This window comes from Arthrobacter jiangjiafuii (genome assembly GCF_018622995.1).
GTDB lineage: Bacteria > Actinomycetota > Actinomycetes > Actinomycetales > Micrococcaceae > Arthrobacter_B > Arthrobacter_B jiangjiafuii.
In genome coordinates this window covers 2,099,953-2,157,623 of record NZ_CP076022.1, presented here as the reverse complement: position 1 = coordinate 2,157,623, position 57,671 = coordinate 2,099,953, and the positions used below count along the sequence as shown (strand labels likewise).

General features: G+C 66.3%; 53 protein-coding genes (2 of these 53 only partly in view). 40 read left to right on the top strand and 13 right to left on the bottom strand.

The window, feature by feature from the left end; translation table 11 throughout:
• The 8 genes from carB to KKR91_RS10110 all read left to right on the top strand — a co-directional run.
• Positions 1-2,355 carry the 3' portion of a carbamoyl-phosphate synthase large subunit gene (carB, locus tag KKR91_RS10145; RefSeq protein WP_210229226.1) on the top strand. The gene continues 942 nt to the left of window position 1, outside the view, so 2,355 of the gene's 3,297 nt are visible here — the last part of the coding sequence; the start codon falls outside the window, past its left edge; it ends in the stop codon at positions 2,353-2,355.
• Positions 2,348-3,247: an orotidine-5'-phosphate decarboxylase gene (gene pyrF, locus KKR91_RS10140; RefSeq protein ID WP_273544893.1), complete on the top strand. Its 900-nt coding sequence runs from the start codon at positions 2,348-2,350 to the stop codon at positions 3,245-3,247. The genes carB and pyrF overlap by 8 nt, the downstream gene beginning before the upstream one ends.
• Before the next feature lie 130 nt (positions 3,248-3,377).
• Positions 3,378-3,695, top strand: coding sequence for an integration host factor, actinobacterial type (mihF, locus tag KKR91_RS10135; RefSeq protein ID WP_210229222.1), 318 nt, complete (start codon positions 3,378-3,380; stop codon positions 3,693-3,695).
• Between the two features lie 65 nt (positions 3,696-3,760).
• Entirely contained in the window at positions 3,761-4,330 is a 570-nt protein-coding gene (gene gmk / locus KKR91_RS10130) for a guanylate kinase (RefSeq protein WP_210229782.1), read from the top strand.
• Between the two features lie 40 nt (positions 4,331-4,370).
• The gene (rpoZ, locus tag KKR91_RS10125; RefSeq protein ID WP_152217989.1) at positions 4,371-4,631 is read left to right on the top strand and encodes a DNA-directed RNA polymerase subunit omega; all 261 of its coding nucleotides are present in this window, start codon (positions 4,371-4,373) and stop codon (positions 4,629-4,631) included.
• Between the two features lie 57 nt (positions 4,632-4,688).
• Positions 4,689-5,978 carry a bifunctional phosphopantothenoylcysteine decarboxylase/phosphopantothenate--cysteine ligase CoaBC gene (gene coaBC / locus KKR91_RS10120; protein WP_210229220.1) on the top strand — a complete coding sequence of 430 codons (1,290 nt, stop codon included), beginning with the start codon at positions 4,689-4,691 and terminating at the stop codon, positions 5,976-5,978.
• Positions 5,979-6,082: 104 nt separating this feature from the next.
• A complete protein-coding gene (gene metK, locus KKR91_RS10115) occupies positions 6,083-7,312 on the top strand; it encodes a methionine adenosyltransferase (RefSeq protein ID WP_273544890.1) in 1,230 nt (409 codons plus the stop codon).
• Positions 7,313-7,319: 7 nt separating this feature from the next.
• Positions 7,320-9,530, top strand: coding sequence for a primosomal protein N' (locus KKR91_RS10110; protein ID WP_210229218.1), 2,211 nt, complete (start codon positions 7,320-7,322; stop codon positions 9,528-9,530).
• Between the two features lie 46 nt (positions 9,531-9,576).
• On the opposite strand, the gene KKR91_RS10105 is transcribed toward KKR91_RS10110, so the two are convergent.
• From KKR91_RS10105 to KKR91_RS10095, 3 genes are all read right to left on the bottom strand, one after another.
• Positions 9,577-10,038 carry an Hsp20/alpha crystallin family protein gene (locus tag KKR91_RS10105; protein WP_210229216.1) on the bottom strand — a complete coding sequence of 154 codons (462 nt, stop codon included), beginning with the start codon at positions 10,036-10,038 and terminating at the stop codon, positions 9,577-9,579.
• Positions 10,039-10,165: 127 nt separating this feature from the next.
• Entirely contained in the window at positions 10,166-10,900 is a 735-nt protein-coding gene (locus KKR91_RS10100) for an ABC transporter permease (RefSeq protein WP_210229213.1), read from the bottom strand.
• Positions 10,897-11,640, bottom strand: coding sequence for an ABC transporter ATP-binding protein (locus KKR91_RS10095; RefSeq protein ID WP_210229211.1), 744 nt, complete (start codon positions 11,638-11,640; stop codon positions 10,897-10,899). Before KKR91_RS10095 ends, KKR91_RS10100 begins: the two co-directional genes overlap by 4 nt.
• Before the next feature lie 136 nt (positions 11,641-11,776).
• On the opposite strand from KKR91_RS10095, the gene KKR91_RS10090 reads away from it, so the two are divergent.
• Positions 11,777-12,208, top strand: a complete 432-nt coding sequence (locus tag KKR91_RS10090) for a MarR family winged helix-turn-helix transcriptional regulator (protein WP_210229209.1) — start codon at positions 11,777-11,779, stop codon at positions 12,206-12,208.
• Between the two features lie 73 nt (positions 12,209-12,281).
• Positions 12,282-13,307, top strand: coding sequence for an NADP-dependent oxidoreductase (locus KKR91_RS10085; RefSeq protein ID WP_210229206.1), 1,026 nt, complete (start codon positions 12,282-12,284; stop codon positions 13,305-13,307).
• Here KKR91_RS10085 and KKR91_RS10080 read toward each other — a convergent pair.
• The 3 genes from KKR91_RS10080 to KKR91_RS10070 are packed head-to-tail and all read right to left on the bottom strand — an operon-like array spanning position 13,297 to position 16,147.
• Positions 13,297-14,388 (bottom strand): glycosyltransferase family 4 protein, encoded by a 1,092-nt coding sequence (locus tag KKR91_RS10080; protein ID WP_210229777.1) that lies wholly within the window; start codon positions 14,386-14,388, stop codon positions 13,297-13,299. The two genes, KKR91_RS10085 and KKR91_RS10080, sit on opposite strands and share 11 nt — an antisense overlap.
• 2 nt (positions 14,389-14,390) lie before the next feature.
• Entirely contained in the window at positions 14,391-15,311 is a 921-nt protein-coding gene (locus KKR91_RS10075; protein ID WP_237687340.1) for an alpha/beta fold hydrolase, read from the bottom strand.
• A complete protein-coding gene (locus KKR91_RS10070) occupies positions 15,311-16,147 on the bottom strand; it encodes an aldo/keto reductase (protein ID WP_210229204.1) in 837 nt (278 codons plus the stop codon). Before KKR91_RS10070 ends, KKR91_RS10075 begins: the two co-directional genes overlap by 1 nt.
• Positions 16,148-16,420: 273 nt before the next feature.
• On the opposite strand from KKR91_RS10070, the gene KKR91_RS10065 reads away from it, so the two are divergent.
• The 5 genes from KKR91_RS10065 (at position 16,421) to KKR91_RS10045 (ending at position 22,331) form a co-directional block, all read left to right on the top strand.
• Positions 16,421-17,161: an MIP/aquaporin family protein gene (locus KKR91_RS10065; protein ID WP_210229773.1), complete on the top strand. Its 741-nt coding sequence runs from the start codon at positions 16,421-16,423 to the stop codon at positions 17,159-17,161.
• A gap of 89 nt (positions 17,162-17,250) precedes the next feature.
• Entirely contained in the window at positions 17,251-18,771 is a 1,521-nt protein-coding gene (glpK, locus tag KKR91_RS10060) for a glycerol kinase GlpK (RefSeq protein ID WP_210229202.1), read from the top strand.
• A 203-nt stretch (positions 18,772-18,974) separates the two neighbouring features.
• Positions 18,975-20,375, top strand: a complete 1,401-nt coding sequence (locus KKR91_RS10055; RefSeq protein ID WP_237687339.1) for a flavin-containing monooxygenase — start codon at positions 18,975-18,977, stop codon at positions 20,373-20,375.
• Positions 20,365-21,333: a bile acid:sodium symporter family protein gene (locus KKR91_RS10050; protein ID WP_210229200.1), complete on the top strand. Its 969-nt coding sequence runs from the start codon at positions 20,365-20,367 to the stop codon at positions 21,331-21,333. Before KKR91_RS10055 ends, KKR91_RS10050 begins: the two co-directional genes overlap by 11 nt.
• The gene (locus KKR91_RS10045) at positions 21,330-22,331 is read left to right on the top strand and encodes an SDR family oxidoreductase (RefSeq protein ID WP_210229198.1); all 1,002 of its coding nucleotides are present in this window, start codon (positions 21,330-21,332) and stop codon (positions 22,329-22,331) included. Before KKR91_RS10050 ends, KKR91_RS10045 begins: the two co-directional genes overlap by 4 nt.
• Before the next feature lie 3 nt (positions 22,332-22,334).
• Here KKR91_RS10045 and KKR91_RS10040 read toward each other — a convergent pair whose 3' ends face one another.
• Positions 22,335-23,369, bottom strand: a complete 1,035-nt coding sequence (locus KKR91_RS10040) for an RNA polymerase sigma factor (protein ID WP_210229196.1) — start codon at positions 23,367-23,369, stop codon at positions 22,335-22,337.
• A 159-nt stretch (positions 23,370-23,528) separates the two neighbouring features.
• On the opposite strand from KKR91_RS10040, the gene KKR91_RS10035 reads away from it, so the two are divergent.
• The 11 genes from KKR91_RS10035 to holA all read left to right on the top strand — a co-directional run bounded on the left by KKR91_RS10035 (position 23,529) and on the right by holA (position 36,021).
• Positions 23,529-24,188: a GNAT family N-acetyltransferase gene (locus KKR91_RS10035; RefSeq protein WP_210229194.1), complete on the top strand. Its 660-nt coding sequence runs from the start codon at positions 23,529-23,531 to the stop codon at positions 24,186-24,188.
• Between the two features lie 253 nt (positions 24,189-24,441).
• Positions 24,442-26,940 carry a leucine--tRNA ligase gene (gene leuS, locus KKR91_RS10030; protein ID WP_420481388.1) on the top strand — a complete coding sequence of 833 codons (2,499 nt, stop codon included), beginning with the start codon at positions 24,442-24,444 and terminating at the stop codon, positions 26,938-26,940.
• 48 nt (positions 26,941-26,988) lie between these two features.
• Positions 26,989-28,032, top strand: coding sequence for a DegV family protein (locus KKR91_RS10025; RefSeq protein ID WP_210229190.1), 1,044 nt, complete (start codon positions 26,989-26,991; stop codon positions 28,030-28,032).
• 127 nt (positions 28,033-28,159) lie between these two features.
• Positions 28,160-28,993, top strand: coding sequence for a ComEA family DNA-binding protein (locus KKR91_RS10020; protein ID WP_210229187.1), 834 nt, complete (start codon positions 28,160-28,162; stop codon positions 28,991-28,993).
• Between the two features lie 340 nt (positions 28,994-29,333).
• Positions 29,334-29,648 (top strand): hypothetical protein, encoded by a 315-nt coding sequence (locus KKR91_RS10015; protein WP_210229185.1) that lies wholly within the window; start codon positions 29,334-29,336, stop codon positions 29,646-29,648.
• 53 nt (positions 29,649-29,701) lie between these two features.
• Positions 29,702-30,130, top strand: coding sequence for a hypothetical protein (locus tag KKR91_RS10010; protein WP_210229183.1), 429 nt, complete (start codon positions 29,702-29,704; stop codon positions 30,128-30,130).
• Between the two features lie 113 nt (positions 30,131-30,243).
• Complete coding sequence (locus KKR91_RS10005; RefSeq protein WP_210229181.1) at positions 30,244-30,666, top strand: hypothetical protein; 423 nt, start codon at positions 30,244-30,246, stop codon at positions 30,664-30,666.
• A gap of 361 nt (positions 30,667-31,027) precedes the next feature.
• Positions 31,028-31,342, top strand: a complete 315-nt coding sequence (locus KKR91_RS10000; protein WP_210229179.1) for a hypothetical protein — start codon at positions 31,028-31,030, stop codon at positions 31,340-31,342.
• Between the two features lie 17 nt (positions 31,343-31,359).
• A complete protein-coding gene (locus tag KKR91_RS09995; protein ID WP_210229177.1) occupies positions 31,360-31,887 on the top strand; it encodes a hypothetical protein in 528 nt (175 codons plus the stop codon).
• A 529-nt stretch (positions 31,888-32,416) separates the two neighbouring features.
• Positions 32,417-34,891 (top strand): ComEC/Rec2 family competence protein, encoded by a 2,475-nt coding sequence (locus tag KKR91_RS09990; RefSeq protein WP_210229175.1) that lies wholly within the window; start codon positions 32,417-32,419, stop codon positions 34,889-34,891.
• 92 nt (positions 34,892-34,983) lie between these two features.
• Positions 34,984-36,021: a DNA polymerase III subunit delta gene (gene holA / locus KKR91_RS09985; protein WP_210229173.1), complete on the top strand. Its 1,038-nt coding sequence runs from the start codon at positions 34,984-34,986 to the stop codon at positions 36,019-36,021.
• Between the two features lie 142 nt (positions 36,022-36,163).
• Here the strand turns inward: holA and rpsT are convergent, their stop codons facing one another.
• Together rpsT and KKR91_RS09975 are read right to left on the bottom strand one after the other, a co-directional pair.
• Positions 36,164-36,424 carry a 30S ribosomal protein S20 gene (gene rpsT, locus KKR91_RS09980; RefSeq protein WP_210229171.1) on the bottom strand — a complete coding sequence of 87 codons (261 nt, stop codon included), beginning with the start codon at positions 36,422-36,424 and terminating at the stop codon, positions 36,164-36,166.
• A gap of 171 nt (positions 36,425-36,595) precedes the next feature.
• Positions 36,596-37,144, bottom strand: coding sequence for a type II toxin-antitoxin system PemK/MazF family toxin (locus KKR91_RS09975; protein WP_210229169.1), 549 nt, complete (start codon positions 37,142-37,144; stop codon positions 36,596-36,598).
• Between the two features lie 191 nt (positions 37,145-37,335).
• Here KKR91_RS09975 and lepA point away from each other — a divergent pair, with 191 nt between their 5' ends.
• Together lepA and hemW are read left to right on the top strand one after the other, a co-directional pair.
• On the top strand, positions 37,336-39,189 hold the full coding sequence (lepA, locus tag KKR91_RS09970) for a translation elongation factor 4 (RefSeq protein ID WP_210229166.1): 1,854 nt from the start codon (positions 37,336-37,338) through the stop codon (positions 39,187-39,189).
• Positions 39,186-40,418 (top strand): radical SAM family heme chaperone HemW, encoded by a 1,233-nt coding sequence (hemW, locus tag KKR91_RS09965; RefSeq protein WP_210229165.1) that lies wholly within the window; start codon positions 39,186-39,188, stop codon positions 40,416-40,418. Before lepA ends, hemW begins: the two co-directional genes overlap by 4 nt.
• A gap of 84 nt (positions 40,419-40,502) precedes the next feature.
• Here the strand turns inward: hemW and KKR91_RS09960 are convergent, their stop codons facing one another.
• Together KKR91_RS09960 and KKR91_RS09955 are read right to left on the bottom strand one after the other, a co-directional pair.
• On the bottom strand, positions 40,503-40,931 hold the full coding sequence (locus tag KKR91_RS09960) for a DUF4870 domain-containing protein (RefSeq protein WP_210229163.1): 429 nt from the start codon (positions 40,929-40,931) through the stop codon (positions 40,503-40,505).
• Between the two features lie 127 nt (positions 40,932-41,058).
• Entirely contained in the window at positions 41,059-41,901 is an 843-nt protein-coding gene (locus tag KKR91_RS09955; RefSeq protein ID WP_210229161.1) for a DUF3097 domain-containing protein, read from the bottom strand.
• A gap of 192 nt (positions 41,902-42,093) precedes the next feature.
• Here KKR91_RS09955 and hrcA point away from each other — a divergent pair, with 192 nt between their 5' ends.
• From hrcA to KKR91_RS09940, 3 genes are all read left to right on the top strand, one after another.
• Positions 42,094-43,107 (top strand): heat-inducible transcriptional repressor HrcA, encoded by a 1,014-nt coding sequence (gene hrcA, locus KKR91_RS09950; RefSeq protein ID WP_210229159.1) that lies wholly within the window; start codon positions 42,094-42,096, stop codon positions 43,105-43,107.
• Between the two features lie 140 nt (positions 43,108-43,247).
• Complete coding sequence (gene dnaJ / locus KKR91_RS09945) at positions 43,248-44,390, top strand: molecular chaperone DnaJ (RefSeq protein ID WP_210229157.1); 1,143 nt, start codon at positions 43,248-43,250, stop codon at positions 44,388-44,390.
• 3 nt (positions 44,391-44,393) lie between these two features.
• Positions 44,394-45,158, top strand: coding sequence for a 16S rRNA (uracil(1498)-N(3))-methyltransferase (locus KKR91_RS09940; protein WP_210229154.1), 765 nt, complete (start codon positions 44,394-44,396; stop codon positions 45,156-45,158).
• Positions 45,159-45,200: 42 nt separating this feature from the next.
• Here the strand turns inward: KKR91_RS09940 and KKR91_RS09935 are convergent, their stop codons facing one another.
• A complete protein-coding gene (locus KKR91_RS09935) occupies positions 45,201-46,133 on the bottom strand; it encodes a GerMN domain-containing protein (protein WP_210229152.1) in 933 nt (310 codons plus the stop codon).
• A 295-nt stretch (positions 46,134-46,428) separates the two neighbouring features.
• Here KKR91_RS09935 and KKR91_RS09930 point away from each other — a divergent pair, with 295 nt between their 5' ends.
• From KKR91_RS09930 to KKR91_RS09895, 8 genes are all read left to right on the top strand, one after another.
• The gene (locus KKR91_RS09930; RefSeq protein WP_210229150.1) at positions 46,429-47,475 is read left to right on the top strand and encodes a PhoH family protein; all 1,047 of its coding nucleotides are present in this window, start codon (positions 46,429-46,431) and stop codon (positions 47,473-47,475) included.
• The gene (gene ybeY / locus KKR91_RS09925) at positions 47,472-47,945 is read left to right on the top strand and encodes an rRNA maturation RNase YbeY (RefSeq protein ID WP_210229148.1); all 474 of its coding nucleotides are present in this window, start codon (positions 47,472-47,474) and stop codon (positions 47,943-47,945) included. Before KKR91_RS09930 ends, ybeY begins: the two co-directional genes overlap by 4 nt.
• A 20-nt stretch (positions 47,946-47,965) precedes the next feature.
• Positions 47,966-49,279: a hemolysin family protein gene (locus KKR91_RS09920; RefSeq protein ID WP_420481434.1), complete on the top strand. Its 1,314-nt coding sequence runs from the start codon at positions 47,966-47,968 to the stop codon at positions 49,277-49,279.
• The gene (gene era, locus KKR91_RS09915; protein WP_210229144.1) at positions 49,272-50,201 is read left to right on the top strand and encodes a GTPase Era; all 930 of its coding nucleotides are present in this window, start codon (positions 49,272-49,274) and stop codon (positions 50,199-50,201) included. Before KKR91_RS09920 ends, era begins: the two co-directional genes overlap by 8 nt.
• 111 nt (positions 50,202-50,312) lie before the next feature.
• Positions 50,313-51,845: an LCP family protein gene (locus KKR91_RS09910; protein WP_210229142.1), complete on the top strand. Its 1,533-nt coding sequence runs from the start codon at positions 50,313-50,315 to the stop codon at positions 51,843-51,845.
• A gap of 167 nt (positions 51,846-52,012) precedes the next feature.
• On the top strand, positions 52,013-53,755 hold the full coding sequence (gene leuA / locus KKR91_RS09905) for a 2-isopropylmalate synthase (protein ID WP_210229140.1): 1,743 nt from the start codon (positions 52,013-52,015) through the stop codon (positions 53,753-53,755).
• A 99-nt stretch (positions 53,756-53,854) separates the two neighbouring features.
• On the top strand, positions 53,855-54,607 hold the full coding sequence (gene recO / locus KKR91_RS09900; RefSeq protein ID WP_210229138.1) for a DNA repair protein RecO: 753 nt from the start codon (positions 53,855-53,857) through the stop codon (positions 54,605-54,607).
• A 2-nt stretch (positions 54,608-54,609) separates the two neighbouring features.
• Positions 54,610-55,431, top strand: a complete 822-nt coding sequence (locus tag KKR91_RS09895) for an isoprenyl transferase (protein WP_237686338.1) — start codon at positions 54,610-54,612, stop codon at positions 55,429-55,431.
• Here KKR91_RS09895 and KKR91_RS09890 read toward each other — a convergent pair.
• Complete coding sequence (locus tag KKR91_RS09890; protein ID WP_210229133.1) at positions 55,428-56,510, bottom strand: alpha/beta hydrolase; 1,083 nt, start codon at positions 56,508-56,510, stop codon at positions 55,428-55,430. The genes KKR91_RS09895 and KKR91_RS09890 overlap by 4 nt on opposite strands.
• Positions 56,511-56,618: 108 nt before the next feature.
• Between KKR91_RS09890 and KKR91_RS09885 the strand changes: the two genes are divergently transcribed.
• A protein-coding gene (locus KKR91_RS09885; protein WP_210229131.1) for a quinone-dependent dihydroorotate dehydrogenase crosses the window boundary here: on the top strand, positions 56,619-57,671 show its 5' portion. Its footprint extends 36 nt past the window's final position; 1,053 of the gene's 1,089 nt are visible here — the first part of the coding sequence; the start codon lies at positions 56,619-56,621; its stop codon lies beyond the right edge, outside the window.

Below are 57,671 nucleotides of genomic sequence, written 5' to 3'. Positions count from 1 at the left end.
ACCGGCTTCGCGATCGCCAAGATCGCCACCAAGCTGGCCCTGGGCTACACGCTGGACGAGATCCCGAACGACATCACCAAGCAGACCCCGGCCTCCTTCGAGCCGACCCTGGACTACGTAGTGGTCAAGGTTCCGCGGTTCGCCTTCGAGAAGTTCCCGGCCGCCGACCCCACGCTGACCACCACCATGAAGTCCGTCGGCGAGGCCATGGCCATCGGCCGCAACTTCTCCGAGGCCCTGCAGAAGGCGCTGCGCTCCCTGGAGCAGAAGGGTGCCTCGCTGACCTTCGCCCCGGTTGCTGCCGACGCCGTACCGGCCCTGATCGAGGCGGCCAAGCGCCCGACGACGGACCGGCTCAAGCAGGTCCAGCAGGCCTTGCTGGGCGGAGCCACGGTGGAGGACCTCTACGAGGCCACCGGCATCGACCCCTGGTACTTGGACCAGCTGGTCCTGATCAACGAGGTGGCCGAGGAAATCCGCGGTGCCGGAACCGTCAACGCCGAGATCCTGCGCCTGGCCAAGCGGCACGGCTTCTCCGATGAGCAGATCGGCGCGCTGACCAACACCCCCGAGGCCGTCATCCGCGGCGTCCGGCACGCCCTGGACATCCGCCCGGTCTATAAGACGGTGGACACCTGCGCTGCCGAGTTCGCCGCGTACACCCCGTACCACTACTCCTCCTACGACGAGGAGGACGAGGTGGCGCAGCACGAAAAGCCGTCCATCATCATCCTCGGCTCCGGTCCGAACCGGATCGGGCAGGGCATCGAGTTCGACTATTCCTGCGTCCACGCCACCATGGCGCTGCGCGAGGCCGGGTACGAGACAGTGATGATCAACTGCAACCCGGAGACCGTTTCCACCGACTACGACATCTCCGACCGGCTCTACTTCGAGCCGCTCACCCTGGAGGACGTCCTGGAGGTCATCGCCGCCGAGCAGCGCACCGGGGGAGTGCTCGGTGTGTTCGTGCAGCTCGGCGGGCAGACCCCGCTGAAGCTGGCGCAGGCCCTGGCCGACGCCGGCGTCCCGATCCTGGGCACCTCCCCGGAAGCCATCGACCTGGCCGAGCACCGCGGCGCGTTCCAGCATGTGCTGGACGAGGGCGGACTGATTGCCCCGAAGAACGGCACCGCCGTGTCCTTCGACGACGCCAAGAAGATCGCCGACGAAATCGGCTACCCCGTGCTGGTCCGCCCGTCCTACGTCCTGGGCGGCCGCGGCATGGAAATCGTCTACGACGAGGCCAACCTCTCCCGGTACATCGCCAACGCCACCGAGATCACTCCGGACCACCCGGTGCTGGTGGACCGCTTCCTCGAGGACGCCATCGAGATCGACGTCGACGCCCTCTTTGACGGCACCGACCTCTACGTGGGCGGCATCATGGAGCACATCGAGGAAGCCGGCATCCACTCCGGCGACTCGGCGTGCGTCCTGCCGCCGATCACCCTGGGCACCGACGTCGTCGACCGCGTCCGCGAAGCCACCCGCATCATTGCCGCCGGCGTGGGCGTGCGCGGCCTGATCAACATCCAGTTCGCGCTGGCCTCGGACGTGCTCTATGTCATCGAAGCCAACCCGCGAGCCTCCCGCACCGTGCCCTTTGTCTCCAAGGCCACCGGCGTGCAGCTGGCCAAGGCCGCGGCGCTGATCGGCACCGGCGCCAGTATTGCGGACCTGCGGGCGGCCGGGAAGCTCTCAGCCGTCGGCGACGGCTCCGTGCTGCCGCTGGACGCCCCCGTGGCCGTGAAGGAAGCAGTACTGCCGTTCAGCCGCTTCCGCACCCCGGAGGGCACCGTGGTGGATTCCCTGCTCGGCCCGGAAATGCGCTCCACCGGCGAAGTCATGGGCATCGACAAGTACTTCGACACCGCCTTCGCCAAGTCCCAGGCCGCCGCCAACTCGGCGCTGCCCACCGAGGGGAAGATCTTCGTCTCGGTCGCAAACCGGGACAAGCGCTCCATCATCATGCCGGTGAAGCTGATGGTGGACCTGGGCTTCGAGATCCTCTCCACCGGCGGCACTGCCGAGGTCCTGCGCCGCAACGGCATCCAGGCCACCACGGTGCGCAAGGTCAGCGAGGGGGCCGGACCCAACGGTGAAGGCACCGTCGCGGACCTGATCACGGCCGGTGACATCAACCTGGTGGTCAACACCCCTTCCGGCGGCCAGGCCCGCGGCGACGGGTATGAGATCCGCGCCGCAGCCACGTCCATCGGCTGCCCGGTGGTGACCACGGTCTCCGAATTCGGTGCCGCCGTCCAGGCCATTGAGGCCATGCGCTCCTACGAATGGGATGTCACCTCGCTGCAGGAGCACGCCGCCAAGCTGCGGGCGTCCACCGGTGCCTGAGCAGCCGGTGGGGACTTCCACCGGGCGCGTCCCGTTCGGGTCGCGCCTGCGGACGGCCATGGATTCCCGCGGCCAGCTGTGTGTCGGCATCGATCCGCATCCGGCGCTGCTGGCCGCCTGGGGCCTGGCCGACGACCCCGCGTCCCTGGAGCGCTTTTCCCTCACCGTGCTCGAGGCGGTGGGGGCGGACGTTGCTGCGGTGAAACCCCAGGTGGCACTGTTTGAGCGGCACGGCTCGGCCGGGCTCGCCGTCCTGGAACGGCTGCTGGCCGCCTGCGCCGACGCCGGAGTGCTCAGCATCGCCGACGCCAAGCGCGGCGACATTGGCTCCACCATGGCCGGCTACGCCGATGCCTGGCTGCGGGACGGTTCGGCCCTGGCAGCGGACGCGGTGACGCTGAGCCCGTACCTGGGGTTCGAATCGCTGCGACCGGCGCTGGACCTGGCCGCAGCAACCGGACGCGGCGTGTTTGTCCTGGCCCTGACCTCCAACCCGGAGGGCGCCTCGGTGCAGCATGTGGGCGGGGACCAATCGGTGGCGGCCCGGATCGTGGCGGCTGCGGCAGCGGAAAACAGCCGGGAGCTGGGGTCTCCCGGACCGGGCTCGACCGGCCTGGGTTCGACCGGCCTGGGTTCGACCGGGCTGGTGGTCGGCGCCACGGTCGGCCGGGCGCTCACCGGTCTTGGGCTGGACCTGGCTGCGGCGCAGGCGCCCATCCTGGCTCCGGGCCTCGGCGCGCAGGGCGCCACGGGAGCGGATCTGCGGGCCACCTTCGGTCCGGCGTTCCCGAATGTGCTGGCGACCTCGAGCCGGGACATCCTCGCGGCCGGTCCGGCGCCGGCCGCGCTGCGGGACGCTGCTGCGCGGACCCTGGCCGGTTTGTCCGGGTAGTACGGCCATTGCAATTGCGGCGGGATTGCGGTTAGGTTCAGACCGTACCCCCATACATCAGCACCGCCCCGGCGCCGTCGCCGCCTTCCATGGCAGCACTGCCGGGCCAGTCCTTGCCCGGGAGGGTCTGTTGAACCTCAAGCCACTGACAGAAGACGAACGCACCAGGGCCCGGGAAAAGGCGACTGCCGCCCGGTCCGTCCGGGCTGACATCAAAGCCAAGATCAAGACGGGGGAATTGTCCGTCGAAGAGGTCATTCTCTCCCGGTCTTCCGAGGAAGCAGTAGGCCGGCTGAAGGTAGTGGATCTGCTCCGGGCACTGCCTGGCGTCGGAGAGCGCCGCGCAGCTGGAATAATGACTACGGTAGGTATTGCTCCAACCCGCAGAGTGCGGGGTTTGGGCGTACACCAGCGCAAGGCGCTGATTGAACTTTTGGAATCCGACTAGGGCCGCAACTCGTATGCGGCCGCAACGTCGGGGCCGAATCATAACGAGAGCAAGTGAGGTCCTCAGTGTCGCAACCGCGGCTGACAGTTCTGGCAGGTCCAACCGCAGTTGGCAAAGGCACGGTGTCCACGTTTATCCGGGACAACTACCCGGAAGTGTGGCTTTCCGTTTCGGCCACCACCCGCCCGCCCCGGCCCGGGGAGGAACACGGCGTGCATTACTTCTTCGTCTCACCCGAGGAATTCGATTCCCTCGTTGAGGACGGGCAGATGCTCGAGTGGGCGGTAGTCCACGGAAAGAACCGGTACGGCACGCTGCGCAGCAAGGTCGAAGAGGCCATGGAAGCGGGCCGGTCGGTGCTTCTGGAGATCGATCTGCAGGGCGCACGACAGGTTAAAGCATCCATGCCGGAGGCAAATTTTGTGTTCCTGGCACCGCCGTCGTGGGACGAAATGGTGCGCCGGCTGGTGGGGCGCGGAACAGAAACGGCGGAAGAGCAGCAGCAACGGCTGGAAACCGCTAAACTGGAGCTTGCTGCCGAGCCCGAGTTCGATCACACCGTGGTAAATGATGACGTTCAGCGGGCTGCAGCTGAGCTTGTATCACTCATGGGAATCAGTCCGCGCCTGCGCTGACGTACCGCTTTTATCCCGTACAAAGAATTTTGGAGAATCTGTGTCTACTGTTTCTGAAGGCATCATCAACCCGCCGATCGACGACCTGCTGAACGTAGCCGACTCGAAGTACGCGCTGGTCATTTACGGCGCCAAGCGCGCCCGCCAGATCAACGCCTACTACTCGCAGCTGCACGAAGGCCTGTTCGAGTACGTCGGCCCGCTGGTGGAAACCAAGCTCAACGAGAAGCCGCTGTCGATCGCACTGCGCGAAATCAACGAGGGCATGCTCGTCAGCCGCCCGGTCGAGTCCGCCGAGTAATCAAGCACCACCACTTCGGTAACAGCTGGCCACCGGCCAGAGTCAGGAGCAGCAGCGGTGCGCATCGTTTTGGGCGTAGGCGGCGGTATCGCCGCCTACAAATCCGCGTCGCTGCTGCGGCTTTTCACTGAAGCAGGACACAACGTGTCCGTCATCCCCACGGAGGCCTCCACCCGCTTTGTGGGGGTGGCCACCTGGGAGGCGCTTTCCGGCAATCCCGTTTCCAGCTCGGTTTTCGACGAGGTGGAGAAGGTGAACCATGTCCGTCTCGGTCACGAGGCGGACCTCATCGTCGTGGCTCCGGCCACCGCGGATCTTCTGGCGCGCGCTGCTGCGGGGCAGGCCAACGACCTGCTCACCAACACTCTCCTGATGGCCCGCGGCCCCGTGTTTTTCGCGCCTGCCATGCATACGGAAATGTGGAACCACGCCGCCACCCGCGCCAACGTTGAAACGCTGCGCAGCCGCGGGGCCATTGTCATGGAACCCGCCGTGGGCCGGCTGACCGGTACCGATTCCGGCGCCGGACGGCTCCCTGAGCCCGAAGCCATTTTTGCCGCAGCCATGGCAGCGGCACAGGACACCGGAGCGGCCGGCTCCGCAGCGGCACGTCCCGCCGGAGCCGGCAGCCTTTTGGGCAAGACCGTCACCGTTACCGCCGGCGGCACCCGCGAGCCCCTGGATCCGGTTCGGTTCCTGGGTAACCGGTCCTCCGGCAAGCAGGGCGCGGCACTGGCCCGCGCCGCGCTGGATGCCGGTGCGCATGTCCGCTTCATCGCCGCCCACATGGATATTCCGGCGCCCGACGGCGTGGAACTCACCCGGGTGGAAACCGCCCTGGAACTGCGCGACGCCGTGCACCGCGCCGCCCCCGGCTCCGACGTCCTGATCATGGCCGCGGCCGTGGCGGACTTCCGGCCGGATACGAACTCCGACACCAAGATCAAGAAGCGCGACGACGGCACCGATCCGGTGATCACCCTGGTCCGCAATCCCGACATCCTGGCCGAGGCAGTCCAGCGGCGCACCGAAGCCGCAGCCGGCGGGGGAGCGGCCCGGCCGGTGCTGATCGTGGGCTTCGCCGCCGAAACCGGCGACGGATCCGCCGACGTGCTGGACTACGGCCGGCAGAAGCTGGTCCGCAAGGGCTGCGACCTCCTGGTCCTGAACCGGGTGGGTACCTCCCTGGTGTTCGGCCAGGACACCACCGAGGTGACGTTGCTTTCACCGCAGGACTCAGAATCCGTTCCGGCGCCCACCTATGCGGGCACCAAGATGGAGATCGCCCACCGCATCGTGGCCCGCGTCGCGCAGGAGCTCGACGCCGCCGTCGTTCCGGTTCGCTAGGGACTCCTCCCGCTGAACCCCGCCCGGACGGCGGGCAGAGATCATGCCCACAGGGGCCGGAAGGAATTCCGGCAACCCGGCCCGGACCCAGTAGAGTGAATTCCGTGACTTTCCCAGAAACTTCTGTACGTTCGGCTGCCCGCGACGGGCTGCGTCTTTTCACCTCGGAATCCGTCACTGAAGGTCACCCGGACAAAATCTGTGACCAGATCAGTGACGCCATCCTGGACGGGCTGCTCAAGGTGGACCCGGAATCCCGGGTTGCCGTGGAGACCCTGGTCACCACAGGCCTGGTCCATGTGGCCGGAGAGGTCACCACCGAAGGCTATGTGGAGATCCCGCAGCTGGTGCGCGACACCATTTTGGGCATCGGCTATGACTCGTCCGCCAACGGCTTCGACGGCGCCCGCTGCGGCGTCTCGGTCTCCATCGGCCAGCAGTCGCCGGAGATCGCCTCAGGCGTCTTCAACTCGGTGGAAAACCGCGCCGGCAACAACACCGACCCGCTCGATGCGCAGGGCGCCGGTGACCAGGGCATCATGTTCGGCTACGCCTCGGACGAGACCGCCGTGCTGATGCCCACGCCGATCTGGCTGGCCCACCGCCTCTCCGAACGCCTCACCGACGTCCGCAAGGACGGCACGCTGGGCTACCTCCGCCCCGACGGCAAGACCCAGGTCACCATCGGGTACGACGGAGACCGCCCGGTGTCCGTTGACTCCGTGGTCATTTCCTCGCAGCATGCGGCCGACGTCGATCTGGAGCAGCTACGCTCGGACCTCGTGGCGCATGTCATCAAGCCCGTCCTGGCCGGCACCGACCTGGACACCTCACACGTCCAGCACATCCTGAATCCCGGCGGCCCGTTCGTCATCGGCGGTCCGGTGGGCGACGCCGGCCTGACCGGCCGGAAGATCATCGTGGACACCTACGGCGGCTTTGCCCGTCACGGCGGCGGTGCCTTCAGCGGCAAGGATCCGTCCAAGGTGGACCGCTCCGCTGCCTACGCCATGCGCTGGGTCGCCAAGAACGTGGTGGCCGCAGGGCTGGCCCGCCGCGCGGAAATCCAGATTGCGTACGCCATCGGCATGGCCCGCCCCGTCGGAATCTACGTGGAGACGTTCGGCACGGAAACGGTTGACCCGGCCCGCATCGCGGACGCCATCCAGGAGGTCTTCGACCTGCGCCCGCTGGGCATCATCAACTCGCTTGACCTGAAGCGCCCGATCTACCAGAAGACCGCCGCCAACGGCCACTTTGGCCGCGAGGACGCCGAGTTCACCTGGGAGCGCAAGGACAAGGCCGGCGACCTCCGCAGCTACTTCAACGCCTGATCCGCGCATGCAGGGCAAGCCCACGCAGCGCGAACCTGCCGGGGAAACCGGGCAGCAGTCCCTGCTGCACGGGTTTGTGTCCCCGACCCGGAACCTGGGGACCACACCGGCTGCCCCGGAGCTGCCGATAGCCCGCGTGGTGCTGGATTCGCCGCTGCCCCATCTGGACCGGCCGTTCGACTATCTGGTCCCTGCCGACCTGGATGAGGACGCCGTTCCCGGCGCCCGGGTCAAAGTCCGGTTCGGGGGCCAGGAACTGGCCGGCTTCATCACCGGGCGGATCGACAAAGCCGACACGTCGGCCCGCCTTGTCCCGCTGGGACGGGTCCTGTCCCCGCAGCCGGTGCTGGCCCCGCAGATCCTCGCCCTTGCCGAAGCCGTGGCCACCCGCTTTTCCGGCACCGTCCACGATGTCCTGCGCGTGGCGATCCCGCCGCGCGCCGCACGCGTGGACAAGGAATTCACTCCCAAGGCCCGGGCTGCAGCCGGCGCAGCGGCCGCCGGCACGGCCGCCGCCACAGCAGACGACGACGGAGGGACGTCCGGCGCGTCAGCCCCGGCGGATGAGGCACCGGCGTCCACCGACCCGGCCCTCGCCGGTCCTGAAGGTTCCGGCCCCAACCCGTGGGCCCGGTATCCGCACGGCCCGCGGTTCCTGACGCATCTGGCCGCCGGCCACAGCCCTCGGGCCGTGCTCTCCTCGCTGGGTGGCTACGGCCCCGGTGCCTGGCCCGAGGAGATTGCCGCTGCCGTGCAGGCAACGCTGCTCTCCGGCCGCGGCGCCGTCGTCGTCGTGCCCGATGCCAAGGACCTGACCCGGCTGGAGGCGGCGCTGTCCCGGCGGATCGGCAAGGACGCCTTTGTGCGGCTGACGGCCGACGACGGCGCCACGCCCCGGTACCGCAGCTTCCTGCAGGTGGTGCACGGAGACGTGCGGGTGGCCATCGGCACCCGGTCCGCCGCCTATGCGCCGGTGAAGGACCTTGGGCTGGCGGTGATCTGGGACGACGCCGATGACCTGCATGCCGAACAACGGGCGCCCTACCAGCATGTCCGGGATGTCCTGCTGCTGCGGGCCGCTGCCGAGGAGGCTGCCCTGCTGCTGGCCTCACATTCGCGCAGTACCGAAGCGCAGCGGCTGGTGGCCACCGGCTGGGCGGCCGGGATCGCCGCCGAACGGGCCACGGTCCGGGCGCTGGCTCCGCGGGTGCTCAGCACCGCCGATTCGTTCAACATGGAGCGTGACCCGCTGGCGGCCAGGGCACGCATTCCGCATGCTGCCTGGAAGGCGGCGCAGGACGGCCTGACCCGCGGTCCGGTGCTGGTGCAGGTGGCGCGGACCGGATTCTCCCCGGCACTCTCATGCCAGGACTGCCGGGAACCGGCCCGCTGCCGGGCCTGCGCCGGCCCGTTGGGCCTGGCCAGCCGCAACGGCATTCCCGCCTGCCGCTGGTGCGGAAGGCCGGAACCGGTCTGGAGCTGCGGCAACTGCGGCAGCACGTCCCTGCGCGGTTCGACGGCGGGCGCCGGACGGACCGCCGAAGAGCTCGGGCGTGCGTTCCCCTCGGTTCCGGTGATCTCCTCCGCCGGAGACCATGTACGGGCCGACGTCCCCGACACCCCGGCCCTGGTGGTGGCGACCCCGGGCGCGGAACCGGTAGCGGCCGGCGGTTACGCGGCGGCGATCCTGCTGGACGGCAACGCCATGATGTCGCGGGAATCACTGCGTGCGGGGGAGGACACCCTGCGCCGCTGGTTCAGTGCTGCTGCCCTGGTACGCCCGGCCTCGGACAAGGGCCTGGTGGTGGTTACAGCCGATGACACCTCGAATGTCGGCCACCTGCTGCGCTGGGATCCGGCCGGTGCGGCCGAACGTGAGCTGGAACTGCGCCGGGAGCTGGGCCTGCCGCCGGCCGTACGGTATGCCGAGCTCACCGGCTCGCGTGAAGCCCTGACCGCGTTCCTGCCCCGCCTTGACCTGCCGGCCGAGACCCGCGTGGTGGGTCCGGCGCCGCTGGAAGACCCGCCCGGGCCGCCGCCCGTGCACCGGGACGGACAGCTCGGCGGCTCCGGCGGCCGCTACCGGACGCTGCTGTTTTTCTCCTATGCTGCGGCTCCGGCCGTGACGTCGGCCATGCGGGCAGCGAAGGCCGCAGTGTCAGCCAAACGCACCGGGGATCCGGTCTACGTGCGGGTGGACGGAACGGACGTCCTCTAAGCCTGGACGCGGAGCGCCCAGGAATCTCAGGAAGGGCCGGGTCCGGTCAGGAAGGAGCAGATTCCCCGGAACCGTATCGGACGGCGATCTTCCGCCGTCGGTGGGAGGGATCCACCGGCAGCATGACATTGAGGACTCCGCAGGCGTACTGGGTGCTGATGCCGGACACCAGGACGTCGTTGCCCAGCAGGATCTGCCGTTCGACCAGGCCGCGGCGGCGGTCCCGGAGAAGCCACTTCGCGCCGGCGAAATCACGGAGGGTGCGGTGGCCCCGAATAGTGAGAAGCCGCCCTTCGACAATGAGGCTCAACGAGCCGGGATCCAGTCCCGGCAGGTCCGCATGCAGGATGTAGTGGTCACCTTCACGGTACATATCAACGGGCACTCCGCTCTCTGCGGCGGCCCTGGACTCACCGGCATGCAGCGGGTCGGACAGGTCAGGACCCATTGCCATCACTGCCGCTGCTCCTGCCTCCATTCCTCCCTGCGGATCGAACCGCAGAACCATGCGTATCAACTCCCTCACGGTGCCTTTTGCCCACGCCGGACACCACGTGCTGCTGGAATATCAGTAGTTTAGGGCGGGTGAGGGCGCGTAAAAAAATCGGCCCGGCCGTTCCCCCAGGGCCGGCGCGTCAGGGCGTCCGGCGCCGAAGCGTGACGGCGCCCAGGACGACAAAGACAACGGCGAAGGCGGCGAGGATGCCGATTTCGCGGATGATCTCGGCGGTGGAGCCGCTGCCGTCGGCGACAAGGTTCAGTGCTTCGACGGCGTGGGAAAGCGGCAGCCAGCCGGACACCGCTTCCAGCACCGCAGGCATCTGCTCCCGGGGAATGAAAATCCCGCCCAGCAGGATCTGGGGAAACACCAGGGCCGGCATGAATTGGATGACTTGGAATTCGGTCGCCGCAAAGGCGCTGGTGAAGAGGCCGAGGGTGGCGCCCAGCACCGCATCGACCACCGCCACGGTGACCAGTAGTCCGAGGCTGCCTTCGACGTCGAGCCCGCAAACCCAGACCGCGTAGGCGGAGGCGATCAGGGATTGGACCGTCCCCAGCAGCCCGAAGGCCAGGGTGTAGCCGGCGATGAAATCGAACTTCCCCAGCGGCAGCGTCATCAGCCGCTCCAGGGTGCCGGAGCGGCGTTCCCGCAGGGTCGTGATGCTTGTGACCAGGAACATGACGATGAAGGGGAACAGTCCCAACAGTGCCGGTCCCAGGTCGCCAAACACGCCGGTGTCTTCGAAAATCCAGGCCAACAGTCCGATCAGCAGGCTCGGGACCAGCAGCAGCAGGAGCACCGTCCGGGGATCATGGCGGATCTGGATCAGCACCCGTGCCGCCGTGGCCAGCGCCAGAGGCGGGTTCATGCGGCACCCAGCAGGATCAGGAAGGCGGCGTCGGCATCGGGAGCACCTGTGTGTTCCAGCAACTCCGCCGGCGTCATGTCGGCCAGCAGCCGCCCCTCATGCAAGAGGAGGATGCGGTCACACCGCTTGGCCTCGTCCATCACGTGGCTGCTTACCAGCAGGCTCACGCCGCGGGAGGCCAGCGTGGCGAAGAGATTCCACAGGTCCCGCCGCAGGACCGGATCCAGCCCGACCGTGGGCTCGTCAAGGATCAGCAGCTCCGGTGCGCCCAGCAGCGCCACGGCCAGCGAGACCCGGCGGTGCTGGCCGCCGCTGAGACTTCCGGCAAGCCGCCCGGCCTGACCGACCAGACCGGTTTCCCTGATCACCCGGTCCGGGTCGGAGGCCGGGGCGCCCAGGATCCGGGCGAAGTAGCGCAGGTTTTCGAGGACCGTCAGGTCGTCGTAGATGCCGGCGGCCTGGGCCAGGTAGCCGGCTTTCCGCCGCAGCGCCGGGCTGCCGGCAGGGGAGCCGAGTACTGCGATGGTCCCTTCCGTGCTCCTTTGGGTGCCCACGACAGCCCGCATCAGTGTGGTCTTGCCGCTGCCGCTGGGGCCGAGAAGCCCCACCACCTGACCTCGTGGAACGGTGACGGTCAGACCATCCAGGGCGGTGGTCCCGCCGCGCCGCACCGAGAGCCCGGAGATACGGATGGCAGGCGGATCTGCCGGCCGTGGATCTGCGGAAGACGGATGTGGCATATGGCGACCTTGCCCCGGCAGCGGGACCAGGTCAACGGGTGCAGGCCTTGCAGCAGTCCAGGCCCGGACGGAAACAGCAGGATACCCCCTCTCCCGTTTGGTTGTGCACAACCAAATAGTGGGCTACGTTGGCCGGATGAGTGATTCCCTCCAGCGGCAGGTCTGCTTTTCGCTGTACTCGGCGTCGCGGGCCGCCACGGCGGTATACCGGCCGCTGCTGGAAAAGCTGGGCCTGACCTATCCGCAGTACCTGGTGCTGCAGGTGCTGTGGGAGCGCGACGGCGTGGGCGTGCGGGACCTGGGCCGGTCCCTGGAGCTGGACTCCGGAACACTCTCACCCCTGCTTAAACGGCTCGAAGCTGCAGGCCTGCTCCAGCGCCGCCGCAGCGGAGCGGACGAACGACGCGTCGAGATCCACCTGACCGAAAACGGCCGCTCCCTGCAGGCCAAAGCCCTGGATCTGCCGCAGGAGGTAGCCGCGGCAGCCGGGCTCGAGCCGCAGGAACTGCGTGCGCTGCAGGAGACACTTGCGAAAGTGACCCGCGCACTTCGCGCTGCGGCAGACTGAGCGCAGCAGCCGCCGCCTGAGATTTCCCACCAAACCCCGACGGGCCTCCGGGTCCCGAACAGGAAGGCATTCCATGACCGACTACCCTCAGACCAGCCGCGAAATCCAGCTGGCGTCACGCCCGGAGGGCTGGCCCACGGACGAGAACTTCCGGCTCGCCGAGGTGCCCGTGCCCCAGCTGGAAGACGGCCAGGTCCTGGTCCGCAACCTCTACATGTCGGTGGACCCGTACATGCGCGGCCGGATGAACGACGTGAAGTCCTACGTGCCGCCCTTCAGGATTGACGCCCCGCTCGAGGGCGGCGCCATCGGCGAGGTGCTGGAATCGCGCTCCGAGTCGCACAAGGCGGGCGACCTGGTGCTGCACGGCCTGGGCTGGCGCGACTACGCCGTCCTGGACGGAAAACGCGCCCGCATCATTGATACCGCGCTGGCTCCGGCCACCACCTATCTGGGCGTGCTCGGCATGACCGGCCTGACGGCTTACGCAGGCCTGACCAAGGTTGCGCAGTTCAAGGAGGGCGACGTCGTTTTCGTCTCCGGTGCCGCCGGCGCCGTCGGCTCGCTGGTCGGCCAGATCGCCAAGGCCATGGGCGCGAAGAAGGTCATCGGCAGCGCCGGCTCGGACGAGAAGGTCCAGCGCCTGCTGGACCTCGGTTTTGATGCAGCCTTCAACTACCACGACGGTCCGGTCAAGGCCCGGCTCAAGGAAGCGGTGGGCCCGGAGGGCATCGACGTCTACTTCGACAACGTCGGCGGCGAGCACCTCGAAGCAGCCATCTCGGTTCTGAACAAGTACGGCCGGATCGCCATGTGCGGGGCCATCTCGCAGTACAACACCACTGACGCTCCCACGGGGCCGCGCAACCTGGCGCTGGCCATCGGCAAGGAACTGACCCTGCGCGGCTTCATCGTGGGCAGCTACAACCAGTACGCCGGCGAAGCCACGGAACGGATCGCCGGCTGGCTCAACGACGGCAGGCTCAGCTACGACGAGACCTTCGTCGAGGGCCTCGAAAACGCCCCGCAGGCGTTCATCGCGCTGATGAAGGGTGCCAATAAAGGCAAGATGATCGTCGCCCTGGACCCTACGGAGTAGTCCTCCGCGCCGCGAACAGCCGCACCGCTTCAGCGGCAGCATCCAGCAGCTGGCCGGCGGAGTGCTCCCAGGAGTACTCCGCCGCCCGGCGAAGCCCTGCTTCGGACACGCGCCGCCAGCACTCCGGATCCGCAAGCTCCCGGACTGCAGCCGCGAACGCCTGGGGGCTCTCCGGATCCGCGAGCAGCGCCGCACCGCCGGATACCTCCCGGAAGATCGGAATATCGCTGGCCACCACCGGCGTCCCTGCCGCCATCGCCTCGATCATCGGCAGCCCGTAGCCCTCGGCCCGGGACAGCGTCACCAGTGCGGTGGCAGAGCGCAGCAGGGTTGCGTACTCCTCCTCGGTGACCCCGTTGTGGAACACCACCTCGCTGCCGGCCGGCACCAGCGCAGCAAGTTCGGCCCGGCGGGCCGGGGAGATCCGGCTCAGCAGATGCAGGGTGTAGCCGGGCAGCCCCTCCATGCCGCGCACCACTGTTTCCACGTTCTTGTAGGGCATGAACGAGCCCATGTACAGCAGGGACTTCTCCGGTGCCTGCGCCGGATCGCGGGCCACGACTCCGGGCTGCGGCGCGTTCCCCACAATGCGGACCGGGCGCCTGGACAGGCGGTGCCTGGCAATCAGCGAGCGGGTGGTGTCGCTGATGGTGGCGACGACGTCGGCCCGGTTCAGCAGCAGCCGCTGCGGCCAGTAGGCCAGGTGATACAGCCGCCACAGCACCCGCACGGGCAGCGGAAGGAAACCCGGCGGCGCCGGATTGGAGTAGTAGATCAGGTCGTGCAGGGTGAGGATCAGCGGATACGTCCGGCCCCAGCTGCCCATGGTCTGCATGGGGCTGACGACGACGTCGGCGCCCAGCCGGTTGATGCGGAACGCGACGAATAATTCCGCGGGGGAGATCGGGCTGTTGATCTTGACCCAGGGCAGGTCCGGCAACAGTGCCAGCTGGCGCTCGTCGGAAATCAGCATCAGCACGTCGGCGCGGCTGGCAACGGCCTCAATCAGGGATGCGCCGTACCGGGAGATGCCGTCATGCTGGTCAATCCGGGTGAACCGTGCGTCCAGGGCGATCCGCAGGGTCATGGGTGCCTCCGCTGCAGGAAATCCGTGATCAGTGCTGCGGCCTCGGCCGGGGCCTCATAGTGGACCAGATGACCGACGCCGGGCAGCACCGCCAGCTCGGCGTCCGGGATGAGACCGGCCAGTTTCCGCTGCCCCGCTACGGATCCGAGGTCGTCGCGTTCGGCGGCGATGAGCAGCACCGGCATCCTCAGCTGCGCTGCGGCGTCCCGAACGGTGGCGGAAATCGAGGCGCGGAAGGCGTCGAGGACCACGTCACGGTTGGCGAAGGCGCTGAAGTAGGCGCGGTGCTGGCCGTGGATCCAGCGCCGCAGGGCCGGATCACGGGTCTTGGCCATGAAGATGCTCATACCCCGCACAATTGCGCGGTGCTGCAGCAGGGCCATGCCGATACGCTCCGGAAGCCGGGCGGCGGCCAGATAGTACAGTTCAGCGGCCTTGCTGGTGATCGCCTTGGATCCTTCCAGGGCAGGCTCGCAGATGGGGTTCACCAGGATCAGTTCGCTCAGCAGCTGCGGGTGTTCGGCCGCGACCCGGGACGCGATGATCGAGCCGAAGGAATGGCCCAGCAGGACCGTGTCCGAACCCAGGCCGGGAACTCCGCCGGCCAGCGCGGCGGACACAAACCCGGCGTAAGCGCCGACGTCGTGCGTCTGCGGCAGCGGATCGGCGGAACCAAAGCCCGGCAGATCGGGGACGAGGATCCGGTGCTGCGGCAGTGCCTCGACGATGCGCAGCAGGCCGTGGTGGTCGCCGCGGAAACCGTGGACCATGAAGATCGGCGGCTGCCCGTCCGCCCCGTTTTCAACGGGAGGATAGTCCCAGCAGTGCTGGAGCGTTCCGGCCACGGTAAAGGTCCGTACCTCGGCCCGGCGGGTCAAATCGATTCCAGCGGAGCCGGCCGGCGAAGCGTTTTTCACTAGTTCACCCGGTCCGGATGCGAGCCGGAGCGGGCATTGCGGTCAAGTCCGGCAAGGGCATCACGGGCAGCGTCGGTCAGTTCAAACGAAAAGACATCAAGGTTCTCGGCGATCCGCTCCGGGGAGCTGGCCTTGGGGATGGCGACATTGCCCTGCTCCAGGTGCCACCGCAGGATCACCTGTGCGGGGGAGATGCCCTGGTCCCCGGCAACCTTCACCACCACCGGATCGGCCAGGACGGCGCCGCGGCCCAGCGGGCTCCAGGCAACAGTGCGGATACCGAGCTCGTCGTGCAGCGCACGGAGCTCGCGCTGCTGCAGCCAGGGGTGCAGTTCCACCTGGTTGACGGCCGGAACCACGTCAGCGGCATCCAGGAGCTGCCTTAGGTGGTCCGGCTGGAAGTTGGAAACGCCGATTGCCCGCACCCGTCCGTCCCGGTACAGCGCCTCCATGGCACGGTAGGTTTCCGCGAACAGTCCGCGCTCCGGGCAGGGCCAGTGGATGAGGTACAGGTCCAGGATGTCCAGGCCCAGCCGGTCCATCGACGCATCAAAAGCCCGCAGCGTCCGGTCGTAGCCCTGGTCGGTGTTCCAGACCTTGGTGGTAAGGAAGATCTCATCCCTGGAAACAGCGCCGTCCCGGGTGAAGTTCAGTATGGCGTTGCCCACACCCTCTTCGTTGCCGTAGAGGGTGGCGGTGTCCACATGGCGGTAGCCGGTGTTGAGCGCACGGGTCACCAGGGCGGCAGCATCGGGGGCCGGTACCTTGTAGGTGCCAAAGCCCACCTGATCGATGAGGACGCCGTTGTTGAGCGGGATTTTCGGTGCCGGTTCCATGCATAAGACTCTACCGAGGTAGGCCGCCGAGGGTGGAATTGCCCCCGGACCGGGACTTATACCCGGAACTGACGAAGGACTACGTGGTTCTTGCCCCGGCCGCGGCATTTTTAGCGGTGTGATCAAAACCGTTGTGAGATTAGACGGTACGGTTTACTACACATAAGCGGTGGTGCACCCATACGGGTGCCTGGACCGGTGAAATGAGATGTATCGGGCCGGTTTGAAAGGCCGGACCAGATCATCCCGAACAGAAGGATGGAGAAGTCAATGGTGACTCTCGGTGAGGTATTCCTCAGTGAGCTCGCGGGAACGGCAATTCTGATATTGCTCGGCTGCGGAGTTGTAGCAAACGTGGCACTGACCAAAACGAAGGGCAACGGCGGAGGGTTCCTGCTGGTGAACTTCGGCTGGGGCCTTGCCGTCTTCGCCGGTGTCTTTGTTGCCGTGCAGTCCGGTGCCCATATCAACCCGGCCGTCACCCTTGGTTTCGTTGCCAACGGGGCAGACGAACTGGCGCCCGGCGTGGAGATGAGTTTCACGGCCGTCCTTGTGTACCTGGCAGGGCAGTTGCTTGGTGCCATGATCGGTGCATTTGTGACCTGGCTGGCCTACAAGAAGCAGTTCGACGATGAGCCGGACGCCGCCAACATCCTTGGTGTGTTCTCCACCGGCCCGACCATCCGCGCCTACGGCTGGAACCTTGTCACCGAGGTCATCGGCACCTTCGTGCTGGTCTTCGTGATTCTGTCCTTCAGCGGAACCCCGAACGAAATCGGCCCCCTGGCCGTAGCGCTCCTGGTGCTCGGTATTGGCGCATCGCTCGGCGGGCCGACGGGATACGCCATCAACCCTGCGCGTGACCTTGGTCCGCGTATCGTGCATGCCCTGCTCCCGATCCGCCACAAGGGCTCCAGCGACTGGTCCTACTCGTGGGTGCCGATCCTCGGACCCATCATCGGCGGTGTCCTGGCCGGCCTGGTCTTCAACGGCCTGCCCATGCCGGTTCTCTAGCACTTTTTCCCAGGAAGACCGGTCCGGGGGTTCCGGTTACGGGCGGAAGATCCCGCCCTCCATCCATCTATCTGTAAGAGGAGCGACTCATGCCTGATTCGACATACATCATTGCCATTGACCAGGGCACTACCAGCAGCCGTGCGATCGTGTTTGACCACGACGGCAACATCGTTTCAACCGGCCAGAAGGAACACGAGCAGATCTTCCCGCGTGCGGGCTGGGTAGAGCACGACCCCGAGGAAATCTGGACCAATGTGCGCGAGGTGGTCGGCACCGCCCTGTCGAAGGCGAACCTGACCCGCCACGACATCGCAGCCGTCGGCATCACCAACCAGCGTGAAACTGCCGTTGTCTGGGACAAAACCACGGGTAAGCCGGTCTACAACGCCATTGTCTGGCAGGACACCCGCACCCAGCCGACCGTGAACGAACTGGCCAAGGACGGCGGCCTGGACCGCTACAAGGACCGCGTGGGCCTGCCGCTGGCCACCTACTTCTCCGGCACCAAGATCAAGTGGATCCTGGACAACGTGGAAGGGGCACGGGAACGTGCCGAAGCAGGGGACCTGCTTTTCGGCAACACCGACTCCTGGATCGTCTGGAACCTCACCGGTGGAACGGACGGCGGCGTGCACATCACCGACGTCACCAACGCCTCCCGCACGCTGTTCATGAACCTGGAAACCCTGACCTGGGACGAGGAGATCCTCAAGGACTTCGGCGTGCCGGTGTCCATGATGCCCCAGATTAAGTCCTCCTCCGAGGTCTACGGCACCGTTCACACGTCGCAGCTGCTGCGTGAAACCCCCGTTGCCGGCATCCTCGGCGACCAGCAGGCAGCCACGTTTGGCCAGGCAGCGTTCGGCCAGGGTGCCGCCAAGAACACCTATGGCACCGGCTGCTTCCTGATCTTCAACACGGGCGAGGAGATTGTCCGTTCCGAGAACGGGCTGATCACCACGGTGGCGTATCAGCTCGGCGATGCCAAGCCGGTCTACGCCCTTGAAGGCTCCATTGCGGTCACCGGTTCACTGGTTCAGTGGCTGCGGGACAACCTGGGCATGATCCAGAGTGCCCCTGAGGTTGAGGCCCTCGCCAACGAGGTCACCGACAACGGCGGCGTCTACATTGTTCCGGCCTTCTCCGGCCTGTTCGCACCGCACTGGCGTTCCGATGCCCGCGGCGCGATTGTCGGTCTGACCCGCTTCGTGAACAAGAACCACATTGCCCGCGCGGCGCTGGAGGCCACCGCTTTCCAGACGCGCGAGGTGCTTGATGCCGTGAACGCAGACTCCGGCGTTCCGCTGACCGAACTGCGGGTCGACGGCGGCATGGTCGCCAACGAGGCGCTCATGCAGTTCCAGGCCGACATCCTGGGCGTCGACGTGGTCCGGCCCAAGATCGTGGAGACCACTGCCCTCGGCGCCGCCTATGCAGCCGGCCTCGCCGTTGGCTACTGGAACGACACCGACGAGCTGGCCACCAAGTGGGCGGAAGACAAGCGCTGGACCCCGCAGATGGAAGACAGCGAGCGTCAGCGCCAGATGCGCCTGTGGTCCAAGGCCGTCACCCGGACCTTCGACTGGGTCGACGACGACGTGCTGTAACCACATGGACGCGTTGTAACCACACCGCGCCTGTTTCAGCGGCAGGGCGAGGGCCCCGGCGGAATTTCCGCCGGGGCCTTCGCCGTCCCCGCGATGGAGCCCGACGGCGACCCGCCGGGGCCGGTGTTTGACCCTTATCCCCCTGGTCGGTAGCGTTCTGGCAGCATCAAAGGTGATGCAGGTCACGAAAGCGGGAACCAGTGTTGGAAACACCTACGGCAGGACGCGGGGGACTGCCGGCCGCTGTCATCGGAGCAGGGCCCAGCGGGCTGGCGGCCATGCGGGCACTGTCCCGGCAGGGGCTGGAGTTTGTCGGCTTTGAACAGCACACCGATGTGGGCGGGCTCTGGAACATAGAGAATCCGGCCAGCACCGTGTATGAATCCGCCCATCTCATTTCATCCAGAACCACTACCGAGTTCGCTGAATATCCCATGCCTGCGGGCACTCCGGACTATCCCGGGCACCGGCACCTGCAGGAATACTTCCGCGGGTACGCAGACAATTTCGGCCTGCGCGGCTCCATCCGGTTCGGGACACGGATCACCGCCGCCACGCAGGACGACGGCGGCTGGCAGCTGTCGTGGCGCAGTGCCGACGGCGGTGCGGGCAGCGGCAGGTTCAGTGCCTTGATTGTTGCCACCGGCACGCTGCACACCCCGTTCGTGCCCGAGTTTCCGGGAACCTTTTCCGGTGAGATCCTGCACTCGGCGCACTACAAGAACCCCGCCGACCTGGCCGGCAGGCGCGTTCTGGTCGTGGGTGCCGGCAACAGCGGCTGCGACATCGCCGTGGACGCCGTGCACCATGCGGCGGCCGTGGACATCAGTGTGCGCCGCGGTTACTACTTCATCCCGAAGTACATTTTCGGCCGGCCCACCGACACGCTGAACCAGGGCCGCCCGCTGCCCCGCCCGCTGAAGCAGTTCATCGACAAGCGGCTGCTGCGGATGTTCACGGGCGATCCCCGCCGCTTTGGCTTCCCCGAACCGGGCTACCGGATCTACGAATCGCATCCGGTGGTCAACTCGCTGATCCTGCACCACCTGGGCCACGGCGACCTCCAAGTGATGCCGGACATTTCCCGGCTCGACGGTCACACGGTGCACTTTCGCGACGGCAGCGCCCGCGAATATGACCTGATTCTGCTCTCCACCGGCTACGTCCTTTCCTATCCCTTCCTTGACCGGGCCGAGCTGGGCTGGAACGGCCCGTCGCCGTCGCTGTACCTGAACATGTTCAGCCGGCAGGCGGAAAACCTGATCGTCGTGGGCATGGTGGAAGCCTCCGGTCTGGGCTGGGAGGGCCGCTACAAGCAGGCAGAACTCGCAGCCGCTTATCTGGCCGCGCAGGTCCATGCACCACAGCGCGCGGCCGGGTTCCGGCAGGCCATCGCCGGACCATCCCCTGACATGACCGGCGGCTACAAGTACCTCGGATTGGACCGGATGAGCTACTACGTCAACAAGGACGCGTACCGGGCGCAACTCGCCGCCCATCTGGCGCTGCTGCACCCCGCGGACCCTCCGGGCGGCCAGACAGGCCAGCCAGCGGTCCAGCCAGCGGCCGCGACCCAGGGCGGGGTTGGCACCCATGCCCATTGACGACGTCGTACTGAACTTCACCCCCGCCTCGCTGATCGTCCTGAACGCGGTCCTGGCCCTGATCATCCTCGGGATCGCCCTGGAGGTCCGCCCGTCCGACTTCCGGACCGTTGCCCGCCATCCCAAGGCGGTGGTGCTGGGCATCGGCGCCCAATATTTGCTCCTGCCTGCCGTCACCGTCGGGCTTGCCCTGCTGCTGGACGTGCCGGCGTCGATCGCGCTGGGCATGATCCTGGTGGCGTGCTGCCCGCCGGGCGGAATTTCCAATGTGCTGACCTACCGGGCCGGAGGCAACGTCGCCCTGTCGGCGTCAATGACGGCGGTATCGAACCTGGTGGCCATCGTGGTCATGCCGCTGAATGTGGCGCTTTGGGCGTCGCTGAACCCGGCCACCGATGCCCTGATGCGCGACTTTTCCCTAAACCGTGCCGAGATGCTGGTCCAGGTGCTGCTGATCATCGGGGTTCCCTTCGCCATCGGCATGCCGTTGGCCCGGCGCTTTCCCGCCCTGACCGCCAAGGCGCTGCCGTGGGTGCAGCGGGTGGGACTTGTGGCGCTGCTGGTCTTCATCATCTCCGGCACGGCCAGCAACCTCGGACCGCTGCGCGAGCACCTGGGCACCATTTTCCTGGTAGTGCTGCTGCACGACGCCGTTGCGCTGGCCGTCGGATACTGGACCGCAGCGGCAGCCCGGCTGGGGGAACCGGACCGCAGGGCCTTCGCCTTCGAGGTGGGCGCCCGCAACACCGGGCTGGGGCTTGGCCTGACGCTCACCTTCTTCGCCGGACTCGGCGGCATGGCCATGATCGCCGCCTGGTGGGGGATCTGGGACATCCTGGCCGGCCTGCTGCTGGCCACTTGGTGGCGGCGGCGGGATGCCCGTAAAGCAGCCCGGGCCTCCGCCATACCCGGAACAACCGAAACCCCAGGACCTACCGCTCGAAAGGAAGCCCCATGACCCGGGTCTGCATCACCGGAGGCAACGGCTTCCTCGGCAGCGCGGTTGTTGCCCGGCTCCTGGAAGACCCGCAGATCTCCCATGTCCTGTCCCTGGATATCCGCGAACCTGCCCCGGCGCGCCGCCTGGACGGGGTCAGCTACGCCCTGGCCGATGTTTGTTCGCCCGGCGTGGGCCGGCTGCTGGCGGAACACCGGATCGAAACCGTAGTGCATCTCGCGGCGATCGTGAATCCGGGCAAGGACACCACCCGAGAGCAGGAGTTCGCCGTAGATGTGACCGGTTCCCGGAACGTGCTGGCGGCCTGCATCGACGCAGGGGTAAAGCATGTGGTCATCTCCTCCTCCGGCGCGGCCTACGGCTACCACCCCGACAACCCGGCCTGGCTGCGGGAAAACGATGCACTGCGCGGCAACGACGAGTTTGCCTACAGCCACCACAAGCGCCTGGTCGAGGAGGAACTGGCCCGCTTCCGGCAGGAGCATCCGGAGCTGAAGCAGACCATCTTCCGCATCGGCACCATCCTGGGCGAGCGGGTCCGCAACCAGATCACCGCCCTGTTCGACGCACCGCGGCTGCTGCGGGTCGCAGGCAGCGAGTCCCCGTTTGTCTTTGCCTGGGACACCGACGTCGCCGACGCCATGGTCCGCGCCGTAGTGACCGGGCGCAGCGGCATTTTTAATGTGGCAGGCGACGGCGCCCTGACGGTCCGCGAGATCGCCGGACTGCTGGGCCGCCGGACACTCACGGTTCCCGCCCCGGTGCTGGGGGCGGCCCTGTGGCTGGGGCACCGGCTGAAGCTGACCGTGCATGGACCGGAACAACTGCGGTTCCTGCGCTACCGCCCGGTGCTGGACAACACGGCCTTGAAGGAAGACTTCGGCTTTACCCCCACCTACACCAGCCGCGAGGCGTTCCTGGCCTTCCGTGCCGCCCGGGATGCCGCCGAACAGTCCGGGCCGGCCCCGACAGCACGGGCCCGGACTGCGATTAATTGATGCTCAGAAGTAACTGACACCGTTGGTTTTGAACGGCAGGCCCAAACCGCCTGCCACTTCCGCAATGAGCTCGGGGCAAAAGAAGTACCAGTTCAGCGCGGCGATCAGCGGTTCCCCCTCGACGCATTGGATCCGCAGGACGTCGGCGACCACCTCGGGGGAGTCCGGGGCGTTCTTGGGCCGCTCCCACAGGAGGATGACTTCCTCGCCGTCGAACCAGTGGATGCTCGGCCGGTAGAGTTCGGCGGCGTCCGGACCGAAGGTGTGGCTCATCGATCCCGTGCGGATCTGCTCGTGTCCGGTTTCGCTGACGTTGCCGACGACGTCGGTCCGGCCAGTGGACAGGAACAGGCGCACCATCGCGTCGATGTCGTAGGCGGCAAACGCGTCGGCCAGCTGCCGCAGCACCGCCCCATGGGGAGTGGGCCGGGCTGCCTCGGGCCCCTCCAACCCGGTGATTGCAGGACGGTTGCCGGCCTGTGCCGCCTGCAACGCAACCCGCCCCCGGTGCAGGGCGCTCTTCACGGCTCCGGTGGTGGTGTCGAGGATGCCGGCGATCTCAGCCAGAGGGTAGGAGAAAACGTCCTTGAGGACCACGCACGCCCGCTCCCGCGGCGGCAGCGCAAGCAGCAAGTGCCGCAGGGCCTCCTCCACAGCCAGATTGACCAAGGGGTCCACTGGAGCGTCCTCGGGAAGGTCGATGCTTGCATCCGTCCAGTCAGCCGGGGTCGTCCTGCCGCTGCGTCGGAGGGAGTCCAGCCAGGTGTTCGTGGCGATCCGGATCAGCCACGCCTGCGTGTTGGTGATGGGTTCGTGCCGCTGGGATGCGTCGGCCAGGGCCTTGGCGAGGGTTTCCTGCAGCAGGTCCTCGGCGTCCCACACATTGGGGGTGAGGCTGCGGCAGTAGCGGTAGACCGACGCCCGGACCGGCTCCAGGGCCACGAGGAAGTCCCGCCGTGCCTGCCGCAGGTCGCCGCGCAGCCGGCCGTCGACTTCCGCTGCCTGCTGCTTTGCTGATGAATCCAACTCGACTGACATCTACTTCCCCTTTTCCCAAGGACCCTGTGCGCAGCACGCTTCACGGTCGGCTCGTCCAAAAGCATGGCACTGTGCCACGTTTCTATCCGGTAGACGCACGGACGCTCCGAAAAGATACGTAAGGCGAAGGAATCAGCATTTGTGCGGCAGAATCGGCACATGGAGCTGCCTGAAACGCTGGAACTGCACAAACCCCTGGACCTGCCGGAGCCGCTGGTGCTGCACACGCTCCGGCTGACCCTGCGCCCCTACACCTCGGGGGACCTGGCCGCCGTGCACCGCTTCGCCTCCGATCCGCGGCTGACACAGTTCGTGGAATGGGGGCCGAACACGCTGCAGGACAGCCGCGGTTTCCTTGCCGCCTGCCTGGCCGAAGAAGCGACCGTGCCGCGGCAGGCCTATACCTTTGCGCTCACCCTGAAGGACGGCGGCGCTCCGTTTGGCTCCGTGGGCCTGACACTCGACCAGGCACAGCCCGACCTGGCAGCACCCGAGCCGGCTGCACTCAACGCGGAAGCACCCGACCCGGAAACCTCCGGCACCGGAGGCCGCACCGCAGAAACCGGCTACGTCATCGCCGCCGAGCACTGGAACCGTGGCTACGCAACCGAGGCCGCCGCCGCCGTCGTACATTTTGGCTTCACCGTGCTGGGACTGGACCGGATTTCCGCGACCTGCCGCCCCGGCAACGAAGCCTCTGCCCGGGTGCTCGAGAAGACCGGCATGGTCCTAAAGCGGCGGCTTCCGGCGCACAAGCTGATCCGCGGGCAGTGGGAGGATTCGCTGCTGTACTCGATGGCCCGCCCGGCGCTTCGCTGACCGCTTCCCGCCGCTTCACGCACCCGCGGTTCGGCTGGTGTACGGGCGGTGCTGTTGTAAAGTGGAAAGATGAACGCTTCCCTCCTCCTTAGGTAGCCGCGCACCGTTCGTGCGCGGCCAAGCCCCTTGCCTGCCGAGGGGCTTTTGTGTGTCTGGGGGAGAGCGTGACGGAACTTGCGTTTTAAGCGGCGGAACCGGCATGGACCGGGAACCGCGGATCAACAGGATTTCTTTGAGGACAGAGGCGACAACAGTGAGTACGCAGTCACAGACGGATGAGTCTGAAGAGGCCGTCTACAGTTTTGCGGACATCGAGCAGAAGTGGCCGGCGGTCTGGGATGAGCTCGGCGTGTTCAAGCCCGCCGACGACGGTTCCAAGGAACGCCGCTACGTGCTGGACATGTTCCCGTACCCCTCCGGCGACCTGCACATGGGCCACGCCGAGGCGTTCGCCATGGGCGACGTCGTCGCGCGCTACTGGCGCCAGCTGGGCTATGACGTGCTGCACCCGATCGGCTGGGACTCCTTCGGCCTGCCGGCGGAGAACGCCGCGATCAAGAACAACGCCCACCCCAGCGACTGGACGTACCGCAACATCGACACCCAGGCGGCGTCGTTCAAGCGCTACGCCATCAGTGTTGACTGGTCCCGCCGGATCCAGACCTCGGATCCCGAGTACTACCGCTGGACCCAGTGGCTCTTCAAGCGCTTCTACGAGCGGAACCTGGCCTACCGGAAGAATTCCCCAGTCAACTGGTGCCCGAAGGACCAGACCGTGCTGGCGAACGAGCAGGTCGTCAACGGCGCCTGCGAACGCTGCGGCACCCAGGTCACCAAGAAGTCCCTGAACCAGTGGTACTTCAAGATCACCGATTACGCCGACCGGCTGCTCGATGACATGGACCAGCTCAAGGGCCACTGGCCCGAGCGTGTGCTGGCCATGCAGAAGAACTGGATCGGCCGCTCCGAAGGCGCGCACGTCCGGTTCAACATCGAAGCCGACGGCGACAAGCCGGCCGAGCAGGTCACGGTCTTCACCACCCGCCCGGACACCCTGTACGGGGCAACGTTCTTCGTCGTTGCAGCCGACGCCCCGCTGGCCGTCGAGCTGACCACCGACGAGCACATGGACGCCCTGCTGGATTACCGCGAGCAGGTCAAGGCACTCTCGGACATTGAGCGGCAGTCCACCGAACGCGTCAAGACCGGCGTGTTCACGGGCCGCTACGCCGTGAACCCGCTCAACGGCGAGAAGCTGCCCGTCTGGGCCGCCGACTACGTGCTGGCCGACTACGGCACCGGCGCGATCATGGCCGTGCCCGCGCATGACCAGCGCGACCTGGACTTCGCCAAGACCTTCGACCTGCCGGTGCGCCCGGTCCTGGACACCGGTGAAGAGGATCCGTCCGTCTCCGGCACCGCCACCACCGGCGAGGGCACGCTGATCAATTCCGGCAAGCTGGACGGACTGCCGAAGTCCGAAGCGATCCCGGCCGCCATCGCCATGCTCGAAGAACAGGGCACCGGCGAGAAGTTCGTGAACTTCCGGCTGCGCGACTGGCTGCTCTCCCGCCAGCGGTTCTGGGGCACCCCGATCCCGATCATCCACTGCGAAAACTGCGGCGAGGTTCCGGTTCCCGATGACCAGCTGCCGGTTACGCTGCCCACCGGGCTGCGCGGCGAGGCACTGGCCCCCAAGGGCACCTCGCCGCTGGCCTCGGTCGAGGACTGGGTCAACGTCCCGTGCCCGTCCTGCGACGGTCCGGCCAAGCGCGACACCGACACCATGGACACCTTCGTGGATTCGTCCTGGTATTTCATGCGCTTTGTCTCTCCGCATTACACCGACGGACCGTTCGATCCCGAAGCTGCCAAGAACTGGATGCCGGTGGGCCAGTACGTGGGGGGCGTCGAGCACGCCATCCTGCACCTGCTCTACGCGCGCTTCTTCACCAAGGTCGTCCATGACATGGGCCTGCTGGAAACCAGTGAGCCGTTCAGCTCGCTGCTGAACCAGGGCCAGGTCCTCAATGGCGGCAAGGCCATGTCCAAGTCCCTCGGCAACGGTGTGGACCTGGGCCAGCAGCTGGACAAGTTCGGCGTGGACGCCGTGCGCCTGACCATGATCTTCGCCTCCCCGCCGGAGGACGACGTCGACTGGGCGGACGTTTCGCCGTCGGGCTCGGCCAAGTTCCTGGCCCGCGCCTGGCGCCTGGGCCAAGGTGTCACCAGCGAACCCGGCGTCGGCTTCGCCGGAGGCGACAAGAAGCTGCGCGCCCTGACGCACCGCACCATTGCCGATGCCACCGATCTGCTGGAGAACAACAAGTTCAACGTTGTGGTGGCCAAGACCATGGAACTGGTCAACGCCACCCGCAAGGCGATCGACTCCGGTGTCGGCGGCGCGGACCCCGCAGTCCGTGAAGCCGCCGAGACCGTGGCCATCATCCTGAGCCTGTTCGCCCCGTACACCGCCGAGGACCTGTGGTCCCTGCTGGGCCGCCCGGCCTCGGTGGCCAACGCCGGCTGGCCGGCCGTCGACGAGGCACTGCTGGTTCAGGACACGGTCACCGCCGTCGTCCAGGTCCAGGGCAAGGTCCGTGACCGGCTCGAGGTCCCGGCCGATATCAGCGAAGAGGACCTGCGCGAACTGGCGCTGGCCTCGGATGCTGTGCAGAAGACGCTCGACGGGCGAGGCATCCGCACGGTGATCGTGCGGGCGCCCAAGCTCGTGAACGTCGTTCCCGCGTAGGCTGACCGCAGGACGGGGAAGACGACGCGCAGCGGGCCGGGGGCAAAGATGAATGTGGATTGGCGCCAGAAGCTTGCTGCGCGGGCGAAGCGGGGGCGGGGCCGGAATCCCGGCGCTGCCTCCGCCCCGCGGGTCGGCGTGGTCACCGATTCCACTGCCGCGCTTCCGGACGGTTGGGCTGAATCAGCCGCCGTCACGGATCTGGTGCGGGTAGTTCCGATGCCGGTCATGATCGGCGACCAGATTTACGGCGAGGGCACCGACCGCATGATCGGTGCCCTCGCTTTGGCGTTGGCGCAGGGCTCCGAGGTGCGTACTTCCCGGCCTTCCCCGGGGAAGTTCGAGGCAGCCTACGCCGAGCTGGCTGCGGCCGGCTGCTCTGCCATCATTTCCCTGCACCTGTCTGCCCATCTGTCTGGAACCGTTGATTCTGCCCGGCTTGCTGCCCGTACGGCGCCGGTGCCCGTGACTGTCATAGATACCGCTTCGGTGGCCATGGGCCTGGGGTTTGCCGTGGCGGCGGCTGCCGAAGAAGCGCGCGACGGCGGCTCGGCCACGTCCGTGGAGGCGGCGGCCCGCGCTGCCACAGCTTCCAGCACGCTCCTCTTTTATGTGCCGAGCCTGGAGCAGCTGCGCCGCGGCGGCCGGATCGGTGCAGCTGCGGGCTGGCTCGGTACCCTGTTTGCGGTCAAGCCGATCCTGGTGGTGCGCGAGGGCAAGGTGGTTCCGCTGGAGCGGGTGCGTTCGGCGCCCCGCGCCCTGGCCCGGCTCACCGAACTCGTGCAGCAGGAAATTGCGGCACGGTCCGGCCGGGTACGTGTGGCTGTGCACCACTTCGGGAATGAAGCCGAGGCCGAACGGCTGGCCGGTGCCATTGCCGGTGACGCTCCCGACGCTGAGCTGATGATCTGCTCGCTGCCGGCTGTCCTGGCCGCCCATGCCGGGCTTGGCGTGCTCGCCGTGGCCGTGGTGGGAACGGTTACGGATCCTGCCGCCTTGCCTGCGGGACCGGTACCTCCGGATGCTGCCGGAACATCATCGGGAACCACTACTGGAACACCGCCGGTAACACAGCCCGAGACCCGGGCCTGATCCCTGCCGTCATTCCCAGACCGCGCCCTCCTGCACAGAAGCCATCCATGCGGCGGCGAGGCGGGAAGCGCACACATTCGCGGCAGGAGCTGCCATAGGGCGTCCAACGCCGCTCTAGGTTCAGTGCATGGCAGAGCACCGCTGGGACACCGAGCCCTCCGCAGCCGACGATCCAGGCACCCGACTTCCGATCCGCCGGCGGTGGCAGTTGTCATTCCGGGCGGCCGTCCTGGCGGTGTCCCTGTTGCTCGGTACGGCTGCGGCCTTTGCCGTGTTCCGCGGAGGGGACGATATCGAGGTCAGCAGCGTGGAATTGGATCCGCCGCAGGCCGGGGACGCCCCGTCCACGGGAGGGGGCCACGGTGGGTCTCCGGTCCCTGGCGATGCCGCCGGCGAAGCCGGTGGGACCCCGACCGGGTCTGCTGCCGGCAACAACTCTTCTTCCGGCAATGAAACGCCTGCAGCCGTGCCTGCCGTCCTGGTCGTCCACATAGCCGGTGCCGTGATGCACCCGGGCGTCGTCCGCGTTCCCGCCGGCAGCCGCACTGTTGATGCAGTCGATGCCGCCGGCGGTGCGGCGCCTGACGCTGACCTGGCCGCCGTGAACCTGGCGGCTGCCCTGCAGGACGGGGCAATGGTGCTGGTGCCCCGTATCGGCGATCCGCCGCGTCCCGTATCGGCTGCCCAGCCGCCCGACGGCAGCCTGGGCAGTGGAACAGGAACCGGAACCGGCACGGAAGCCGGCACTGGCGCGGGGTCGACCGCAGGCGCCTTGATCAACCTCAACACCGCCTCGGTCCAGGAGCTGGACACCCTGCCGCGGGTGGGCCCTGTGATCGCCGAGCGGATTGTGGCTTGGCGGCAGGCGCACGGGGCATTTTCGCGGCCGGAAGATCTCGACGCCGTTCCTGGTATCGGGGAGACCATGCTGGCGGCACTTCTTCCGCTGATCACGGTTTAGGGCTCCCAATGCGCGGCCCTGAGATACCTGACTTTGGCACGGGTTGCCAGGTTTCGGTTGTAGCTGAATCGTGGAGTTATTGCGGAGGGTCTTGTAGGACGAGGCCTTCGTCGCCGGGGAGAACTTTGTCCTGATCCCGCTCTGCGTCGTCCTCGTCATTCAATGCAATCGCGTCGCCCGGTGAGCAGGGGGCAGTAGCCCCGATACTGTACGACTTCTCAGGTGCATCAGTATCGAATTCAGCCCGGAGGGCGGGACTGCCCTCTGCAAAGACGGTCGGGTGCGTTGTCGGATTTACCGTGCGTACGTTCATGCCGAGGAACTCCCAATACTCGGCGACGTGACCACGGAATGGCACGAGTTTCTGGCGAAGGAAATCGATTACCTGAAGAGGGTCGGTTCCGGGGAAGTACAGATATATTTGTATGATCGCGAGAAGTCGCGGATCATTGAAATGCTCGGCACCCCGGACCAGAACACGCAGCGCACGATCACGTATATTCCCGGAACATTCACGAGTCTGAAGAGTTTCTATAATCTTGAAGTTCGGCAGGTCTCGCGTTACATAACGCGCTTGGATCCGCATACGGTCGCGTTCGTTTATAAGGACGGGCTCTTCCCGGGGAAGACCAGCGAGAGGGTGGGCATGACCTGAAGCGTCTCGGTGAAGCCAATGATCCACAGCTTGGCCTAGACGCCGGTAAGCAGTTGGCGGGCTTCCAGCAAGGGATGCGAACGGACCCGCTGCTTCAGGGCACTGAGCAGATCGGCATCGGGCATAGCTGGGGGTATCAAAACCTCACGAGTTCTGAAATCTATGGTGCCGACTATGACAAATCCATTTCCCTGTCTGGGGCCGGGATGCAAGAAGACTGGGTGCCGGATGCGGATACGGCGTACTCGAACTATGTTTACGGTGCGGATGCCTTACATAGGACGCAAAATATCCCAGGAGGGTTGGTTTGGGACGGTAATGTTCCCGGCAAGCATGATTCGTTTACGCAACACAAGTACTATAGACCTAATCGTGGAACCAAGCTGCCTGATATATCGATGGAGGACCACTCTCTCATTGCGAGTGATAGCGCAGACAATGCAGAAGCGCTTGAGGACATGTACCGAGAGGTGACGGAATGATTCGAGTACGACGCACTGCCGCAGTTTTTGTGCTGCTGTTAGGCCTTACTGGTTGCGCAGACGATTCGTCCGTGGCGCCGACACCTGGGAGTTCAACGGAGAGGGACGCACCCGTGGATATAGAGTTGACGTGGCAGGAAGCCAAGGCCCGGACGCAGGCTATGGAACTGGAAATCGCCAATTCCATTCCCGCAGATAAAGTGGCCACGGTGGATCAGCTCCCGACGGGTGCTGTGATCGATTGCAGCGATACTTTGGTGAACTGGCACGGGGCCACCACTGTTACTTTGACTGCAGGGACTGAGCCGGAGCCTCTCGTTAGGGCCATTCAAGCGAAGTATAAGGACAGCCGGTTCACCATTAAAATCCGGGACCCCGCTCCGGCGGGACACTATGAAGTGCAGTTGCGCTCTCCTGATACCGCAGAAATGTACATCATCGGAGCGGGAGGGGATCCCGGTACGATCCGTATTGCTTCGGGTTCTGTCTGCTTCGCCTGGGTCGATGACGGCAAGTATAAGCGTGGGAAGTTCTAGGGTTCCCTGCGCAGTGAGTTCTGTACCGACACCTGCGGGTTCAGCGGAAGGGGACACACCCGTGGCGAAAAAGGGTGATGTGGCGGGAAGCCAAGGCGCGGACGCAGGCTATGGAACTGGACATCGCCAGTAGCAGATTGGGTGATCCTGACGTCTTCGGGGAACGGAAGCGGGTTGCCGGAGGCGTTGAAAATACCTGTCGCGTGCCCTGCAGCGAGATGAACCAGCCAGACGGCTGAGTTGCGGACTTCGATCATGGCGGTTGGCAGCTCCGGGCGGCAGGCGGAACTTCAGTTCCGCGGTGGCATACCTGAAGCAGATGGAAGCAGGGGACGTACAGCTTTACCTCTAGCCCCGGATTGTGGAAATGATCGGCACTCCAGACCCCAACACACGGCACGTGATCACCTACGTTCCGGGGACGTTCACCGGAATGACCAGCTTCTACACAGGCCCCATCACGGGTAACGGGGTTGTGTGGGATGGAAACAGCCCCATTCATCGCGATGAGTTCGACCAGAACTTCTACCGCGGACCCGACGACGACGAACTCGACGGTGCGATCAACAGCATCGAAGAAGGGAACATCCTCATGGATAACCACAGCCTCATCGCCTCCAACAGCGACGACAACATGAAAGCGCTGGAAAACATGCTGAAAATTGTGACTCGATGAGGGCGTGGAGCGGTGCCATGACGTTGTTGCTGGTGGGTCTGCTAGGGCTTGCCGGTTGTGCCGGAAACCCAAACGCGAGTTCAACCGAGCCACCTGCGCCAACGGCTGCTCAAACACAGAAGGAACCGATGAACGCTGAACTCACCTGGCAGGAAGCCAAAGCCCACACCCAGGCCATGGAACGGGAGATCGCCGCACTGATCCCGAAGGATGCTGTTCTCTCAATCGATCAACAGCAGACGGGCGTGCTTCTGTCCTGCAATAAGACCCAGCACCACTGGGCTGCTTCAACGACGGTCACGGTCGCCGAAGGAACCGAGATAGAGCCCATCGTGCGAGCCATCGAAGCCCACTACCGGGCGAACGGAACCGAAGTATCCGTCGATAGGGATATAAATGAAGACTATCGGATCCAGATCGACCCGCCTGCTCCAGGGGAGAGTCATCTCGTCTCCGAAGGATTCTCCCCAAACGAAATCCGTATCGCGTCAGGGTCTGCGTGCTTCACCTTGCCCGAGGGCACCTACCCAGGCGGGGATTTCTAATAGCCCTCCCGCCTCATAGGTGGTTCCTGCACAGGAGCGGCCGGCCCCGCCCACGCCTGTGTATTTCCACAACAGAGAGCTGCCTTTGGGTGGGCCCTTTCGCCGGAATTAGGTTCGGGACATGGCAGAGCACCGTTGGGACACCGAACCCTCCTCAGCAGTGATCGATTCAGCAGTGATCGATCCGGACCACCCGATCGGCGGCTTTTGCCTATCGGGGCGGGACACCGGGCGGTGAGGCCATGCTGGTGGCCCTTCTTCCACTGATAACGGTGTAGGCCGTCCGATGCCGACCCCTGACATTCCTGACGATGACGCGGGGACCTTTGGAGGTCGAAACAGTCGGCGCAGCCGCTGGGACCGTTACGCCACAGCCGCAGTGGGTCGAAACGACGAGGTTCAGCGGGGGAGGCAGGAGTTTCCGGCTGCCCGTCGCGCGGGCGGCCTTCGCCCGGCGGCGACAGCGGTGCTGCAACGGATCCGGGCGGTCATGCCAAAAGGGGGCTCTGCCCGGACAAGTGTCTATCCGTTGTTGGAGTTGCGGCTGGTGCCGGTGGCTGCCGCATCCTGGGTTGCCGCTGCGCTGGCAGTGCGGGCGGGAAGCCGTGGAGCCTGCATAGCCGCGGCAGTCCTGGCCGGAACCGCGGCGCTGTCGCTGGTCCTGGCCCTGATTCCCTCAGCCCCGGGAACACGCCTCTTTCCCCTGGCCGGACGTCTTGCCCGGACTGTGGCTGCCCCCTTGGCGGCAGCGGGCATGGTCTGTGTGGGTGCCGGCGTGCTTGTGGCTGAACGCACTGCCGGCCCCATTGGTCCCGCCATCTCGGCCGGAGCGTCAATCACCGGTGAGTTTCGCGCTTCAACTGATGCCCGGGCGGTGGCTTCCGACCGCTTTGACGGCGGGTCCCGATACGCAGTGGAGGCGGTCCTGACGGAAGCCACGGCAGGCGGCGAGCGGTTCGGTGCGGCGGCGACAGTGCTCGTGCTGGGCGGCGGCGGCTTCGCAGACGTCCATCTTGGCGACCGTTTCTCTGCCGCTGGCAACCTTCAGGCAGCCGGGCCGGGGGAGCGGGCGGTGGCATTGCTGTATGCAAACGGAACCCCGGACGTTGAACCGGCGGGCGGGTGGTACGGACAGACCGCAGAGATCCGCGTGGCCTTTGCACAAGCAGCTGCCGGGCAGGCCGACATGCTGGGGGAGGATGCTGCCGGGCTGCTGCCGGGCATGGTCCTGGGGGACCGGAGCACTTTGGATAAAGACCTCGAAGCGGCGATGCAAAACACCGGGCTGACGCACCTTACCGCTGTATCCGGAGCCAATTGCGGTTATCTCCTGGCGTTCGTTTTCCTCACGGTCCGGTCGGTGCGGCTGCCCCGGGCCGTGGCATCGGCGGCGGGAGTGCTCGCGCTGGTGGGTTTCGTCCTGGTGGTGCGTCCGGATGCCAGCGTCCTGCGGGCGGCCGTGATGGGCGGGCTGGGAACGCTTGCGGTGCTCTCCGGCCGGGGCAAATTACCGGCGGCCCTGCTGAGCCTGTCCATCACTGTCCTGCTGGCGGTGGATCCCTGGCTCAGCGGCAGTTACGCGTTTATCCTCTCGGTGCTCGCGACGTCGGGACTGATCCTGCTGGGCCCGCGGCTGACGGAACTGCTGTCGCGTCGGATGCCGTGGCCGCTTGCCGCAGCCCTGGCCGTTCCGCTGGCCGCGCAGCTGTTCTGCTCACCGGTCCTGGTGCTGCTGCAGCCGCAGGTGCCGGCCTACTCCCTGCCGGCCAACATTGTTGCCGCACCCGTGATCCCGCTGGTGACCGTGGCCGGCATGGCAGCGGCCGTGCTGACGGCTGCCCTACCGCCGCTGGCCGCACCGCTTTTACTGGCCGCCGGAGCGGGAGCCGCATGGACCTCGTTCGTTGCCCGGTTCTTCAGCTCGCTGCCCGGTGCCCTCCTGCCCTGGCCGGGAGGCGCAACTGGGGTGGTGTTGATGGCCGGCGCCGGCGTCGCGGTCATCTGGGTTGTCCTCCGGGCGGGAAAGGCGGGAAGCACAGTAAGCGCAGGAGAGACAGCAAATGCATCCAGTGCGGCAAGCGCAGGCAGGCCCCGCGGGAGGGGCTGTCCGCCAGTCGACCTGACAGCCGCGGTTCCGCTGGCCGTGGCGCTGCTGCTTCTGCCGCCGGCAGCTGTGGCCGCCTGGACCTACCTGATGCCCGGTCCGGCGCCGCCGGGGTGGAGCGCGGTGGTCTGCGACGTCGGACAGGGAGACGGGCTCGTGGTGCGGACGGCGGAGCACAGCGCGCTGGTCATTGACGCAGGTCCCGACCCGGAGGCGATGGACGGGTGCCTGAACCGGCTAGGGGTCAATACGGTTGACCTGCTGATCCTGACCCACGCCCACTTGGACCACTACGGAGGAACAGAGGGAGTGCTGCGCCAGCGTGAAGTGCACCGGATCGCCTTTTCCACGGCTGAGGCGGAGCTTCCCCCGCAGTTGGACGCACTGCTGAAGGGATCCGGAGCGGAGCTGACCCGGCTGACGGAGGGCATGTCGGCGCAGGCGGGTCCGGTGAAGTGGGATGTCCTCTGGCCGCCCAGCAACAGCCCGCAGGCCACCGAAAACGACGCCAGCGCCGTCGTCCTGGTCACAGTCGATCCGGAGCCTGATGCGCAACCGGCGGAACCCCGGCTCACGATGCTGCTCACCGGGGACATTGAGGAGGACGCCGCCCTCACCCTGCTGTCTCGTAATGCCTGGCTGAGGGCCGACGGCGTGGATGTCCTCAAGGTGCCACACCACGGCGCGAGGAACGGCGGGACCGCGCTGATCACGCAACTCAGGCCTCGCGTGGCACTGATCTCGGTGGGAGCTGACAATGACTACGGCCACCCGGGACCGGCCATCCTCTCCGCACTGGAGGACACCGGAACCACTGTGGCGCGCACCGATCTGCTGGGCTCGATCAGCTTGGATATGGACGGGAAGACGTTGAGAGTCGGCGGGCTGGATGGGCGCTAAAGGGTCCGAGGCGGACGAATCGGCTGGACGGGTAATGTTGGAGTGTCGCCTTACCCGTTTGTCGTTGTTCCCACCCCAGGAGTCTGTTCGCTGTGAATCCGGCCGTCCCCTCTTCCAAACGCAGCACCTCGAAGACCGCCGGCAAATCAGCGGGCAAGACGGTCTCCTGGCGCGAGGTCGAACCCGCACCGGTGGTACTGCTCAGCGGGCCGGAAGACTATCTGGCAAGCCGGGCGATGGAGCGGATCCGCACCATCCTGCGCGAGAACCAGCCGGACACGGAACTGGTCCGGATGGATGCGGCCACCTACGCCGCCGGTGAACTGACACTGCACTCCAGCCCATCGCTGTTCGGCGAGGCCAAGATCATTGAGGCGACCAACCTGGCGACGATGAATGAAGAGTTCCTCGTTGACACCCTCGGCTACCTCACTGATCCTGCTCCGGATGCGGTGCTCGTCCTGCACCACGGCGGCGGAAACCGCGGCAAGAAACTGCTGGACGCCGTAAAGGCTGCCGGAGCTCCCGTGGTTGATTGCCAGCCGTTCAAGAAGGACACCGAAAAGCTGGAATTCGTGGCGACGGAGTTCAAGGCGGCACGACGGCGGATCGATCCCGCGGCGTCGCGCGCCCTGGTCGCAGCGGTCGGTTCCAAACTGGCGGATCTGGCAGCCGCCTGCCGGCAGCTGATCAATGATTCCAGCGGCGAAATCACCGAGGAGCTGGTGGAGAAGTACTACGGCGGGCGGGTCGAGGCCACGGCCTTCAAAGTCGCTGATGCCGCCCTGGCCGGACGCGGAGGCCAGGCCCTGTCCATGCTCCGCCACGCCCTGGACACCGGCGTCGATCCGGTGCCGCTGGTGGGTGCCCTGGCCATGAAGGTGCGGGCGGTGGCGAAAGTGGCGAACCTTCGCGGATCCTCCGCCGCCATGGCCAAGGAACTGGGTATGGCACCCTGGCAGGTCGACCAGGCCCGCCGCGACGCCCAGCACTGGTCCCAGGAAGGCCTGATCAAGGCGGTCCAGGTCTTGGCGGAAGCCGACGCGCAGGTCAAGGGTGCCGGGCGGGATCCGGTGTACGCCGTGGAGCACGCCGTGACCGTGATCTCGCTGGCCGCCGCAGGACGCTAAGCGGGAGCTCCGCAGGAAGCAGGAGCCTGGCCAGCCCGGGTGAGCCGGGTTGGAACCGGTTAAAGCAGTCCGGCCGGCCCCCGAAGGGACCGGCCGGACTGATGAAGACTAGGGCAAGAACAACTGCCTAAAACACGACTGCTTAGAGCGCGTTGACCTTCTTGGAGATGGCCGACTTGCGGTTGGCTGCGTTGTTCTTGTGGATAACACCCTTGCTGACGGCCTTGTCCAGCTTGCGGCTGGCGTTGGCCACCGCTGCGACTGCTGCATCCTTGTCGCTGGCCTTGAGGGCAGCGTCAACGGAGCGGATTGCGGTCTTCAGCTCGGACTTCACCGAGTTGTTACGCATGCGCGCCTTCTCGTTGGTGAGGATGCGCTTCTTCTGGGACTTAATATTGGCCACTTATAAACTCTCTTTGTATTGCGGACTTGGTCGGTGAGGGAATTTCAGCCCAGACATTGACTGAGCGGCGTGGGGATACCGTAATGGCGCCTGAACTGAAGTGCCCGTCGACCTGCGCGGACACACAGCAATAAATGTTAGCAGAAGTTGGGGGAGATGGCCCGTTGGCTCTCAGCGCACGGCGGCAAGGCCCCGGGCTACCCGGTCAAACGCGGCGCGGGGGAGAACCGCACCCTGCCGCCGGACGGCGTTCGGGTCCAGCTGCAGCACGCGGTCCAGCTTTACTTCGCTTGGCCGGCCCTGGGAATCCCAAGGCCCCGTGCCGACGTCCACGTAATCGGGGTCCGATTCCCGGCCGTTGTTCCGGTCGCGGCTGGTCATCATCAGGGCCAGCAGCCGGGATCCCGAGCGCCCGATCAGTAGCACCGGGCGGTCCTTGCCCTGTGAGTAGTCGTCCTCATAGGGCACCCAGGCCCAGACCACTTCTCCGGGATCAGGCGAGCTGTCCGGCGTCGGGGCGTAGACCGGGGTGACCTTGCCTGAATAGTCGCCGGGGTAGGCGCGTGACGGCTGAGGCCGGGACGTGCCCGACGGCGTGGCCCTGGACGTGCGTGAAGGCTGAGTCCGGGTCCGGCGCGTCGCCGGCGGCGTGCTGCCCGGACGGGTGAGCAGGCGCAGGGCCGAACGGAGCAGGGACAGGAGGGAACGGTTTGAGGACATCTCCCTACGCTATTACGTTCTGTGCAAAGACGTTCCGCAGTTCCAGCCCGGGCCGGCATTCGTGGGAGACTGTTAATTCAGCATGTAATCCATCAGGAAAAACCGATGAACCGCGCCTTGTCCGGTTCCGGCCCGCGGCCTCAGCCCGCGGCCGCCGCTTTGCTCCTGTGAACAGTAAAGGAACCGCCACAGTGTCACCTATGGCCCGCTTCTCACCGGTGCCTGCCGCGACGGATCCGGCGATCATCAGAAATTTCTGCATCATCGCCCACATCGACCACGGCAAGTCCACCCTGGCCGACCGCATGCTCCAGTCCACCGGCGTGGTGGAGCACCGGAACATGAAGGCCCAGTACCTGGACCGGATGGATATCGAGCGCGAACGCGGCATCACCATCAAGTCCCAGGCCGTGCGCATGCCGTGGGAGGTCGACGGCGAGTCCTACGCCCTGAACATGATCGACACTCCGGGCCACGTGGACTTCACTTATGAGGTCTCCCGCTCCCTGGCCGCCTGCGAGGGCGCAGTGCTGCTGGTGGACGCCGCCCAGGGCATCGAGGCGCAGACGCTGGCGAACCTGTACCTGGCGATGGAAAACGACCTGACGATCATTCCGGTGCTGAACAAGATCGACCTGCCGGCAGCCCAGCCCGAGAAGTACGCCGAGGAACTGGCGAAGCTGATCGGCGGCGATCCCGCCGACGTACTGCGGGTCTCCGGCAAGACCGGTGTTGGCGTCGAAGCCCTGCTGGACCAGATTGTCCGCGAGATCCCGGCACCGCAGGGTGACCCCAACGCTCCCGCCCGTGCCATGATCTTCGACTCCGTCTATGACACCTACCGTGGAGTCGTTACCTATGTCCGCGTGATCGACGGCTCGCTGTCCCCGCGCGAGCGGATCCAGATGATGTCCACCCGGGCCAGCCATGAACTCCTCGAAATCGGTGTCAGCTCTCCGGAACCGACCCCGTCCAAGGGCCTGGGCGTCGGCGAGGTGGGCTACCTGATCACCGGCGTGAAGGACGTGCGCCTGTCCAAGGTCGGTGACACGGTCACCAACCTGGCCAAGCCGGCGTCGGAATCGCTGCCCGGCTACGCCGACCCGAAGCCCATGGTGTTCTCCGGGCTGTATCCCATCGACGGCGCCGACTATCCGGTGCTGCGCGACGCGCTGGAAAAGCTGATGCTCAATGATGCCGCGCTGGTGTACGAACCCGAGACGTCCGCGGCGCTGGGCTTCGGCTTCCGCGTGGGCTTCCTGGGCCTGCTGCACCTGGAAATCACCCGCGAACGGCTCGAGCGTGAGTACAACCTGGACCTGATCTCCACCGCACCCAACGTGGAGTACGAGGTGACGCTGGAGGACAAGAAGGTGGTCACGGTGACCAACCCCAGCGAGTACCCCGAAGGCAAGATCAAAGAGGTCCGCGAGCCGATGGTCTCGGCCACGATCCTGGCGCCGAACGAATTTGTCGGTGCCATCATGGAGCTGTGCCAGGCCCGCCGCGGCGTCCTGGGCGGCATGGACTATCTCTCCGAGGATCGGGTGGAAATCCGGTACCGCCTGCCGCTGGCCGAGATCGTTTTCGACTTCTTCGACATCCTCAAATCCAAGACCCGCGGCTACGCCTCGCTGGACTGGAAGGCCGACGGCGAACAGGTCGCCGACCTGGTCAAGGTGGACATCCTGCTCCAGGGCGAACAGGTGGACGCCTTCAGCTCCATCACGCACAAGGACAAGGCGTACTCCTACGGCGTCATGATGACCGGCAAGCTCCGCGAACTGATTCCGCGCCAGCAGTTCGAGGTGCCCATCCAGGCGGCCATCGGCTCCCGGATCATCGCCCGCGAATCCATCCGCGCCATCCGCAAGGACGTGCTGGCCAAGTGCTACGGCGGCGACATCAGCCGTAAGCGCAAGCTGCTCGAAAAGCAGAAGGAAGGCAAGAAGCGCATGAAGATGGTGGGCCGCGTCGAGGTTCCCCAGGAAGCCTTCGTTGCTGCCCTTTCCTCCGACGAATCCAAGGACAAAGCCAAGAAGTGACACCCAGTGCACTGCCCCTCGGGGACCCGGCACCCGTAGACGGACTGCTGCCCGCCCAGGCAGCGGAAGGAGCAGTGGACCGGAAGTTCGGACTCTACGTCCACATTCCGTTCTGCTCCGTCCGCTGCGGCTACTGCGATTTCAATACCTACACCGCCACTGAACTGGGCGGCGGGGCGTCGCAGGCCGCCTACGGCGGCACAGCGCAGCAGGAAGTGGCGCTGGCCGCCCGCGTCCTGAAGGCCTCAGGGCTGCCGGACCGTCCGCTCAGCACCGTCTTCTTCGGCGGCGGCACGCCTACGCTGCTGCCCGCCGAGGACCTGGCCGGGATCCTGAAATCCGCCATCGGCGCATGGGGGCTGGTTCCCGGCGCCGAGGTCACCACCGAGGCCAACCCCGACTCGGTCACCCCGGAGTCCCTGCAGCTGCTGGCCGACGCCGGATTCACCCGCGTCTCCTTCGGCATGCAGTCGGCCGTACCTCATGTGCTGGCGGTCCTGGACCGCACGCACACGCCGTCACGGGTTCCGCTGGCCGTGCAGTGGGCGCGCGACGCCGGACTCAAGGTGAGCGTTGACCTGATCTACGGCACGCCGGGGGAGTCGCTGGCGGACTGGGAATTCTCGGTCAAAGAGGCTCTGAGCTACGAGCCGGACCACATTTCGGCCTATGCGCTGATCATTGAGGACGGCACCAAGCTGGCCGCCCGGATGCGCCGCGGCGAAGTCCCGCCGATCGACGACGACGACCATGCGGACAAATATCTGCTCGCCGACGAACTGATGACCGCCGCAGGGCTGTCCTGGTACGAAGTGAGCAACTGGTCGCGCACACCCGCTGACCAGTGCCGGCACAACCTGGCCTACTGGCGCAGCGACGACTGGTGGGGCGTCGGCCCCGGCGCGCATTCCCACGCCGGCGGCGTGCGCTGGTGGAATGCCAAGCACCCGACCGCCTACGCCCAGCGGCTGGGCGCCGGGGAATCTCCGGCTGTGGGCCGCGAGACGCTCGACGCCGAAACCCGGTACGTGGAAGATGTCATGCTGCGCACGCGGTTGGCCGAGGGGCTGGAGCTTTCCCGGCTGAAGGACTCCGGGCGCCTTGCCGTCGCGGGCCTGATGGCCGACGGCCTGGTGGATCCGAAGGCGGCACTGACCGGACGCGTGCTGCTGACTACCAAGGGCCGCCTGCTGGCTGACGCCGTCGTCCGCCGCCTGCTGCCGGACTAGCGGTGACTAGCCCGCACAGCAACACAAAAAGGCCCCTGACCGGCAGCAATGCCGGCCCGGGGCCTTTGTCTTTGGTTCCTACTGTCAGCGGATGCGGCGCAGGTTCAGCCGGTAACGGTAGGGCCGCCCGCGGTTGACCGCAATGCCTGCCACCACGGAGGACACGGCGATGGCCACCCAGAGCAGCGCATTGATGATGGCAAAGATCCAGCCGATTCCCGGGATGAAGGACAGCAGCCAGGCCAGCAGCGCAAGGATGGTGGGGGGAAGCGTGAAGTTCAGTGCTTCCTTGGATTCCTGGGCGGTGAACGGGCCGCGGTCCCGGAAGACCAGATAAATGACCAGGGACGGAACGAAGCCCAGGATGCCGCCGAAATGCGCCATCGTGGCCCATTGCCGGTCTTCTGATGCCGTCAGGGGCAGCGCGTTGGCCGGAGCACCCTGATAGAGGGGACGCTCGCCGGAACTCCGGTCGTCGGGGTGGGGCTGGTGGTTCTGACGTGTGTTCGACACTGCTGTTTCCTTTTGACTCTTGACGCTGATGGAGCGGCACGCCTTGTGGAGCTAAACGCTGCTGAGTATCTCATCTAGAGTACTGGCAAGCGGGCCGGGATCGGGCATACACGCCGCGGGGCGGCAGCTACGGAACCGTGAGGAAATCGATGACTTCCTCCACCCGGCCCAGCAGTGACGGCTCCAGATCGGCATACGATGTGACCGAACCCAGCAGCTTTTTCCAGCCGATCGCCACGTCCGTGTGGTTCCTGTGCGGCCAGCCCAGACCTTTGAGGATGCCGGTCTTCCAATCCTCGTTCCGCGGCACCACCGGCCAGGCAGCCAGGCCGATCGCCGTCGGCTTGATGGCCTGCCAGACATCCACATACGGATGGCCCACTATGAGCACATTCCCGCGGGCCCCCGGGGAGGTCATGGCCTCGGCGGCGATCCGCGATTCCTTGGAACCGGGCACCAGATGGTCCACCAGGATGCCCAGCCGGCGGCCGGGTCCGGGTCCGAACTCCTTGACCGCCGCGTACAGGTCATCCACGCCATGCAGGGGCTCGACGACGATGCCCTCCACCCGCAGGTCATCGCCCCAGACCTTCTCCACCAGTTCGGCGTCGTGCTTTCCCTCCACCCAGATGCGGCTGGCCTTGGCGGTGCGGGCCCGGACGTTCTCCACCCGGACCGAGCCGGACGCCGTCCGCCGGGACGCGGGGGCAGCGGCCTTCACAGCCGGAACCACCTCCACCGGCTCGCCGTCCAGCAGGAAGCCGAAGCCCAGCTCAAAGGACTTGGTCTTGCCGCGCCGGTCCTCCAGCACCATCAGGTGCAGCCCGCCGGACTTCTCCACCCGGACCACCGCACCGACCCAGCCGGTCTGCACGTCTTCAAGCACGAGTCCGGCTTCGGCACCCACTTTGGGCAGCACCCGGCGGGCCGGAGCGCTGATGTCCTGGGGCCCCCACGAAAAGTTCGACACGGGTGTTTCCTCGCTGTTGTTGGGCCGCGCGCAGTTGGACAGGGCGCACGTCTGCGCGTGCACGGCACGGACTTTCAATGCTAACAACGTCCCTGATCCGTATTAGACTTAGCACTTGGGCATGGTGAGTGCTAACGACACGCGGCCCGAAACGCAACGGACAACGCCGGACATCAGCGAGGGAGGACAACCATGAGTGAACCACGCAGACTCGAGGTGCTCCGCGCGATTGTCGAGGATTACGTGCATTCGCGTGAGCCCGTCGGATCCAAGGCCCTGGTGGAACGCCACCGTCTGGGTGTTTCCAGCGCCACGATCCGCAACGACATGGCTGCCCTGGAGGAAGAGGGCCTGATTGTCGCCCCGCATACCTCCGCCGGGCGCATCCCCACCGATAAGGGCTACCGCCTGTTCGTGGACCGGATCTCCGACGTCAAGCCGCTGTCCGCGGCCGAACGCAAAGCCATCCAGACCCTGCTCGAGGGCGCCGAAGACCTCGACGACGTCATGGAACGCACCGTGCGGCTGCTGTCCCAGCTGACCAACCAGGTGGCAGTGGTGCAGTACCCGCATCTGGGCAACGCACAGGTGCGCCACATCGAGTTTGTCCTGCTGGCTCCGGCACAGGTGCTGGTGGTGCTGATCTCCACCACGGGCCGGGTGGAGCAGCGTGTTGTACCGGTTCCGGATCCCGTGACCGAACCCGACCTGATGGCCCTGCGCCAGCATTTCCTGGCGTCGCTGAGCGGCACCCCGCTGACCCGGATCACCGGCCACCTGGCTGAATGCCTGGCCACCGTGCCGGTGCATAAGCGCCGCACCGCAACGGTCCTGGCCCGTTCGCTGGAACAGCTGGCCGGCATCAACCGCGAAGACCGTATGGTGATGGCCGGGACAGCCAATCTGGCCCGGTCCACCGTGGACTTCCCGCTTACCATCGGCCCCATCCTCGAGGCACTCGAGGAACAAGTGGTCATGCTCCGGTTGTTGTCCGAGATGGAACAGGATGCCCGCGGCGTCTCGGTGCGGATCGGACGGGAAAACCCGCACGGCTCGCTCTCCGAAGCCTCCGTCGTGGCCACCGGCTACGGACCCGACGCTTCGGCGAAGGTGGGGGTCCTGGGCCCCACACGCATGGACTACCCCAACACGATGTCAACAGTGCGGGCCGTGGCCCGTTATCTGTCCCGGATACTGAACAACTAGAAAAGCGTTAGACAATACAGCTACAGCAGTTCTCCGGCTGTTCCGCTGCCCGAGGGCCGCGGAAACCGGGAAAGGCCTTCGCGCAGAAGGCGCCGCGCCAACATGCGGGAACTGCCAATTACAGGAAGCGATGTGCACGAGTGAGCGATCACTACCAGGTTCTGGGTGTCGGACGCGACGCCACGGGCGAAGAAATCAAGAAGGCCTACCGCAAGCTGGCCCGCAAGCTGCACCCCGACGTCAACCCCGCCCCCGGGGCACAGGATGAGTTCAAGGCCGTAACCCACGCCTACGAAGTGCTCGCCGACCCGCAGAAGCGCCGGATCTACGACACCACGGGCAACGAAAACGGCAATGACAACGGTTTCGGCGGCGGCGCGGGCTTCAGCGGCCAGGGCTTCGGCTTCCAGGACATTTTCGACACCTTCTTCGGCGGCGCCGCGGGAGGCGGAGGACGCGGACCGGCCTCACGCACCCGCCGCGGCCAGGACGCCCTGATCAACGTCCGGATCGACCTGAAGGATGCCGTCTTCGGCACCAACAAGAAGATCGAGGTCGACACCGCCGTCACCTGCCCCACCTGTGACGGCAGCTGCTGCCAGCCCGGCACCTCCCCGCGGACCTGCGACATCTGCCATGGAACCGGGCAGGTGCAGCGCGCGGTCCGGTCGATCCTGGGCCAGGTCATGACCACCGCGCCGTGCGGGTCCTGCCAGGGCTACGGCACGGTCATTCCCGACCCCTGCCACGAATGCGCCGGCGAAGGCCGCGTCCGCAGCCGCCGCAGCCTGAACATCAAGATCCCCGCAGGCGTTGCCACCGGCACCCGCATCCAGCTGGGCGGCCAGGGCGAAGCAGGCACCGCCGGCGGACCGCAGGGCGACCTGTACGTGGAAATCCGGGTCAACGCCGATCCCACCTTCGTACGTGAAGGCGATGACCTGCACGCCACCCTGACGGTGCCCATGACGGCAGCGGCCCTGGGCTCGGTCATCAACTTTGAAACCTTCGACGGCGACCGCGAAATCACGGTCAAGGCCGGCACCCAGTCCGGCGAAATCAGCACCCTGAAGGGCCTGGGCGTCACCCACCTGCGCGGTTACGGCCGCGGTGACCTGCTGGTCCACCTTCATGTGGAGACCCCGCAGAAGCTGGATTCCGAGCAGGAGGAACTGCTGCGCAAGCTCGCGCAGCTGCGCGGCGAAGAATACGCCGAGGGCCGTCTGGCCAACAGTGGAACGGGTGTGTTCGCCCGGCTGCGGGACCGCCTGGGCAATCACTGACCAATGACCAATCCGATCTTCTTCGGTGAGCCCGGCGCCGTCCGCGCCGCCGGCCCCGGGTCAGTTTTTGTGCTCGAAGGACCCGAGGCCCACCACGCCGTGGCGGTGAAGCGGCTGGCGCCGGGCGAACCGGTGGACATTGTCGACGGCGCCGGACGCCGGCTCACCGGCACGGTCTCCGCCGTCGCTCCGGCACGGCTGGAAGTCGACGTCGCCGTCGTCAGCGAGGAGGACGGACCCGCCGACACGCTGATCCTGGTCCAGGCCCTCGCCAAGGGCGGCCGCGACGAGCAGGCGGTCGAGGCGGCAACGGAGCTGGGAGTACATACGGTCATTCCCTGGCAGTCCGAACGCAGCATTGTCCGCTGGCGCGCCGACAAAGCGGCCAAGGGACAGGCAAAGTGGCAGGGGATCGTTACCGCGGCGGCCAAGCAGTCCCGCCGTTCAGTGATTCCGCAGGTCGAAGGGGTCGTTGACTCCAAGGACCTTGCACGCCGGCTGGCAACGGTGGACCTGGTGCTGGTGCTGCATGAGGAGGCCGACGGCGCCTTGGTGCCGGCGGTCCATGACGCCCGGCGGCGGGCAGGGGACCGGCCGCTGAGCATTGCCGTGGTGGTGGGGCCCGAAGGCGGCATCAGCGGCGGCGAAGTGGAGCTGCTGCGCTCCGGCGGCGCGGTGGCGGTACGGCTGGGACAGCACGTGATGCGTTCCTCCACGGCCGGCCCGGCAGCACTGGCTGTCCTGAATTCCGCGCTGGGCCGCTGGTAGCACGCCGGGCGGCTGGCAGGTGAGAACCAGCGGCCGGCGGAACTACTTAAGGTCGGAGTGGATGCTCACGCGCTTGGAATCCTCATTGGCCCGCTCGGTGCCGTGGAAGACACTCACGCTGTAGTCCCCGGGAGAGAGCTCCACGGTAAAGCTGTAGAGGGAGGTTCCGCCTGTGGGCGCCTCAAGGTCGGCGAAGCCGCTTTCGACGGCAGCTGCCGCAGGCCGGCCGTCCACGATCGGTTCCACCCGCCAGGAGAGCTGGCCGCCTTCGGACCGGGCTGCCCCGCTGACCGTGAGGGAGGTCGGATTCCCGGATCCCTCCTGCGGGTCAATGATCCAGATCGGCGCCACGAGCGTTGCGTCACGCTGCAGTTCCCCTTCCAGCACCTCGTGCCCGAAGGCCCGGTAGCCGGCCTTGCCATCCACCAGCAGCACCACGGAGGGTGTATGCCCTACGGTGGTCAGGCCTGCATTGGCGGCAGCGGCAGTGGCGGTGTACACCAGCTGCTGGATGGCGCGGTGGGCCATACCTGCATCGAGGGAGGTCTTGAACGCGTCGGCGGAAAGATCCACCGTGATGACGTTTTTGGCCGAGATGGAAGCGGTGACGGATTCGGCTTTGTGCCACGGATTGAAATAGTCCGGATCGGAGGGTGCGCCGGCGGTCATCGCCTGAACGGCCTCACTGATCGGATCCCCGTCCTTCTCCGCTGGCTGGAATTCGCGGTACAGCAGAACATCGGAACCGTTCAGCCCCAGCCAATACACGGGGATCAGGCCCGGCGCGGTCTCTCCGCCGGGAAGCGTCGCCACGGTCATGGGCGAGGAGGCGGCCCGTGCGGCGTCGCCAAAGGACGTCGGCATGGAGGTGGTGGGGTTCGCTGCCACTACGCCGCAGCCGCTAAGGAGCAGTGAAGAGGCCGCGAGCAGGCCAAGGGTCCGCCGGCCCGGGGGGCGGTTCCGCCATGTGGTCATACCGTCCTCCTCTCCCAGCGTCAGTTTCCGGGAGCTTTCCCGGGTTGGTCTCTTTCCAGCTTGGCACACGCAAAACAGCCGATTGCCGGTCTTGACCTTCTCGCTACCGGACTGAGACCCGATTGAGACAGAGGCATGCGCCGGCCGCCACCCCGTTCGGGCCGAGCGCTTTGTCCGGGAGCAGACGCGCAGGTGCGGCATCAAGTAATATTGGAATGTCTGTCTTAACTTCGGCGGGCTTACCTCCACACTCTCTCTGCGAAGGGGCGATGAAAGGCCTGGGAAGGCCGAACATATGACTGAATCCTCAGGAATTGGCACCATTGGACTGGATCGGCGGACCATCGTTTTCGATTCAACGGAACACATGGTCCAGTCACTGGGTGCCAATGACGAGGCACTCAAGATCATTGAGGCCGCCTATCCGGAAGCCAACCTCCATGTACGGGGCAACGAGCTGTCGATCTCCGGCCCGGCTCCTGTGGTGGAACTTACCCACAGGCTGGTGAATGAAGTCCGGGTTCTTGCCCGCAGCCAGACCCGGGTCACCCCGCAGCTGGTGGAGCAGCTGATCACCATGCTCCGGGACCAGAGCGCCCCGCGCCCGGCAGAGGTCCTCACGCAGAACATCCTCTCCACCCGCGGCCGGACCATCCGTCCCAAGACGCTGAACCAGCGCAACTATGTCGATGCGATCGATGAAAACACCATTGTCTTCGGCATCGGCCCGGCGGGTACCGGCAAGACCTACCTCGCGATGGCCAAGGCGGTTCAGGCGCTGCAGCAGAAGGAAGTCAGCCGGATCATCCTGACCCGTCCGGCCGTTGAGGCCGGAGAGCGCCTGGGGTTCTTGCCCGGCACGCTCAGCGACAAGATCGACCCCTACCTCCGTCCGCTCTACGATGCCCTGCACGACATGATGGACCCGGATTCGATTCCGCGGCTCATGGCCGCCGGAACCATCGAAGTGGCGCCGCTGGCGTACATGCGCGGGCGGACGCTCAACGACGCCTTCATCATCCTCGATGAGGCGCAGAACACCACGCCCGAACAGATGAAGATGTTCCTGACCCGCCTGGGCTTCGGCTCCAAGATGGTGGTCACCGGAGACGTCACCCAGGTGGACCTGCCCGGCGGCACGGCATCCGGCCTGCGGATCGTGCACGACATCCTCGGGGACATTGATGACGTGGCGTTCAAGGAACTCAGTGCAGCCGACGTCGTCCGGCACTCCCTGGTCAGCAGCATCGTGACCGCCTACAGCGAATGGGACGAAACACGGCGCGGCGATTCCGCGACCACCGGCCGCCGCCGGACAGCCGGACAGGAAAGCGCCAAATGAGCATTGAAGTAAACAACGAATCCACGGTTGCAGCAGACGAAGAGGAACTTGCCCGGCTGGGCCGGTACCTGCTGGACAACCTGTACGTGCACCCCGAAGCCGAGCTGTCCATCATCCTGGTGGACGAGGAGGCCATGGAAAAGCTGCACATCGAATGGATGGACATCCCCGGCGCCACCGATGTGCTCTCCTTCCCGATGGACGAACTGCGCCCGGGTGTTCCCGGCCGCCCGACGCCGGCCGGAGTGCTCGGAGACATCGTCCTGTGTCCCCAGGTTGCCGCCGAACAGGCGCAGACGGCCGGTCACAGCATGCAGGAGGAACTGCTGCTGCTGACCACCCACGGCGTCCTCCATCTGCTGGGCTACGACCACGCGGAGCCCGAGGAGGAAAAGGAAATGTTCGGCCTGCAGCGTGACCTGCTGTCTTCCTACCTGGGCCGGGATGCCCCGAAGGAGACGCGCAGTTGAGCGTTGGCCTGCTGATTCTGATGGCTGTGGCCTTCATGGTCCTGGCCGGATTGCTGACCGCCGCCGAATCCGCCTACGGATACCTGCCGCGGCATGAAGCCGAAGCGCTGCTGCAGGGCAAGGCCGGAAAACCGCTGCGCCGGATCCTGCAGCACCCCGTGGCCCACATGCACGCCCTGCGCTTCTGGCGGGTCTGGTTTGAAATGGCCACCGCTGTTGCCGTGGCCATCCTGTTCCAGATGCTGGTGGACAACCTTTGGCTGGCCGGGCTGCTGGCCACCGTGGTGATGGCGGGCGTCGGGTTTGTTCTCGTGGGCGTCTCGCCCCGCCAGATCGGACGCAAGCATGTGACGGCCGTCGTCGTCCTCACCGCCGGCCTGGTGCGCTTCCTGCGGGTGGTGCTGGGGCCTGTTCCGGGCTGGCTTGTCAGGCTGGGCAGCGCCGTCGCCCCCGGGTCCCAGGGGCCGGACGCCGCGTTCTTCACGGAAGAAGAGTTCCGTGAACTGCTGGACCGCGCCTCCGACGCCGACATGATCGAAAACACCGAGGCGGAACTGATCCACTCCGTGTTTGAACTCGGCGATACCAAGGTCCGCTCCGTGATGGTCCCGCGTACCGACATGGTGTGCATCGACGCCGGTTCCAACCTGCGCCAGGCCATGTCCCTGTTCCTGCGCTCGGGCTACTCCCGGGTACCGGTGATCGAGGACAGCGCCGACCAGATCGTGGGCATCCTCTATCTCAAGGATGTTGCCGCGCAGATGCACTCCAACCCGGCCGAAGCCACGGTACGGCGCGTGGAGGAGTTCGCCCGCGGCGTGCGCTACGTACCCGAATCCAAGGCCGTCAGCGAACTGCTCCAGGAGCTCCAGCGCGAATCCACCCACGTGGCGGTGGTGATTGACGAATACGGCGGCACCGCCGGACTGGTCACGCTTGAGGACCTGATCGAGGAAATCGTCGGGGAGATCGTGGATGAATACGACTCCGAGCGCCCCGAAATCGAAAACCTCGGCGACAACCGGTACCGGATCAGCTCCCGTGCCGGTATCGACGATCTCGGCGAGCTGTTCGACGTCGACCTGGAGGACGACGAAGTCGACACCGTCGGCGGACTGCTGGCCAAGGCCCTGGGCCGCGTTCCGATTGTCGGCAGCGAGGTGGTGGTCGGCGGGATTGTCCTGCACGCCGAACGCCTCGAAGGCCGCCGGAACAGGGTCTCCCACATCATCGCCTGGAAGCAGCCACGTGCCGCCGGTCCAGGCACACATCACGACGACGGCAGGGAACCCTCCCGCGTCCACTCAACAGAATTGGTACCCCGCAATGACTGATCCACAATTCCGCGCCGGCTTTGTTTCGCTGGTGGGCCGGCCCAACGCCGGAAAATCCACGCTGACCAACGCGCTGGTCGGCCAGAAGGTTGCCATCACCTCCAGCAAACCCCAAACCACGCGCCACACCATCCGCGGGATCGTGCACCGGGAGGATTCCCAGCTGATCCTGGTCGACACCCCCGGCCTGCACCGCCCCCGCACCCTGCTGGGCAAGCGCCTGAACGACCTGGTGGCCGACACACTCTCCGAAGTGGACGCCATCGGTTTCTGCCTGCCCGCCAACGAAGCCGTAGGTCCGGGCGACCGCTACATCGCCAAGCAGCTTGCCGCCCTGAAGAAGAAGCCGGTAGTGGCGCTGGTGACCAAGACCGACCTGGTGGACCGGGCGGCCCTGGCCAAGCAGCTGATGGCCGTGACCGCCCTGGGCAACGAGGTCCTGGGCGAAGCCGGCTGGGCAGACATCGTTCCGGTCTCCGCCGCCGACGGTTTCCAGGTGGACACCGTGGCTGAGGTCCTCTCCGGCTACATGCCCTCCTCGCCGCCGCTGTACCCGGACGGTGAACTGACCGACGAACCCGAGGCCGTCATGGTCGCGGAACTGATCCGTGAAGCGGCCCTCGAAGGCGTACGGGATGAGCTTCCCCACTCCCTGGCAGTGGTCGTTGATGAGATTGTTCCCCGCGAAGGGCGTTCCCCGGACAACCAGCTCCTGGACATCCGCGTGAACCTCTACGTGGAACGGTCCTCCCAGAAGGCCATCATCATCGGCAAGGGCGGGGCACGGCTCCGTGAGGTCGGTACCAATGCCCGCCTGGCCATCGAAGCGCTGCTGGGAACAAGGGTCTACCTTGACCTGCACGTGAAGATCGCCAAGGACTGGCAGCGTGACCCGAAGCAGCTGGTGAAGCTGGGCTTCTAGGCCCGCTGCGCGGGCTGCCGGTGAATTCCGGTCAGGCCCGCCGAGTACACTTTGAACATTCATTTGTGCATCACTTTTCTTTTGACGACGAATTACTGAAGGGGACCGGCCATGTCATCTCGCCGTGCCGAAACGGGTGCCGGTCCCTCCGGAAACTCAAGCTCCAACCGCTCCCGCACCGCGGTGCCCGGCGGCCGGCATCTGGGCCGCAGCGCCGTTCCCCACCCTGCCCTGCGGGCAATAGCCCTCATCCTGTCCCTGACCCTCGTGTCCGGGGTGGTGTTTGTCGGCGTGCAGCTCGCCCGCCTGCAGAACAACTTCGACACGCAGCCGCTGAACCTGGGAGCCAGCCAGGAGTCCGCCGTTCCGGTGGACACCAACACCGATCCGCTGCAGATCCTGGTCCTGGGCACCGACAACCGCGAAGGGCAGGAAAGCAACAACTCGGACGTCATGATGCTGGTGAACATGGCTGCGGACCGCTCCCACGTCACTGTGGTGAGCTTCCCCCGCGACCTGCTGGTCCCGCTGCCCGAATGCACGGATCCGGTGAGCGGAAACACCTATCCGGCGATGGATCTGGGCCAGCTCAACGGCGCACTGGGCAACGGCGGCCCGGGCTGCACCGTGGCGGCCATCAACGACCTGACCGGGCTCAACATCGACCACTTCATGATGGCCGACTTCAACGCCGTCAAGGAGCTCTCCAACACCCTCGGCGGTGTGGAGGTCTGCGTGAACCAGCCGGTGGATGACCCGCTGTCCGGGCTGAACCTTCCGGCCGGCGTCAGCAGCGTGCAGGGGGACCAGGCCCTGGCCTTCCTCCGCACCCGGCACGGCTTCGGCAACGGCGGCGACGAGGGACGCATCCGCGCCCAGCAGAGCTTCCTCGCTTCCATGATCCGCAAGGTCCAGGAGGAAGGCACACTGAAGAACCTTCCCAAGCTGTACTCCATCGCCGAAACGGTGACGGCAAACCTCACCGTCGACAAGCAACTGACGGACGTCTCCTCACTGATCGCACTGGCCGGCCGGCTCAAGGACGTCGACCTTAGCCGGGTTGCCTTTGTCACCGCGCCGGTCGCCCCGTACGCCTACGACACCAACCGCCTGGTCCTGGACGAGGAAGCCGCCGCACCGCTTTTTGCCGCCATGGTCGAGGACCGCGACATCACCGAAGCCGCACCGACGCAGGCGCCGGAGACCACAACCGCGCCGGGTACGGAAACCGAAACACCGGCCACGCCCGTGGAAGAAGCGCCCCTCTTCGACCCGGCGACCATTCCCGTGACCATCCTGGATTCCACCGGCAGCACCGGCAGCCAGTCCCGTGACCAGGCGCTGGCCACCTACCTGCTCTCGCAGGGGTTCACTCTCGCCACGTCCGGCGGCCAGACCGATGCCCCCAGCCCCGCCACCCAGATCTTCTTTGCCCCCGGCTACCAGGAGATGGCCGGGCAGGTAGCCGCCGCCCTGGCGGTTCCCACGGTCCAGGTCATGGCCAGCAACCTCGTCAACGGCGTCAGCGTGCAGGTCGGCCAGGACTTCACCACCGGCAACACCATGCCTGCCAGCGGCGGGCTGGGCGACCTGACCGGCCAGACCGCAGCCCAGGTTACGTGCCAAACCGCGTTCGGCAATTAACAATTGGAGAGCTCCATACCCGGCTGTTAGGCTGATCACGTGCGCGCAGAGCTCCTTCTCCTTAGCTGCCGCGGCGAGGCCATACCCCACTTATAGGCCGACCCCTCGCTGCGGAGTTTGTGTTGCCCGGCCGCCCTTCTAACTCCTAGAAAAGGCCCAGACCAGACATGCGAAATGCACAGCAGCCCTCGGGAATGCCCGTCTCCAAGTACGTCCCCTTCCAGGACCAGATCAGCTTCGAGCTCCCCGACCGCACCTGGCCGGACAAGCTGATCACCAAGGCCCCGCGCTGGTGCGCTGTGGACCTGCGCGACGGCAACCAGGCCCTGATCGACCCGATGACCCCCGAACGCAAGCACAAGATGTTCGACCTGCTGGTGAAGATGGGCTACAAGGAAATCGAAGTCGGTTTCCCGTCCGCGTCCGCGCTGGACTTCGACTTTGTGCGCCAGCTGATTGAAGGGGACCGCATCCCCGACGACGTCACCATCCAGGTGCTCACGCAGTCCCGCGAACACCTGATCGAACGCACCTATGAGTCCCTCGAAGGCGCCGACCGGGCCATCGTCCACCTGTACAACTCCACCTCCGTGCTGCAGCGCAAGGTCGTCTTCAACACCGACCAGGACGGAATTGTCGACATCGCGCTCTCCGGCGCCCGGCTGTGCAAAAAATACGAAGAGCAGCTGCGCGGCATCGATGTCACGTACGAATACTCTCCCGAGTCCTACACCGGCACCGAACTGGAGTTCGCCCTGCGCATCTCCAACGCCGTCGCCGAGGTCCTGGAAGCCTCCCCGGACCGGCAGATGATCCTGAACCTGCCCGCCACCGTGGAAATGGCCACCCCCAATGTGTACGCCGACTCCATCGAGTGGATGCACCGCAACCTCGCCAACCGGGACTCCATCATCCTGTCCCTGCATCCGCACAATGACCGCGGCACCGGCGTGGCCGCAGCGGAGCTGGGCTACCTCGCCGGCGCCGACCGGATCGAGGGGTGCCTCTTCGGCAACGGCGAGCGGACGGGCAACGTGGACCTGGTGACACTGGGCATGAACATGTTCAGCCAGGGCGTGGACCCGCAGATCGACTTCTCCGACATCGACCATGTCCGGCGCACCGTCGAATACTGCAACCAGCTGCCCGTGCCCGAACGTTCCCCCTACGGCGGGGACCTGGTCTTCACCGCTTTCTCCGGGTCGCACCAGGACGCGATCAAAAAGGGCTTCGAGTCCATGGAAAAGGACGCCGCGGCCGCGGGCACCACCGTGAACGACATCCCGTGGGCGGTACCGTACCTGCCGATCGATCCCAAGGACATCGGCCGCAGCTACGAGGCAGTGATCCGCGTCAACAGCCAGTCCGGCAAGGGCGGCGTGGCCTACCTGCTCAAGAACGAGCACAACATGGACCTGCCCCGCCGCGCGCAGATCGAGTTCTCCGGCGTGGTGCAGCGCCGCACGGATACGGCCGGTGGCGAGATCACCGGTGCGGAGCTGTGGAAGGTATTCCAGGACGAGTACCTGCCGAGCACTCCGGAGTCCGACGGCGAACCGTGGGGACACTATGCGCTGGCCTCGGTCAACGCGGACACGGCAGAGGACGGCACCTTCAAGCTGACGGCGGCGCTGGTCACCGGCGGCGTGCAGAATAAGCGCACGGCCTCCGGAACCGGCCCTATTGCCGCACTGCTGGAAATCCTCAGCGAAGACGGCATCGACGTCCGGCTGCTGGACTACACCGAGCATGCGCTCTCCGCCAGCGGCAACGCAGCGGCTGCCGCCTATGTTGAGCTGGCCGTGGGGGAGCGGGTGCTCTGGGGTGTGGGGATCGACTCGAACACCACCCTGTCAGCACTGATGGCCGTGATATCAGCAGTAAACCGGGCCATCCGCGACCGGAGCTGACCGCTTCCTGCGGCCGGGGCGGACCCGGCCGCAGGCGCGCCCGGAAGGCTGCGGCCCCGGGTGCGCCGCGGGGCAGCCAAGGCATGGGAAAATAGGACCGTGGCAGGAAAATCATTTGCTTCCCGGACATACCGGGACGAGGGGGTCATCCTGCGCACCCATAAACTGGGTGAAGCGGACCGGATCCTGGTGCTGCTCACCCGCAGCCACGGCCAGGTGCGGGCAGTGGCGAAGGGGGTGCGCCGTACCTCCAGCAAGTTCGGTGCCCGGCTGGAACCGTTCATGGTGGCGGACCTGCAGCTGCACTCGGGACGCAACCTGGACATCGTCACCCAGGCCACGACCCTGGGCGCCTACGGCCACGGCATCGTCTCGGATTACGCGCGCTATACGGCGGCAGCCGCCATCGCCGAAACAGCCGAACGGCTCACCGACGTCGACGGCGAATCCGCAAATGCGCACTACCACTTGGTGATCGGTGCGCTGGCGGCCCTGAACCGCGGCGCGCACGCACCGGAACTGATCCTGGACTCCTACCTCCTGCGCGCCCTGGCCACCGCCGGTTGGGCACCTAGTTTCACCATTTGTGCCCGTTGCAGCGCTCCGGGGCCGCATTCGGCGTTCTCCGCCGCGCTGGGCGGCGCGGTCTGCAGTGCCTGCCGCCCGCCGGGGTCTGCATCGCCCTCACCCCAAACCATGATCCTGCTCGCCGCGCTGCTTTCGGGCGACTGGGCCACAGCGGACGCAGCCGAAGGCCAGGCCCGGCGCGAATCCGCCGGCCTCGTTGGCAGTTATCTTCAATGGCACCTGGAACGGGTCGTCAAGTCACTTCAACATGTGGAGCGTGTCTAAGCTTGCGTTCAAAGTCCCAACCGGCAGTCCTGGCGCATCCGCCCGTCCGGCCCGAGCCGCATCCATCCGGGGCGGTCCCGCCGCCGGTTCCCGCTGACCTGGTTCCGCGGCACGTGGCGATCGTCATGGACGGCAATGGCCGCTGGGCCAACCAGCGCGGACTGCCACGCACCGAAGGCCACCGCGCGGGCGAAGCCGCACTCCTGGACGTGATGGCCGGGGCAGTGGAGATGGGCATCAAGCACGTATCCGTCTACGCCTTCTCCACCGAGAACTGGAAGCGTTCGCCCGAGGAGGTCCGCTTCCTGATGAATTTCAGCCGCGACGTGCTGCGCCGGCAGCGCGACCAGCTCAGCGAATGGGGCGTGCGGATCCGCTGGTCCGGCCGCCGGCCCCGGCTGTGGCAGTCGGTCATCAAGGAACTGGAAATCGCCGAGGAAGCCACCCGGCAGAACACCGTCTGTACCCTGAACATGTGCGTCAACTACGGCGGGCGGGCCGAAATCACCGACGCCGTCTCAGCCATTGCCGCAGAAGTGGCCGCCGGGCGGCTGCGTCCGGGGTCCATCACGGAGAAAACGATCCAGAAGTACCTGGACGAGCCGGACCTGCCGGATGTGGACCTGTTCCTGCGCACTTCCGGCGAGCAGCGGCTGTCCAACTTCATGCTCTGGCAGTCGGCCTATGCCGAAATGGTCTTTATGGACACCCTCTGGCCGGACGTGGACCGGCGCACCCTGTGGGAAGCCGTGGAGATCTACGCCCGCCGGGACCGCCGGTACGGGGGAGCCGTGGACCAGGCCCCGGCCGCGCCCGGGAGCTAGTTCCGGAGCATGAAGGCCTGCGCCCACTGCTCCAGCTTGCCGTAGGCACGGCGCCGCACCGCCGGTGCTGACAGGACGACGTCGTGCAGTGCGTCCTCGAACCGGTACACCGTGACCTGCGGACCCAGCAGCAACCCGCGCTGCACCATAAGGTTCACATCCAGGATGCTGTCCGAGGTCAGCATTGACTCGTTCCACGGACCTGCCATGGTGGAGCTCGCAGAGGCCATCAGCAGGATCGGCACCCGGATATCCAGGCCGCGGGCCACTTGGGCATGGCCGTTGAGCACGGCGGTGATCCACCCGGCCCGGATCGGCCAGCCATTGGGCATCTTCAGCTCCGGATCCGGGTTCCACTCGCCGTCGGCCTCGGTGCTGATGCTGCGCCAGTAGTAGGACATCTCGGGGACCTTCAGCCGCGCTTTGGGACGCAGCCGCGCCAGCGGTTCCAGCAGCCCGGCCGTAGCATTGCGCACAATCCAGGAGCCGCGCAGCTCCAGCCACGGGCTGTTCAACAGCAGCGCTGCAATCCGCCCCGGATGGCGGTGGGCCCACAGCGAGGCCACAAGGCCCCCGGTGGAGTGGGCCATCAGGGAAATCCGGACGGGAGTATCCATCCCGCGGTGCTCCCGGACATGTTCGGTCAACGCCGCCATGGCCGCGTCGATGTCGGCGTCATATTCCTGCAGGTCCATGGTGAAGCCTTCAGACTGCCCGGGCCGCAGGCTGCGTCCGTATTTGCGCAGGTCCAAGGCATAAAACGCGACGCCGAGTCCCGCCCAAAAATCGGCCAGCTCGGTTTGGAAGAAATAGTCGTTCCAGCCGTGCACATACAGCACTGCGTGCACCGGTTCGGCGGCCACCGGCGCCCGCAATTGGTGCAGCAGGTTCCGGGCACGGCCGGTGAAACCGGGCGGGGGAGGAGGCTTGGGGGTATAGGAGACGAGGGTGGCCACCACCGGACCTTCGTCATCCTCACCGAGTTCAAGGGTCAGATACTGGTAACCGTCACCCAGGATGTCCGGTTTCCACTGCTTCGCAGGTGCTGCCTGCGTTTCCGGTTTCACCTGGGTACCCATATATCGAGGATAGGGCAGGGACATCCGGGTTACGGCAGGCAGCTGCGGTGCCCCCGAAGCAAAGGGAAATGATTTGGTGCAGGGCAGCGCCGGTGGAACCATGAAACCATGCGCGTCTATCCCACCTTCTTCCGTGTCGTTTTTGCCGGCATGGATCCCGAAAAGGCCCACAAAATCGGCTTCGACTTGATCAAGGCGGTGGCGCGGACTCCCGCTGCACCGGTAATGCGCCGGTTGATGCGTCCGGCGCCGGAGCTGGCGGTGCAGGCACTGGGCCTGGATTTCCCCTCCCCGTTCGGGCTGGCGGCAGGCTTTGACAAGGGTGGCTCCGGTATCACTGCCCTCGCCAACCTGGGCTTCGGACATGTGGAGGTCGGAACTGTGACCGGCCGGGCACAGCCGGGAAACCCGAAGCCGCGGCTTTTCCGTCTGGTCGAGGACCGGGCAGTGATCAACCGGATGGGCTTCAACAACGACGGCGCCGCCGCCGTCGCACCGCGGCTTGCCCGCGCCCGCGCCGCGCTGGAGCGGACCCATGGCCGGCCCCGCCCGGTAGTGGGGATCAACATCGGCAAGACCAAGGCCGTGGACCTGGCCGACGCTGTGGACGATTACCTGATCAGCGCCCGCGAGCTGGCTCCGCACGCCGATTACCTGGTGGTCAACGTGTCTTCGCCGAACACCCCGGGGCTGCGGCTGCTGCAAAGCATCGACTCGCTGCGGCCGCTGCTGAGCGCCGTCGGGCAGGCCGCCGACCAGGCAGCGGGACGGCATGTGCCGCTGCTGGTGAAGATTGCCCCGGACCTCACGGACGAGGATATTGACGACGTCGCCGCGCTGGCCCTGGACCTGCGGCTGGACGGGGTGATCGCGACCAATACCACCATCACCCGGGAGGGGCTGGTGACCGATCCGCAGAAGGTGATCGCCTGCGGTGTGGGCGGCCTCAGCGGTGCCCCGCTGCGGCAGCGGTCCCTTGCCGTGCTCAACCGCCTGCACGCCGCGCTGGGAGAGAACGGCCCGGTCATCATCTCGGTGGGCGGCGTGGAGTCCGCAGCCGATGTACATCAGCGCCTGGCCGCCGGGGCAACCCTGGTCCAGGGCTATACGGCCTTCCTCTACGAAGGGCCGTTCTGGGCTGCCCGGATCAACCGGCAGCTG

Coding starts and splice junctions, on each gene's coding strand:
- KKR91_RS10110 (WP_210229218.1), top strand. CDS start 7,320: ATGCAGGGCAAGCCCACGCAGCGCGAACCTGCCGGGGAAACCGGGCAG.
- KKR91_RS10105 (WP_210229216.1), bottom strand. CDS start 10,038: ATGGTTCTGCGGTTCGATCCGCAGGGAGGAATGGAGGCAGGAGCAGCG.
- KKR91_RS10100 (WP_210229213.1), bottom strand. CDS start 10,900: ATGAACCCGCCTCTGGCGCTGGCCACGGCGGCACGGGTGCTGATCCAG.
- KKR91_RS10095 (WP_210229211.1), bottom strand. CDS start 11,640: ATGCCACATCCGTCTTCCGCAGATCCACGGCCGGCAGATCCGCCTGCC.
- KKR91_RS10090 (WP_210229209.1), top strand. CDS start 11,777: ATGAGTGATTCCCTCCAGCGGCAGGTCTGCTTTTCGCTGTACTCGGCG.
- KKR91_RS10085 (WP_210229206.1), top strand. CDS start 12,282: ATGACCGACTACCCTCAGACCAGCCGCGAAATCCAGCTGGCGTCACGC.
- KKR91_RS10070 (WP_210229204.1), bottom strand. CDS start 16,147: ATGGAACCGGCACCGAAAATCCCGCTCAACAACGGCGTCCTCATCGAT.
- glpK (WP_210229202.1), top strand. CDS start 17,251: ATGCCTGATTCGACATACATCATTGCCATTGACCAGGGCACTACCAGC.
- KKR91_RS10050 (WP_210229200.1), top strand. CDS start 20,365: ATGCCCATTGACGACGTCGTACTGAACTTCACCCCCGCCTCGCTGATC.
- KKR91_RS10045 (WP_210229198.1), top strand. CDS start 21,330: ATGACCCGGGTCTGCATCACCGGAGGCAACGGCTTCCTCGGCAGCGCG.
- KKR91_RS10040 (WP_210229196.1), bottom strand. CDS start 23,369: ATGTCAGTCGAGTTGGATTCATCAGCAAAGCAGCAGGCAGCGGAAGTC.
- KKR91_RS10035 (WP_210229194.1), top strand. CDS start 23,529: ATGGAGCTGCCTGAAACGCTGGAACTGCACAAACCCCTGGACCTGCCG.
- KKR91_RS10025 (WP_210229190.1), top strand. CDS start 26,989: ATGAATGTGGATTGGCGCCAGAAGCTTGCTGCGCGGGCGAAGCGGGGG.
- KKR91_RS10020 (WP_210229187.1), top strand. CDS start 28,160: ATGGCAGAGCACCGCTGGGACACCGAGCCCTCCGCAGCCGACGATCCA.
- KKR91_RS09995 (WP_210229177.1), top strand. CDS start 31,360: ATGACGTTGTTGCTGGTGGGTCTGCTAGGGCTTGCCGGTTGTGCCGGA.
- KKR91_RS09975 (WP_210229169.1), bottom strand. CDS start 37,144: ATGTCCTCAAACCGTTCCCTCCTGTCCCTGCTCCGTTCGGCCCTGCGC.
- hrcA (WP_210229159.1), top strand. CDS start 42,094: ATGAGTGAACCACGCAGACTCGAGGTGCTCCGCGCGATTGTCGAGGAT.
- KKR91_RS09940 (WP_210229154.1), top strand. CDS start 44,394: ATGACCAATCCGATCTTCTTCGGTGAGCCCGGCGCCGTCCGCGCCGCC.
- KKR91_RS09935 (WP_210229152.1), bottom strand. CDS start 46,133: ATGACCACATGGCGGAACCGCCCCCCGGGCCGGCGGACCCTTGGCCTG.
- KKR91_RS09930 (WP_210229150.1), top strand. CDS start 46,429: ATGACTGAATCCTCAGGAATTGGCACCATTGGACTGGATCGGCGGACC.
- ybeY (WP_210229148.1), top strand. CDS start 47,472: ATGAGCATTGAAGTAAACAACGAATCCACGGTTGCAGCAGACGAAGAG.
- KKR91_RS09920 (WP_420481434.1), top strand. CDS start 47,966: ATGGCTGTGGCCTTCATGGTCCTGGCCGGATTGCTGACCGCCGCCGAA.
- era (WP_210229144.1), top strand. CDS start 49,272: ATGACTGATCCACAATTCCGCGCCGGCTTTGTTTCGCTGGTGGGCCGG.
- KKR91_RS09910 (WP_210229142.1), top strand. CDS start 50,313: ATGTCATCTCGCCGTGCCGAAACGGGTGCCGGTCCCTCCGGAAACTCA.
- leuA (WP_210229140.1), top strand. CDS start 52,013: ATGCGAAATGCACAGCAGCCCTCGGGAATGCCCGTCTCCAAGTACGTC.
- KKR91_RS09890 (WP_210229133.1), bottom strand. CDS start 56,510: ATGGGTACCCAGGTGAAACCGGAAACGCAGGCAGCACCTGCGAAGCAG.